The organism is Pseudomonas sp. RG1, from assembly GCF_025910115.1.
Taxonomy (GTDB): Bacteria; Pseudomonadota; Gammaproteobacteria; order Pseudomonadales; family Pseudomonadaceae; genus Aquipseudomonas; species Aquipseudomonas atacamensis.
In genome coordinates this window covers 1-57,671 of sequence record NZ_JAPCIK010000003.1, presented here as the reverse complement: position 1 = coordinate 57,671, position 57,671 = coordinate 1, and the positions used below count along the sequence as shown (strand labels likewise).

Genomic DNA, 57,671 nt, shown 5'->3' with positions numbered 1-57,671 from the left:
ACCGTCTCGTAAAGTGTCGGGCACGTACCGAGAGCCCATCCTTGGCATAGCTCGATCTGGCGATAAGCGGGTCGTACAGCCTGCCAATCTGACCAGAGGAATGCTTGAACACTCTCGAGACTCCATTGTTCAGATTCAGCACCACGCCATAGCTGTTGCCCAGGCACGACGAGTACGACCAGTAATCCCAGGTCGGCTGCAGGCCCTGTTCGCGCAACACGCGCCTGACCGGACCGCCGATGTCAGCACCCGCCGACAGCCAGTCGCCGCCCACCAGCGTAGCGCGAATGTTCTGCGGTGTTCCCCCCAGACGCTCCAGCACCTGCGTGACACTTCGCTCGATCAACGGGCGAATATTGTGATCAAAATGAATGACCGCCCCCACCCTTGTCGTCGGGTTATACAGCGAGGCGATGACGCAACTCTGCGCATTCAACGAAAACAGATAGTTATCTGGCGATCCGGGACGAAAATGCGCCACCACCGCTTCGCCCTGCAGCGCGCCGCGGTTCAGCACGGGCTTGACACCTCCAGGAAAAGCATCATTCAAATCGCTCACGCGCCCAAGGTTGCGCACGTTGCCACCCGTGAGCCCGACCCTGGCGTGTGTCCACTTGCCCCCCGGAGCAAGCCGAATCGGTTGCTGATAGATGGCGGTCGGGCGACGGGCATCGACCAGGCTCAGCCCACCAAAATGCGGATTTTCCCTGACCAGGAAATACTTGCCCTTGTTGCGAATGTAATAGGCCGGTTGCGGCTGCGCAGCGCTGGGCGGACTGCGCCATGTGCCGAAAAAGACGCCTTCTTCGGTCACCTTTTGCAAACGCTCGGGCGCCTTGCTGACGGCCTGCCTGGCATGGAAGCGTACTTCCCGGATCGCTGGCAGTGCTTCCCTGCGCAGCGGAGCCACGGCGTTCAGACGCTCTGACAATAACGAGACCGGCCGCATGGTGTGCTTCAGACTTCTGGCCGCACCGCCCAGGTACTTGATCGCACTGCCGGCGCCGACCATAGCGAACAACGCGCCCCACGACGCCTCCAGCCAGTGGCCGAGCGCGCCATCGACGTCACCCTCCAGATGCGCAGCGACCGCCTGACCGGCGCTGACGGCGATGAACACGACATCGAGCAGCAAGGCAAACGGAGGGAACACCATGCAAAACGGTGCAGCTGCAAACATCAGCCCCTTGACCACTTGGCGTTCGATAATTTGCGCGCGGCTGGTGGTGATGTCCTGCACATCCGTGACCGCGCGCTCGATGTACGCGTTGAACTCGCTGCGCGCGTCAATCAGGCGCTGCGCTTCGTACAGCGTATCGACGCGTTGTTTTTTTGCCGCAATCGCATACAGGGTGCGCGACACGATGCTGCGCGCGGCAACCGGCGTACGCGCCATCAAGTAGTCATGCAAAGCGCCGGCGATGTCGCCGAACAGTGACTGATACGCACGCACCACAATGCCGTCGGGCGCATCAGGCGTGTACAGCCACCAGGACGGCTCGGGATCGTACGAGGTCAGGACATAAACCCCGAGCACGACGTGATGGCGCACGGTGAACCTGAACACGCCGTCACTTTCAACCATGCTGGCGCCCGGAAAATGCGTATCCGGCGCTGGCACCTGGCTCAACAGAGAGACCTGACGGACCAACGCTGAATACACCGCGTCGCTCAATCGCGCCTGACTTCTGGCCACGCGTAAATCCCGGTCCATCTTTGACAGCAGCACGTTGCGGTAGGCAAAGCGACGCGGTTCGTAGGCAGCATCACGCGGGTCGAGATATTTGCCACGGATCTCGCTGGCATATTTTTCACCCAGCCACGCCCGGCGCAGATACAGCGCCAGATCGGCGCTGCGCACCTGGCTCAGATCCTGGCCGACCGACGATCGCACGCCTTTTTTCGGATGTTCGATGCCGGAGTTGTCATCGTAGCCATGAATGGCCAGGTCGAGCAGCGTGGCCACCTGCTGCTTCCTGCGGTCGGCGACGCCAGGGTTGTAATCGATCAACACGGTGGCCGGATCGACCGGTTCCAGCACGTTCTTGCTGCGCATATAGGGCGTGATCGCTGCGGCTACCGTGCGCCTGGCGAAATCGACAAACACCTCGAAACCGCCCAGCAGCTCGTTGAACACCTGCTGATGAACGATCAGTTCCTGATTGAGGCTGCTGATGCGCCGGCGAGCCTCGAGCCCGAGCGTCGTGTACCAGCGCAGCGAGTTGTCCTGCTCGACCCGCTGCAGGTTGTTTGCCAGGCCCATTTTTGCAGCGGCTTCGACGCATTCGGTGAACGGCAGGGGCGCTCGGCGAAGGTCACTCTGCATGCCCCAGAGAGCGGGGCTGGCCGCAGCGGCCAACAGATAATCCCGTGCAGGGTGATGTGCAGCCGGCGAAAGCTGCTGCAACAGATACTCGCGACCGGATTCGCTCTGCGTCCAGCTCCATACTTCGCCGGTCAACGCCGCGATCGAAGGCAACCGGACCCACTCCTGACCGTCCGGCTTGTTGGGCGCGTACAGCACAAGGTTATTCACCGTTTGCTCAGTCTCTGCCTGGTAGAACACCAGAAGATCGGCGCAATGCATGCCGTTGGGCAGTGTCAATGCGGCCACTTGCAACGGTTTCTTTGTGGTTTGCCCAGACCACATCTGCTCCAGACGCTCATGGTCGAAGTCCGACAGATGAGCTGCGCAGCGCGCGACGAATGCGCTCTGCCTGAGCCGTACGGCAAACCAGTCGACAAGGGCCTTTTGCACTTCCGTGCGCTGGTACTGCTCGGCGAGGGCTCGCAGGTAGTCCGCCGGATAATCCTGTTCCGCCAGCATCTCGGCAACGAATGTCGGCTTCAGTGACTGGTTGCGCAAGGGCGCAGGACTGCTGATCTCCAGGACCGCTGCGAAGTCCTGCCCGATCGGCCCGCATGCCAGCAGATCACTGAGGCTGCGATTGTGGGTCGGCTCACCGACTGCCGAGCGCCATCTGAGCATCACGTCGATCCGGTCCGGTTCAACCGTCATGTCGAGCTTGAGCTGAATGTATTCGATGGCCTGCTGGCGGGCAAAGTCGCGCAACGAGCCGTAGCCCAGCAGCAGGTCATCGAGTGCTGCCTGGGCCAGTGAGGTCTGCTCCTGATAGTCACGCAACAAGGCGCGATCCGGCTCCTTCAGCGCCTTCATCCATGACGGCAGTTGCGCGAAGGAATGCGCCTCGAGAATCTTTTTCTCTGCACCGGTTGCCAGGGCAGTCAATCGATACCGACGCGTGCCGCGGGCCTGAACCCGGTCGATTTTGCTGCGCAATTGATCCAGTGTCAGACCAGCCAGGTGGTCACGGCGCAACAGCAACTCGATGTCCTTGATATAGCGCCGCAGCTTGCGTTTGATCAGGCGATCGAACAACGTCTCGCGCCCTTTTGTCGCCCAATGTTCTCGCAGGTATTTCTTGTACTGGTCGAGGAAGTGCAACGAAACGCTATCCACCGTCCGGATCACATGCTCATGACGGCTGGACGGCAAACCGGGATCGGCGCCCCCAGGCCAGCGAAATGGAGCGTCCTGGAGCGCCAGGAACATGACTGGCCGGCCGTCGATAAGCTTTTGCAGAATGGCGTCAAGCAGGGCAACCACAAAGCCCGGGGCGAAATGACCGTCCGGGTAATGCCTGCGCAGTTCAGTCAATGCGAAATGCTCCAGCGCCTCGAGCAACGTCATCTGGCTGTTCAAGCGCTTGTCGATCATCACCTGCCAGCGCGTGATGCGCAGGAGGATTTCCTGCACCGACCCCGTAGACGCAGCGGCTATCGGTGGTTTTTCTTCTACAGTCCCTTGTTGATCCGCCATGTCGTCCAGCCTTTTGTTGCGTAGAGATGAGCGCTCACTCTATTTGCCGACAAAAGTGCTCAGGCCATACATATGTATATCGCGGCCGCGAATGTGTAACAGCCAAGCGGTGTGTCCACTTTGCCGGCGACCTGGCGTAAACTGCGCGCTTTTGCAGCTTCGGGCTGCCCCACAGATTTTCAAAGGTGCCCGCCATGCCTTGGCTGCAAGTCCGTCTCGCCATCACCCCGGAACAAGCCGAAACCTACGAGGACGCATTCCTCGAAGTCGGCGCCGTGTCGGTGACTTTCATGGACGCCGAAGACCAGCCGATCTTCGAACCGGAACTCAACACCACGCCGCTGTGGTCGCACACCCACTTGCTGGCGCTGTTCGAAGGCGGTACCGAACCGGAACCGGTGCTGGCCCATCTGGAATTGCTGACCGGCAGCCCGTTGCCCGAGCACCACAGCGAAGTCATCGAAGATCAGGACTGGGAACGCAGCTGGATGGACGGTTTCGAGCCGATGCGTTTCGGCCAGCGCCTGTGGATCGTGCCGAGCTGGCACGCCGCACCCGAGCCTGACGCGGTCAATCTGCTGCTGGACCCGGGCCTGGCGTTTGGCACCGGCACCCACCCGACCACCGCACTGTGCCTGGAATGGCTCGACGGCCAGGATCTGAAAGACTGCCACGTGCTCGACTTCGGCTGTGGCTCGGGGATTCTGGCGATTGCCGCCCTGCTGCTCGGCGCCAAGGAAGCTGTGGGCACCGACATCGACGTGCAGGCGCTGGAAGCCTCGCGCGACAACGCCGGGCGCAACAACATTGCCGATGAGCTGTTCCCGCTGTACCTGCCCGAGGATCTGCCGCCGGTTCCGGCCGACGTGCTGGTGGCCAATATTCTCGCCGGCCCGCTGGTGTCGCTGGCACCGCAGCTGTCCAGCCTGGTCAAGAGCGGTGGGCGCCTGGCGCTGTCGGGCATTCTCGCCGAGCAGGGCGAAGAAGTAGCGGCAGCTTATGCGCAGGACTTCGAGCTCGACCCGATCGCCAATCGCGACGGCTGGGTGCGCATCACCGGGCGTCGGCGCTAAAATGACCGCTTGCCTGAACCGGATCGCCGCATGACCGACAGTTTCGTCACCCAATGCCCGCATTGCCAGACCAGTTTCCGCGTCAACCATGCTCAGTTGAGCGTGGCGCGCGGCGTGGTTCGTTGCGGCTCCTGCCTGCAAGTGTTCAATGCCGCCAAGCAGCTGCTCGAGCAACATTCTGGCAAGGACACGGTGACGCCGCTCGCACCAGCGCTGCCTGAAACGCCCGCGCCTGTCAGCGATTCTGCGGTCGTCGAACAGATCCCCGCGCCGCGCGCCATCAGCCAGAAGCAATGGAGCGCGTCGGAACTGGATCTGGACAGCCTCGATCTGGACGAAGAACTCGCCCGTCTCGAACAGCGCGAAATCCAGCCGGCCGCCGAATTCGGCCGTACCCGCGAAGAATCCTTGAGCGCCCGGCGCGACAGCCCGGAACCGGACGAAGGCACATGGCCCGACAGCCTGTTCAGCGAGCCTGCCGATGAGCGCAGCGCAGCGCCGGATCTCGAGCCGGATATCGACGGCATCGAAACCCTCGAACCCGAGCGCACCGAACCCTCGTTATCACTGGAACCGGTGGATCTGGATGACGAGCCGCCGATCCCGCAACTGCGCCTGCACGATCCGATTGACCCGGCCGCCCGCCGCGAACGCTTCTCGGCCAGCGACGACAGCGATGACGACGATCTGCCATTGATCACTTCGCCGCGCAAAAAACGCGAACGGGCCGAGCCCGGCGTGCGCGCCGAGGTCCTGCAGGATCTGACCGACGACCCGCTGCAACTGGACTGGCAGCAACGCCGTTCGCCCTGGGGCCGGCGCCTGCTCTGGCTGGTGCTGGTGCTGCTGGCCGCCGCCGGCCTTGCCGCTCAGTACGTTGCCTATCACTTCGAGGAACTGGCGCGGCAGGATCAATACCGACCGTGGTTCCAGCAGATCTGCCCGCAGATTGGCTGCACCGTGCCGTCCAAGGTCGATATCGGCAAAATCAAGAGCAGCAACCTGGTGGTGCGCAGCCATCCCGAGTTCAGCGGGGCACTGGTGGTCGATGCGATCATTTACAACCGGGCGACGTTTTCCCAACCGTTCCCCTTGCTCGAACTGCGTTTTGCCGACCTCAACGGTCATCTGATCGCCAGTCGTCGCTTCAAACCCGGCGAGTACCTGAGCGGCGATCTCGAGGGCCTCGCGGAAATGCCGCCGCAGACGCCGATCCACATCGCCCTGGATATTCTCGATCCGGGGCCGAAAGCGGTGAATTACAGCCTGAACTTCCACTCACCGGAATGAACCGCTTCAGCGTTTCCCGATTGACGGCATTTTTCTGACTGATCGCAGCCGACCAAACCGTTGACGATAACAGAATAACTGTTCAGATTTTGTTCAATTCAGCCTTTAACCAGTCATCGAGAGCGGGTATCATGCCCACCCTTTTTCGAACTCTCATGATCCGGCCCCACTTCAGGGAAGTCCTATGTCGGCGGTACGCATCGGCCCATATACACTGCAGAACGGTTTGATTCTCGCCCCGATGGCGGGCGTCACCGACCAGCCCTTTCGTCAGCTGTGCAAGCGTCTGGGCGCAGGGCTTGTAGTCTCGGAAATGGTCACCAGCGACATGAGCCTGTGGAATACCCGCAAGTCACGCATGCGCATGATCCACGAAGGCGATCCCGAGCCGCGCTCGGTGCAGATCGCCGGTGGCGACGCGCAGATGCTGGCCGATGCGGCACGGGCCAACGTCGAGCTGGGCGCACAGATTATCGATATCAACATGGGTTGCCCGGCAAAGAAGGTCTGCAACAAGGCCGCCGGCTCCGCGTTGCTGAAAGACGAAGCACTGGTGACCGAGATCCTGCAGGCCGTAGTGGCCGCGGTTGATGTGCCGGTCACCCTGAAGATCCGCACCGGCTGGGATCGCGAAAACAAGAACGGTCTGAACGTGGCGAAGATCGCCGAACAGGCCGGGATCACAGCGCTGGCCGTACATGGCCGTACGCGCGCCGATCTGTACACAGGGGAAGCCGAGTACGACACGATTGCCGCGATCAAGCAGGCGGTGTCGATCCCGGTGTTTGCCAATGGCGATATCGATTCGCCGGAAAAGGCCCGATACGTGCTTGATGCGACCGGTGCCGATGGCCTGCTGATAGGCCGTGCCGCTCAAGGGCGGCCATGGATTTTTCGCGAGATCGATCACTTCCTGCGCACCGGCGAGAAATTGCCCGCGCCGGAACTGAGCGAAGTGGAACGCATCCTGCTGGAGCATCTGGCTGCCCTTCACGCCTTCTATGGCGACGTGATGGGCGTGCGCATTGCCCGCAAGCATGTGGGCTGGTATCTCGCAACCTTGCCGGGCGCCAGGGAGTTTCGCGCCCGTTTCAATCGTTTGGATGGTACGGAAACACAATGCGCCGACGTTCGGGAGTTCTTCGCCGAGCGTTACAAGAGCCTGACAGGGGACGAAGAAGGGGTGGCCGCATGACGATGATGACCGAGACTTTAGTGAGTGGAACAACACCCGTGAGCGACAACGTGAATTTGAAACAGCACCTCAACACGCCGAGCGAAGAAGGCCAGACCCTTCGCGGGAGTGTCGAGAAGGCGCTGCACAATTATTTCGCCCACCTTGAGGGCGCGTCCGTCACGGATGTGTACAACCTGGTGCTGTCCGAAGTCGAGGCGCCCCTGCTCGAAAGCGTGATGAACTACGTCAAGGGCAACCAGACCAAGGCCAGTGAGCTGCTGGGACTGAACCGCGGCACGCTGCGCAAGAAACTCAAGCAGTACGATCTGCTGTAAGCATTCAATCAAACCAGAAAGGCGCCCGCGTAAAAAACGGTCGCCTTTTTTGCTGACTTCCTTTGCTTTTGATGGAAATTGAGATGACCGACCAGACTACCCGCCTGCCGATCCGCCGCGCCTTGATCAGCGTTTCCGACAAGACCGGGATCCTCGAATTCGCCAAGGAGCTCGAAGCTCTGGGCGTCGAGATCCTCTCCACCGGCGGAACGTTCAAGCTGCTGCGTGACAACGGCGTTGCCGCAGTGGAAGTCGCGGATTACACCGGTTTCGCCGAGATGATGGACGGTCGGGTGAAAACCCTGCACCCGAAAATCCACGGCGGCATCCTCGGTCGTCGCGGTACTGACGATGCGATCATGAACGAGCACGGCATCAAGCCGATCGATCTGGTAGCGGTCAACCTGTACCCGTTCGAAGCGACCATCAACAAGCCAGGCTGCGACCTGCCGACCGCCATCGAGAACATCGACATCGGCGGGCCGACCATGGTCCGTTCCGCAGCGAAAAACCACAAAGACGTAGCCATCGTGGTAAATGCCAGCGATTACGCCAGCGTTCTGGAAAACCTCAAGGCCGGCGGCCTGACCTACGCTCAGCGTTTCGACCTGATGCTCAAGGCCTTCGAACACACCGCCGCCTACGACGGCATGATCGCCAACTACATGGGCACCGTGAACCAGGCCGCTGAAACCTTGAGCACTGAAGGTCGCAGCGAATTCCCGCGCACCTTCAACAGCCAGTTCATCAAGGCTCAGGAAATGCGCTACGGCGAGAACCCGCACCAGAGCGCGGCGTTCTACGTGGAAGCCAAGCCTGCCGAAGTCGGCATCGCCACCGCGACCCAGCTGCAAGGCAAGGAACTGTCGTACAACAACGTCGCCGACACCGACGCTGCGCTGGAATGCGTGAAGAGTTTCGTCAAGCCAGCCTGCGTGATCGTCAAGCACGCCAACCCGTGCGGCGTGGCGGTCAGCCCGGACGCTGAGGGCGGCATTCGTCAGGCTTACGAACTGGCCTACGCCACCGACACCGAGTCGGCGTTCGGCGGCATCATCGCCTTCAACCGTGAACTGGATGCCGAGACCGCCAAAGCGATCGTCGAGCGCCAGTTCGTTGAAGTGATCATCGCCCCATCGGTCAGCGAAGAAGCCCGCGCCATCGTTGCCGCGAAAGCCAACGTACGCCTGCTGGCCTGCGGCGAGTGGTCGGCTGACCGCGCCGCTGCCTGGGACTACAAACGCGTCAACGGTGGCCTGCTGGTGCAGAGCCGCGATATCGGCATGATCAGCGCCGATGACCTGAAAGTGGTGACCAAGCGCGCGCCGACCGAACAGGAAATCCACGACCTGATCTTCGCCTGGAAAGTCGCCAAGTACGTCAAATCCAACGCCATTGTCTACGCCAAGAATCGCCAGACCATCGGTGTCGGCGCCGGCCAGATGAGCCGCGTCAACTCGGCGCGTATCGCTGCGATCAAGGCTGAGCACGCCGGTTTGCAGGTGGCCGGTTCGGTCATGGCGTCCGACGCGTTTTTCCCGTTCCGCGACGGTCTGGACAATGCGGCCAAGGTCGGCATCACTGCGGTGATCCAGCCGGGCGGTTCGATGCGTGACAACGAGGTGATTGCTGCTGCTGATGAAGCTGGCATCGCAATGGTATTCACCGGCATGCGCCACTTCCGTCACTGATTATTTTGCTTGATCGTACCCACGCTCCGCGTGGGCACGCAGCCCGGGACGCTCCGCGTCCCTCGGACGCGGAGCGTCCGTAGAGGCATTCCCACGCGGAGCGTGGGAACGATCAGCCCCCACAGAATTAGCGTCATCCGAGGTTTTTGAAATGAATGTTTTGATCATTGGCAGCGGTGGCCGTGAACATGCTCTGGCCTGGAAAGTGGCTCAGGATCCGCGTGTGCAGAAGGTTTTCGTTGCACCGGGCAACGCTGGCACTGCCATTGAAGCCAAGTGCGAGAACGTCGCCATCGACGTGCTGGCGCTGGAGCAATTGGCTGACTTCGCCGAGAAAAACGTTTCCCTGACCATCGTCGGCCCGGAAGTGCCGCTGGTGGCTGGCGTGGTCGATCTGTTCCGCTCCCGTGGCCTGGACTGCTTCGGTCCGACCGCCGGTGCTGCGCAACTGGAAGGCTCGAAAGCCTTCACCAAGGATTTCCTCGCGCGCCACAAGATCCCGACCGCCGATTACCAGAACTTCACCGAGATCGAGCCAGCCCTAGCTTATCTGCGTGAGAAAGGCGCGCCGATCGTGATCAAGGCCGATGGCCTGGCTGCCGGCAAAGGCGTAATCGTCGCCATGACCCTGGCCGAAGCCGAAGACGCCGTGCGTGACATGCTCGCCGGCAACTCGTTTGGCGACGCCGGTTCGCGCGTGGTGATCGAAGAGTTCCTTGACGGCGAAGAAGCCTCGTTCATCGTCATGGTCGACGGCAAGAACGTGCTGCCGATGGCCACCAGCCAGGACCACAAACGCGTCGGCGACGGCGACAGCGGCCCGAACACCGGTGGCATGGGCGCCTACTCCCCTGCCCCGGTGGTCACCGCCGAGGTGCATCAGCGCGTGATGGACCAGGTGATCTGGCCGACCGTGCGCGGCATGGCCGACGAAGGCAACGTCTACACTGGTTTCCTCTATGCCGGTCTGATGATCGACAAGGCCGGTAACCCGAAAGTCATCGAGTTCAACTGCCGCTTCGGCGATCCGGAAACCCAACCGGTGATGCTGCGTCTGCAATCGAGCCTTGTGCTGCTGGTTGAAGCCGCATTGGCGCAAGCGCTGGACAAGATCGAAGCACAGTGGGATCCGCGTCCGAGCGTTGGCATCGTTCTGGCTGCTGGCGGCTACCCGGGCGACTACGCCAAAGGCGCAGCGATCAACGGTCTGGACGCGGCGGCAGGTCTGGAAGGCAAAGTCTTCCACGCCGGCACCGCACTGAAAGACGGTCAGGTCGTTACTGCCGGTGGTCGTGTACTGTGTGCCACTGCCATGGGCGCCACCGTCGGTGAAGCTCAGCAGCAGGCCTACAAACTTGCCGCTGCCATCGACTGGGAAGGCTGCTTCTACCGCAAGGACATCGGCTACCGCGCCATTGCCCGTGAACGCGGCGAAACCCAGGAGTAAGCGATCCATCAGGCCCGGCGCGGGATGCCATTCCTCGCCGGGCTGTTCGGTCGTCGCGCATCGTTATATTCTGGCATCAACCTACGAAGGGATTTCGCCGTGCGCTGGCTCAGGATTGCCATAAGCTTCACCGTCACGCTGATGACCTTGCTCTGCACGCTCCCGGCCCAGGCCGCGCAAGGCAGTGGCTGGTCGGTATTGCTTGACGATCAGGGCATCCTGCAACTGAGCGACATCCGCTCCGCTCGCTACACCAATCAATTCAGCCCCATCGAGCTTGACCGCCTGACCGCGGCCGAACCCGACGGCGCCCTGTGGCTGCGCTTCAAACTGGCGCCGGGCAAGCACGAACAAGTGCTGCGCATCTTTGCCCCCGACCTGTCCCAACTCAATCTCTACGTGCTCGACGGCGACCGGCTGATCGAGCAACGCAATACCGGCAACGAACGGCCCCAGGCCGAACATCCATTGCCGAGCAGCGATTTCATGCTGCCGCTGCCCCAGGCTGACAAGCCGCTGGACGTCTACGTACGCATGGTTTCCGGCCATCAGCTGCGCCCGCACATCACCCTGCAAGCGGCAATCGAAGGCGCCGCCGATCAGAAGCAGACGCTGATTTTCGGCCTGCTGTTCGGCTGCCTCGCCATGCTCCTGCTGCACAACCTGGTGCGCTACGCCTACTCGCGCTCGCGCAGCAGTCTGTGGCTGGCGATCTGTGAGGGCCTGCTGGGGCTGAGTCTGTTCCTGTTGCTCAACCTCGCCGGTCCGTGGCTGCCGAACTGGCAAGCCATTCAGACGCCGGGCGCTTATCTGGCATTGCTGCTGACGGCTCCAGCCGGGTTGATGTTCGCCCTGCGCTTCTTTGCGCCACTGGGCCAGCACGCGCTGAACAAACTGCTGTGGGGCGACATTCTGTTGATCGTCACGTGCAGCCTGTTGCTGCTGTTCGTCAACACCTTGCCGCTGAACATCATCACCTACGCACTGGTCGCACTGGCCGGCCTGAGCATGTTGCTGGTGGGCTTCTATCACTGGCAAAAAGGCTATCGCCCGGCGCGTCTGTTCGTCGCCGCCATGGTCGTGTTCAACATTGGCACCCTGGTTATCCTGCCGGCGCTGCTGGGGCTGACACTGGTTACGCCGCAAGGCCTGATCATGACGCTGATGGTGTTCATCTGCATCAGTGGCCTGCTGATGAGCATTGCCTTGGGCGAGCGACAGCGCAGCATCACCGAAAGCCGTTTCAGCATCAGCCGCGACCTCGCGGCAAGCAACGCCGAAATCAACGCCAAAGCCGAATTCCTCGCCAAGATCAGCCACGAAATCCGCACACCGATGAACGGTGTACTGGGCATGACCGAGCTGCTGCTGGGCACGCCGCTGTCGGTCAAGCAACGCGATTATGTGCAGACCATCCACAGCGCCGGCAACGAACTGCTGACGCTGATCAACGAGATCCTCGACATCTCCAAGCTCGAATCCGGGCAGATCGAACTCGATGACGTGCAGTTCGACCTCAACGCGCTGATCGACGATTGCCTGAGCATCTACCGGGCCAAGGCCGAGCAACAGAACGTCGAGCTGATCAGTTTCATCCAGCCGCAAGTGCCACGGGTGATCAGCGGCGATCCGACGCGCCTGCGCCAGACCTTGCTGAGCCTGCTGGAAAACGCCCTGAAGAAAACCGAAGAAGGCGAAGTGCTGATCGTCGTTGCACTGGACGAGCGCAGCAGCAAACCGCGCCTGCGCATTGCCGTGCAGGACAGCGGCGTGCCGATGGAGCCGGAAGAGCGCGAGGCGCTTCTGCACGCCGAATTGCACAGCAAGCACTTCCTCTCGGCCAATCGCCTCGGTGGCAATCTTGGCCTGGTGATTGCGCGCCAACTGATTCGTCTGATGCAAGGCGAGTTCGGCATCAAGAGCGGCGCCACCCAGGGCAGCACTTTGTGGCTGACCTTGCCACTGGACCCGGATCGCCTCGAACATCCGACCTCCGATCTGGACAGTCCGCTGCAAGGCGCACGGGTGCTGGTAGTCGACGATAACGACACCTGTCGCAAAGTGCTGGTACAGCAATGCAGCGCCTGGGGCCTGAATGTCAGCGCCGTGCCGTCGGGCAAGGAAGCGCTGGCGCTGCTGCGCACCAAGGCGCACCTGCGCGATTACTTCGACGTGGTTCTGCTCGACCAGAACATGCCCGGCATGACCGGCATGCAACTGGCCGCGAAGATCAAGGAAGACCCGAGCTTGAACCACGACATTCTGCTGATCATGCTCACCGGCATCAGCAACGCGCCGAGCAAGATCATTGCGCGCAATTCCGGGATCAAACGGATTCTGGCCAAACCGGTGGCCGGTTATACGCTCAAGACCACGCTGGCGGACGAACTCAATCAACGCAACAAGGGCCAGGTGGTGTTCCAGCCGCAGGTCGTTACGGCGGCCACAGCGGCCAAGGTGCCGAGCGACTTCCGCATCCTCGTCGCCGAAGACAACACCATTTCGACCAAAGTGATTCGCGGCATGCTCGGCAAGCTCAATCTGCAACCGGACACCGCGAGCAATGGCGAAGAAGCGCTGCAAGCGATGAAGGCCCAGCGTTACGACCTGGTGCTGATGGACTGCGAAATGCCGATCCTCGATGGTTTCTCCGCGACGCAGCAACTGCGCGCCTGGGAAGTCAGCAATCAGCGCATCCGCACACCGATCGTCGCCCTCACCGCGCACATTCTCGCCGAACATAAAGAACGCGCCCGCCAGGCCGGCATGGACGGGCACATGTCCAAACCGGTCGAGCTGTCGCAACTGCGTGAACTGATCGAGCATTGGGTCGCCGAACGCGATCAGCAGAACCGGGCCACGACCCAGCCGTCGTAAACCGACAGATTGTCCGGTGCCTGATAGACTCCCCCCGACTCCATCGCCAGTGAGCTTGCATCATGCTCCATGTGTTGTTCAGCGTTTATCTGAAGATGCTGGTGCTCTACAGCCCGTTCTTCGTGTTGTCCTGCTTTATCAGCCTGACCCGTGGCTATTCGCGCAAGGAACAGCGGCGTCTGGCGTGGAAGGTCGCCCTCGCCACACTGATTTCCAGTGTGCTGCTGTATTTGTTCGGGCGGGTGATTTTCGATGTCTTCGGCATCACCGTGGACGCCTTTCGCATCGGTGCCGGCAGCGTGTTGTTCATTTCCGCGCTGGGCATGGCTCAGGGCAAACCGGCGGTGCAGGCCGACAATGTGCAGCAGGACGTGACCATCGTGCCGCTGACCATTCCGCTGACGGTCGGCCCCGGCACGATCGGCGCCTTGCTGGTGATGGGCGTCAGCCAGCCGCACTGGGACGACAAGCTCACCGCAATCATGAGTATTGCGCTCGCCAGTTTCACTGTCGGTGTGGTGCTGTACCTGTCCAATCGCATCGAGCGGATTCTCGGCGATCAGGGCTTGCAGATTGTCAGCCGCTTGATGGGATTGTTCGTTTGCGCGCTGGCAGCGCAAATCATCTTTACCGGTGTGAAGGGTTATCTGGTGCCTTGAGCATTGTCGCAGTGCAACCGCCACAACAAACGCCGCGTACGGTCACCGTTCGCGGCGTTTTGTTGTGCATGGCGGCCTCAGCGCAGCGCTGCGATCACCGCTGTCAGGCTGACCGTTGCCTCGACACCGCGCGCAGTGGCGAAGGCTTGCAGCCCTTGAGCCAGCGTCAAGGTATGTGGCCGCCCGGCGATGGGCAGCATCAGTAGCAGTGGGCGTTGTCCGTCGAAATTACGCACGATCAGACTGTGTCCGGAGTCCGGATCGGTCAGCACCACATCGTCATCGACCCGTGACATCCACCAATGCCCGCACTCGTCCAGATCCAGATCCAGCAGGCAAGGTTCTGCCGTTTCAGCATCTGTAGCCTGTCGTCCATCGACCACGATGCAGTCCAGGCGCTGGAAGGACGCTTGCGACAGCCGATAACCCGAGGTCTGCGAACCGTAAGCCAGCAGCAGCCTGGCGACGCCTTCGGGCAGCAATGGCTCGATCTCTGTCATGTCATCACCCACCTCGAGCGCCAGGACTTCGGCGTCGCGCTGGGCATAACTGCCGGGCAGCCAGACGCCGTCGTTCGGGCCGGCGCTGAAAATCAACTGGTCGACCGGGTCGAACAGCATCGGCTGCTTCGACCCGCGCGTACCGAGAAATGCCGACCACTGCCCGTCGCTGCGCCCGGCCAGATCGAACAGCCGGTCAAGTTGCGGCAGGTAATACAGGTAGCGTCCGGTTGCACTTGCCACTTGTATGACAGACGCGTGGGCATGTCCGTGCAACAACGCTCGCAGGCGCGCACGTAACTGTTCATCACTCTGACCCGGCACATGAGACCAGCGATTTTCCACGCCAACGATCATTGCCGGCTGGTTATCCAGCAATTGCAGATGCACCCCGTCGAGGGTCTGCGCGACCAGCCCTTCACCCTGGCGTCGCACCTCAGCAAAAGTCCATGACGTCCAGACCTTTTCAGGCCTGCCGAGCGCCTCCGATTTCAGCAAGCGATGGTCCTCGGCAAACACTCCCCGCAGTGCTTCGATCGCCATCAGCGGCTGGCGATAAAGTTGTCCGGTGCTGATTTCAAGCAACCAGACCGCGCTGTTATCCGGGGTCAGACCGAGCAGCGCCAGCTCCTTGCCCTGACCGATATCGGCCACAGCGATTCTGCCATCGACACACCATGCCGCAAGGAACGCCTGACCTGCCATATCACGTAAACCGAAGATCGGCAACGGCAGCAACGGCGCTTTCGTGGCCAGCGCGGGCAATGCGCTCAACCCATCGGGATGTCGCTGCAGCCAACGCGGCCCGACACCGGCGAACCGCAGGATCGACGGCTTATCGGCCTGATCGAGCCACGCCTCATCGCTTCTGTGGGCAAGGGAAGGTACCCCGTACTGAAACACAATCGCGTCGTCGATCGCTGCCGCTGCCGGCACGTCGACGATATCGATTTCGAACAGTCGGCCGTCGTCCTTGGTGGCGATGAAACGCTGATTGGTCTGAGTGACCTCCACCACATCGTGTTCGATCACCACATTCTGCCAATGACCGGCACGGGGTTCGATGCCGCGGCTGATCGTCCGCTCCTGCGGGCTATAGAACAGCACCGCGTTGTTTTCCGCGCTGGACGGCACCAGCATCAACAAGTCCTCGGGCCAGGACCGGTCCTGCCCGGCCTGAATGCACTTGCCCGTCGCCTTGTTCAGCCAGGCCCGGTCGCGCCGACGCAACCCGGCATAGCCTTCCACGACAATGAACGGAGCATAAGACCAGCCGCTGCTGCTGGCGGCCGTATCTGGCGATTCGCGCCTGAACGGGGCATCGATTTGTCGAAGCGCTTCGCGCGGTTCGAACCGATAATCCTCTGCCGCAAAAGTGATCTTGCAAGCCGTCAGCTCCACCTTCTGAGCGGTAATCCGATACTCGATGGTGGTAGTGCCATGCAACGCTTCTGCCGTCAGCCTCTGCGCAATCCGCAGCGCACCATCGGCTTGTTGTTGGCAGCCAATGATCGTCGATCCCATACGCGGATTTTTCAGACGGTAGCGATGCTGGACGGTGCCGGTCAGCACATCGACCCGCCACAGCGATGGATGATCGGGATGATAAAACCACGCATGGCCCGCGCTGACGCCTGCCAGAACCACGCCCTCGTTGACCTCCTGCGGCAGGTTACGTGCGAACAGCACCCGATCCCGCGCGGTGTCGTAATAGCCGGTGGTCACCACTGGCTGGCCTGGCGAATTGAACGGCACTCTGAAGTTACGTAACGGCAAATACGCTGCGGTCAGTTGCCCGCTGGTGACCTGAGCGCGCAGATAGCGCAGAACCGGCGCCGGGATGCCGCTGGCTGTCATGTCGGCGCTGCGCAGCTGATCCGCAGCTTCGTTTTCGTAGTCGAGAACAACACCGATCAGATGCAGGCTGAGGCCTGTCCAGTCGATCCGGAACAGCCCCTCGGCGAGCTCGATGACACCGTCGAAACGATTCAACACCACGCCATCGACCAGCATGTCAGGTGCGCTGTCGATGCTGTCCCGTGGCTCTTCCCGAAAGCTGACCTGTTCCACCCGGGCCCAGGACGCTTGCACCGTCCATGTCACCCGTTCCCAGCCCTGCGCTTGTTCGAAATTCACCGCCAGCAGGCCTGGCACCAATCGAATCCGGTATTGCCCCTGCGGTGCGGTGATCCGGTAGGCAATCTTCTCGCGCCACTCTGGTGGCAGGTCCGGAACCACCAGTTGGCTGACCTCAGCGCTCAACTGCACCTTGATCGTCGTGACCATGAAGACCGGATGCAGCTTGTAGAGTATGTGCGGCGCAAACGGCGTACTGAACAGGTAGAACACCCGGTTACCGAGCGCGTCATATTCCAGCTGATGTGCCAGACGGTCATGCAACCGCGGATAGCGGGTCGTGGAAAAAGGCACGGCCCCGGCGCTGCCGAGCTGATATTCGTAGCCGTAGTAACAGACGGGTGAACAGGGCAGCACCAGCGTCTCGGGCAAGGTCCCCCAGACGCTGCCGACAGCAGGCCGTTGAAAGGCTCTGGGGATGTTGATCGCGGCATGTCGCCTGGCTGGATCATCGTCGTACTGCGGCAGCTCCAGCGCACTGCCTTTCCAGGGGTAAAACTTCTGCCCCTCGAACGCCACCCTTCTGCTGTGCAGATCCACCTCGGTGATCACGGCCAGCGCGGGGAACTGCAAGACCGCACCAGCGCGTTCGTAAGATTGCTGATAAGCGTCGTGAATCTGCGAGAGGTGCTCGCCAATGGCCGCAGCCTTGTCCATGATCTGCCCGAGATTGCTGGCAATGGCGGTCACCCCGATACCCACGCCCAGTAGCGGCACAGCCAGCGCTGCGGCGAACGCGCCCACCGTTCCGCCCGCTGCCAGGGCGACAAGATCCAGACCCAGCGCCGCCGTGTTGAACGCCAGGGACGTGGAGAACCGCGCTCGCTGCTCATGATTCTCTGCCTGCGTCAGGTTGTAGATGTCGAAGCCGATATTGGCCACGGAAAATGCCACACCAACGCCCGTCGTGGCCTGTCCTGCCAGGCGTGCGGCGAATGAGCCCTGCTGCAACGCCCGCTCGGCCGCTGCTACCTGACGCACCAGTTGGACGATCTGCACAGCATCGCTGGCGACACCAAAGCCCAGCTGTGCATAACTGACGTACACCTGGATCTGCAGAGCAACGGTCAACGCCGGCACGGTATCGCCAGCGCGGTAATCGCGCTGGCGCATTTCACTGATCAGCGTCTGGATCGCAAAGGCAAAACTCAGCCGGCTCCCACCGTCGTGGTCAGCCGTCTGCCCGGGCCTGGCCGCACCGCCCTGCACGAGTCGTTCGACGTATTGCCTGATTTTCTGAAAGCGCGAATCGCGGGTGATCACCGTCAGGGGGTTTTGCGCATTGCGCGGATCGATCAGGGTAATGCTGTGGCCGCCGTCGGCTTTGTTGCCGAGGGTATCGAACAACGGCACGTAATCACGCGCCACCTTGTGCTCAAGGCGCAAGCGCTCGGTCGCCTGCTCGAACTCGCTGGCCCAGTAGCGTGCATCCAGTTGCGCGAGACTGGCGCCCAGTCGAGCGTTTTCGCCCAGAGATCGGGTGCGGGCCAACGCTTGCTTGTGCCAGATCGACGCTCCCTGCGGATCGGCCAGTGCAACGTTGTGCAGAAAACTGACTACGCGCAGATCCGATGACAGCCTGCGTTCGGCGATCGTCGAGGTGTCCAGTTCGATCACGTTGAATGGCGCATTGGCCGCATCGCCCAGACCATAAAGCTTCGCCAGCGCGTTATCGTCTGCGCTCAGATAATGCTCTACGCCACGCTGCAACTGCGCACCATCGGCAAACCCATAGAGAGCAAAGTTGGGGTCGTAGAAGCGATAGGCCGCGTGCTCACCGGTTCGCACTTTGGCCAGCAGCAGGGCGTGGTCGCCGGTGTCGAGCAGCAGCACCGCAGGTGCCGCAGTGGCGTCCAGCGCGGCGATGATGCTGTCCATGCGCTGCACGCCGCGAGCGCTGCCGACCTCGCCGGTGGGCAAGGCGCGCAGTTCGTCCAGCGCACTGCGCAACGCCCGCGAGCCAAGTTCGTCGGGACTCGCGCTGGCGCTGGCGACATGCCCGACCAACGCCCGCTCCGCCGGCTCGCCAGCTGCAACGGCGGCGCCCATCAGCAGCACCAGCGGATAACAGCGACGCCCCGGGTCGCCTGCGTTGTGCTGCAACAGATCCTGCGGCAACTGCTTGACCGACACCGCGCCAGCCTTGAAAAAGACGTCACGCACCTGGCCGCTGCGCTGCAAGATCTGCGTGCGAAACTCCTGCCGGGCGCTGCCCTTGATCTGGCCGATACGCTCGCCCCACTGGCGCAGCGTCAGCGGCTCGGACATGGCTTGCACCTTGAGTTCGCGGGTCGTCGATGTGGCCGTCGGCAGGTCGCGTTCCAGCCCGTTCTCGAACGCCGCCGAGCGGCGCTGGCGCACGGCTTTTTCAATCGCATCGTAGCGCGCGAAAGTGCCGTCGCGGTCGGTGGCGATGGCCAGGTCGCGCACCTGTTGCCAGGTATCGGCGAACCCGCCATCGTCCACGCTCGTCGCGCCGAAAATGCCGCCGAGCACGACTCGCATCGACGGGCTCAGTTGCTCCAGCGGCAGCGTTCCGTGGGCGATGCGGCTGAACAGTTCGTTGAGATGGCTGATGGAATCCGCACCACGGGAAGTCGGCACAGCGACAGGTCCTTGCGCCAGCACCTGTTGGCGGGTGTCGAAGTCAATCACCACGGCTTGATCGAAGGTAACCTCCCCGCTCAGCTTGTCTCGCATCGCTCGAATGAACGGCTCGCCGAGATCATCCATCAAACGTTGCAGCACCGCGGTCAACAGCACCGGTTTGCCTTCGACAACGGGCCAGCCGCGCTCAAAGGTCAGGCTTCGATCACTGAGCAGGTCGGACAAGCGTCCGGCATAACGGGATTTGAGCTTGCCCTCGGCCCACCGGGCGTGTTCCATCTCCAGCCAGTCTTTTTCCGTGCCCCTGACGATCCAGCCGGAAATGGTTTCCTCTTCGGTATTGACGTTATAGCCCTCGCGCAAACGCTGTTGCGCCAACACCTGACGAGTGAAAAACGGATCGCAATTGGCTTCGATGTATTCATGTAATCCGGCGAGGGCCGCGCCCGGGCCGGTGAGCGTTACCGTCCCCCCCGCGTCATTACGAATGCCGTCCTGGTAATAGGTGACAACCGCTTTGAGCAATTGGTAGGCATAAGCTTCATTCCAGTTGGTGAAGTTCGACCTGACCAACATCTCTTCAATGACTGCCGCAGCGACCGTGGTCAGGGTTTCACTGTCGGCCCACCCGGATCCCGAGTTGGCCATGCGTCTTTCAACTTCAGTAAGCACGTCGTAATTAAGCCGAATCACTTGCATGATCGACATCGTCATGCCGCTGCCCGGCTGGGCGATGAAATGTGCATTCATTTCTTCGTCGATTTGCAGCCCCATGCGAAAGCCGTTCTCGCCGGCCTCCACGGTTTGTGGCGGCACGAACAGTTCAAGCACGTCGGGTTTGCTGCGAGCAAAATCCTCGAGAAGTTGTTTATGTTGTTGTGGAAGACTGTCGGTTCTGTCGGGGTAATGCTGTGGATCGCGTCCAGGCATCAACTGCGGGTTATTGTTCAATAGAAGTTGCAGAACACCGATTTTCTGCGTCTGGCTGTAATCGCTGATATCGACACCGCCCAACTTGTCGAGCAGTGGCGGCAGATAATCCATGTCGGTATAACGCCCGCCTTCACGAAGTTCCGCCTGCAAGCGCACTACATCGCTCGCCGCAGCGAAATTGCCACGCATCGACACTTCGCGACGGTAGACGTCCGCCAGCAAGTCATCGGCAAAGGCGTGAGATACATCGCGTAATTGCAGATCCGCGCCAACCATCGCCAGATGGCTGTCCAGGCAGCGCTGACGAAAAGCCTGCAGCGTCGCGCGGTCCTTGCCATAAGCACGCACCATCAGATCGATGCGCGCTTGATCGGCTCGCCCCTTCCACTTCGGCTGGCTGAGGTAGTCGAACATCTGCTGTTTCAACACCCGTGCGCGGTCTTCAATCATCGTCGCCAGTTGCCCGGCATGCTTGAGTGCAGCGCCACCGGACGCCATCGCATCAGCCCTGGCACTGTCGAGAATGACCCGGTTCATCTCGAAAGCCAGCAACGCATCGCTGTCGTACCAAAGGTTGAAGCGGTAACCCTCCGCCGCCATCACCCGGCGCCAGATATTCATGTAATCGCGCTGATTGACCCCGACTTCGCTGCCGCCAACCCAAACGAAATGGATAACCTTCGGAACCGGCCCGGTCAGCCCCGACAACATTTCCACGGTCGTCGAAAGCCGTGACAGATAATGTTGCAGCCCGCGCGCAATGTCATCGACAGCCACCGGGACAGGGGTCTTCTTGCGTTTGAGCAGCGCTGCAAGTTGCTCTTGAAACAGGCTCGCCAGGGTCAACAACGACACCGGATCGGTCGTTTGACTGGCTTGCTGGTAACAGTCGTTCAGCGCTTGGTACTGCGCCGAGGCAGAGAACTCCCGTAACGCCCTGGAGATCACCGAATACTCTTGCGCAGATACGAACGCTCGCCCGAACGAATAATCGTTTTTCAAAGCCATTACACACTCCTTGTTTATTAAATGGCTCATTGACCGCGCACACTTTCGCGCCGCTGCAGAGCGGTAGATTGATTTGAACGACACTCGACTAGTGCTGTGAACACAGCACCCTAGTGGGCGAATACGCGCCACACAAACAACAAGGAATACAAAGCTTGTCACCGGCAATATCTGATAACACCGGAGCACTACGCTGTAACGGCAGCGAAATAATTAGCGGACCGGCGCGACCGTCGGGCATAAAAAATGGCCCTGCCCTGTGGGACATGGCCATTGTTTATTGCTGGTGGAAAACAATTGAAACTTCAATCGGACTTACAACCGCTCAAACTTTCCCGTCGCTGAGAATTGCATGAGCGGAGGGTTTTTCAGGACAGCGGTTTTTCACCATACCAACGCGGCGTGTACACCCATTCACCGCCCCCGGCACGGGCGAAGGTGCAGGTGGTCGAAGAGCCGATCAACACCATGGTGCGCATGTCCACCTGTTCCGGTGTCAATGCGCCCAGGGTCGTGGTGCGCAGCGTCTGCCCCGGCCGGCCGATGTCCCGACCGAGCACCACCGGTGTTTCAGGCAAGCGGTGCTGCGCAACAATCTCCAGCGCCCGGCCCAACTGCCACGGGCGCGCCCGGGAAATCGGGTTGTAGAACGCCAGGGCCAGATCCGCTTCGGCGGCCAGATCCAGACGTTTCTCGATGATCGACCACGGCTTGAGGTTGTCCGACAGCGACATCACACAGAAGTCGTGGCCCAGCGGCGCACCGGCCTGAGCCGCAGTGGCCAGCGAGGCGGAAACGCCCGGGAGGATTTCCAGATCAACGCTGTGCCAGGCCGGATCGTTAGATTCGTGCAGGGCTTCGAGCACCGCAGCGGCCATGGCGAACACGCCCGGGTCGCCCGAGGAAACCACGATCACCGAGCGGCCTTCGGCGGCGAGCCTGAAGGCATGGCGGGCACGCTGCATTTCTTCGCGATTGTCGGTGCAGTGCTGCACCTGATCATCGCGGAACGGGCCGGCCATCCGTACGTAGGTTTCGTAACCCAGCACATCGGTGGCGCGGGCCAGTTCGGCTTTCACCGCTGGCACCATCAGTTCGGCGGCGCCGGGGCCAAGGCCAATGACCGCGAGGCGACCACGCGGGCGGCCGATCTGCGCGACGTCCAGCGGTTGCTCGGCAATCGCGATCGCCAGATGTTCTGCGCTGATCACCTTCGCCGCAGGCACTGCAACCCGGGCCAACGTCTGAAGATCGTTTTGCGCCGCGACGAAGCGCAGCGGCACGCCCAACTCGAGCGCAGCTTCGCGCAAAGTCGATGCGGCCATTTCAGCGTCTGCTGCCACCAGACACGCCAGTGCCGGCACGGCGACGCTGGCCTGTTGCAACGCAGTGCGAATGGCGTTCGGCAGATCCGCCACCTCAGCGCTCACTGCCACCGCCACACTGCGCGGGTAGATCAGCAATTCATCGGCGCTGGCCACCCGCTGCGCACTGCTCACATGAATCGACCGCTGCGCCTGCGGATCCTGCGGCAACTGCGCCTGATCCAGCCATGGCGCCGCGCCTTCGATGCGCACGCTGTGCCCGGCGAGCAGGTCGGAAACGAAGCGTTTGCCCGACTCCAGATCCGCCAGTGCATAGCCGCTCGGCGGATTGAGCAGGCAGGTGCCAAAGCGCAATTCGCCGCTGGTGGTGATCGCCGGCGCCACTTGCAACGCCGCCGCGATCTCCCGGGCCATGACATTGACCCCACCGAGTCCACCCAGCAACGGCACCACCGCGCTGCCGTCTTCGGCCACCGCCAGCACAGCGGGTTCGGCGCCTTTCTCCAGCAACAGCGGCGCCAGTGTGCGAATGACAATGCCGGCCGCGCAAAGGGCAATGATCGGCGTGTCCTGTTGATACAACGCGCGCAGGGTCGCGCCGAATTCCTCATAGCGGCTGTCGGCGCCTTCAACCCGTCCGGCAAGGCCATGGACTTTCGCCGCCGGATAGACCTGCTGAATGCGCCGCGCCGTGGCGAGGCTGCCCTGGCCGAGAATGACGATGGCGGGAGTCGCTTGGCTCATCAACCTTGCCACCGTTCGCCCGGGACGATGATCAGCGAGAAGTACGGCGAGGACATCGGCTCGACCTGATCCATCGGTACGATCTTCTGGTTGGCCATGGTCGCGCGCTCGACATACAACGCACGCTCTGCCAGGCCGAGTTCTTCCAGCACCTGACGCACCTTGGGAAAGTTGCGCCCCAGTTTCATGATCACCGCCGCATCGGCATCGGCCAGACGCCGCTTCAGCTCCTCGTGGGGCAGCACGCCGGAAAGCACCGACAGGCTCTGATTGCGATACACCAGCGGCGCGCCGAGCACCGAAGCGCCGCCGAGCATCGAGCACACGCCGGGCACGACTTCGGCCTCATAACGGCTGGCGAGGCGGTCGTGCAGGTACATGTAGGAGCCATAGAAAAACGGATCGCCTTCGCAAATCACCGCCACATCGCGGCCGGCATCCAGGTGTCCGGCGACCGCCACAGCGGCTTCGTCGTAGAAATCGCTGATGACCTGCTCATACGACAGCGGCGCCGGCAACGCCTCGGTGGTCACCGGATAGACCAGCGGCAGCAGATTCTGCGCCTCGACCAGATGCGCCTCGATGATGCCGAACGCATTGCCCTTCTTGCCCTTGGCCACGAAATACGCGACCACCGGCGATTCGCGCAGCAGGCGCAAGGCTTTGACGGTGATCAGTTCCGGATCACCGGGGCCGACACCGAGGCCGATCAGACGTCCTTTGGCCTGCATCATTCGATCTCCGTGGCGAGGGCATTGACGGCGGCGGCGGCCATGGCACTGCCGCCCAGCCGGCCTTGCATGATCACGAACGGCACGCCGCGACTGTCGGCGGCCAGCGCCGCTTTCGATTCGGCAGCACCGACGAAGCCGACCGGGAAGCCAAGGATCAGTGCCGGTTTTGGCGCGCCGGCGTCGAGCATTTCCAACAAGTAGAACAGCGCGGTCGGTGCGTTGCCGATCACCACCACACTGCCTTCAAGGTGCGGGCGCCACAGTTCCAGCGCGGCGGCCGAGCGGGTGTTGCCCAGCTCACGGGCAAGCTCAGGCACGCTGTCGTCGCGCAAAGTGCAGATCACTTGGTTATTGGCCGGCAGACGCGCGCGGGTCACGCCTTCGGAGACCATCCGCGCGTCGCAGAGAATCGGCGCACCGGCCGCCAGAGCATCGCGCCCGGCCTTGCCCGCGCCCTCGGAGAATTGCAGACCGTCGACGGCCTCGACCATGCCGCAGGCGTGGATCACCCGCACCGCCAGTTTCTCCAGATCGGCGGGAATGCGCGCCAGATTGGCCTCGCGGCGAATGATCGCGAAGGAGTTGCGATAGATCTCCTGACCGTCGCGGATGTAATCAAGCATCAAGGGGGCTCCGGGAGCGGGCGTCGAGCAGGGTCGCGGCCGCTTCAATAGTAAGATTGCAGGCGTGCAGCGTGCCGAATCCGGGCTGCGCTGCATCGCGAAAATAGAGGTCGTAATGACCGGGGGCGACGGCCAGCAGCGTGGCTGACGCGCAATGGGCGGCGGCGCAGGAGCGCGAGCAACCCGACAGGTGCACGCCGAGCCCTGCGGGCAGCAGAGGTGCCAGTTGCCGGGCATCCTGTTTGGTGTCGGCAAGGCCTTTGCCGCAGCCATCGGCGCCGGTGCAGGCGATCAGGCGAGCCAGTGGTTCGGCCTCGGTCGTCAACAGACCCAACGCCCGCAACTGCTCAAGCACGTTGTCGGTATCCGTGGCTTTCACGTTCGGCAGCAGCAGGCTCTGCCACGGCGTGAAGCGCAGACTGCCATCGCCAGACTGTCGGGCCAGTTGCGCCGCGCCACGCAGCATCGCCGGATCGAGACGGCCCAGTGGCGGCACCGCGACGACGTAGCAGCGGCCTTGCGTGTTCTGCTGATGAGCGCCGATGTGCAGCGCGTCTGCCGACGCCGGGCGCTGCCAATTGCTGATTGCCTTGAGCGATACGCGCTCGCGCAACGATTTCAGAAACGCGAGCCTGGGCAACTCATCGAGCAGATGGCGCATCCGTGTTTGCTCTGGCCGGGCCAGGTCGAGGAACAGTTCCAGCGCGGCGACCACCAGCGCGTGAGCGTTGTCCTGAGTCACAGCGCCAAGAGGGCGATCGGTCGGGCAACCGGCCAGACCGAATGCCCAGAGGACTTCGCCGTCACGCTCGAATGCCGACAGCCACAGATCGTGCGGATGTTCGAGCATCGCCAGCGCTTCGCCGCCATCGAGCTGCACGGCGAACTTGGCGCTCAACTCATGGAAGGGCGGATGGCTTTGCAAGGTGTCGAGGATTTGCCCTGCGAGCGAGCGCGTGTCGATCAGCATCTGCCGATCGATGCCGGCGGCCGGGCTGAGCATCAGATTGCGCACATCGTCGCCGGCAGCGTTCTTTGGCCCGAGGCCAGCGGCCAGCAAGCGCTCGATCAGCGCCGCCGATTGCGCACCGATGCCGCGAATCTGCAGGTTGCCGCGATTGGTCGCTTCGATCGCACCGCTCGAAAACGCTTCGGCGGCAGCGGCCACCGCATCGGCCTGATCCGCGCTGATCGAACCGCCATCAAGCTTGATCCGGCAGATACCGCCGTCCAGTGCCTGGACGATACGCAGCAACCCCGGGCAGGCCGAGGGGCGTAAGGCGGTGGACATCGGGCGTTCGTTCAAGGGGCTGACCGGTTGTGTGGCAGAAGCGCTTCGCGGGCGAAGGCGCAGTATTATGCCTGCTTTGCCCACCGGTATGAAAAGTCTGCCCTCTGTCTCGACCGGTGGGGCAGGCAGGCTTCAGTTGTTGCCTCTGCCGCGCTCTCAGGTCAGGGCGATAATCTGCTTTTCGCGCCGCTCACCCAATAACGCAATAATCCTGGCTCTCGAGAAACAGTAATCATCGGCATCTATAAGAGCCTTGTAGCAATCAACAGCAAGGTTGCCCACTATCTGCTCAGCATTGAAGCGTCGCTCAAGCACATTGCCCGGAACAGGCTCTTTGACGGCAAACGAAATGACGACCATCGTAATCGTCGATTCCGCAGATACGCTGCCAAGCATGAAGCGAATCGACTTGTCCTCTTGCAGAATATTTCGCTGAAGCAACTCAAGGGCCGCACCGTTGCTCTCCAGTTGCGAGGTCAGATTGGCAATTACCTGTTGGTTCAAAACTGCCGGCGACCATCCTTGCAAGAGTTCTTGAGTCAACTCCAGCAAAGTAAAAGTATCGGGCGTTGTGACAGGCGCGCTGATAACCGGATCGTCGAAAAACAAAGCACCGGTGACTTTCAAAGCCGTTTTATTGGCGTCATTCCATGCATCGCATTCAACAGCATCGGGAACTTTATGCGAGGCGACCGTTTGTGAATAAAGCAGCGCATCGAGACTATCGTCAATGTCAGATGCCGACAGCTCTTTATTTACCAGCACTAATGCCCCTGCGCATACGAAAACCTTCGAAATCGCGAACATTTGCATCTCCCACAAAAAAACCAGAGGCTTGCGCCTCTGGCATTAATCACTTTCAGACCGATTGGCCAAATTCGTAGCTGAGCGCTTTCTCACGTTGCTCAGTCAGAGCCTTGACAATCAATGGTTCTACCATTGTATAGTCTTCCTCATCCATATACATCGTGGCGCCGGCGTTATAAATCTCCACAGCAGATGTTGCCCATTCTACAAACAGTACTTTGGTAGGTTGAGCCGAAGCCAGATATTGCACAGCAGCGATTGCCAGGGTGATACCACCCTCATCATCCTGCGAAGCCGCACTCATGCAAAAGTTGCCACCTTCGGCTTTCTTCGAGTTGTTCTCGAACAGCGTCAGGGCCTGTGGTTCATTTTTCAGTGCATCCATGGTCGCATCTGCCACAGAGGACAATACTTTAAGGGCTGCCTGGCCCTGCCCTACCGCAGCACCAACAGCGGTATGCAGAACAGACAGGACAACATTGTCCATGGTCAGCTTTTGCGAAGTAGCGGTATATCGATTATAAGGCTGGCTGAAAGCAAACCAGCCAGCCAGTTTCATCAATCGCATAAACTCGTTATAGCGCTGTTCTTTCTGGTTGGACGCCGGATATTTGAGCAAGGCAACCAGATCGGCATACATGTAGGTGTTTTTAACGATTCGTTTGCTGCGCTTGGACATGCTTGCATCAAAGCCTGCAATACCCGAGCCCATGATTGCAGCATTCAGTTCATCTTTATCAATCGGCAAGCTACTGCCAACACTTCCCGAACGAGAACGCAGCACTGGCTGCGCAGCGATAAAGTCATTGGTTTGTGCAATCAAACTAAACCGCTCAACAGCGGACATTACATCTTTATTCAGCTCAGTCATAAATGGATTCCTTTCATGGTTAAAACACCGACTTGGTGTGGAGAACAAACTAGCCACAGCACCGGAGTTAATCAAATCGAAAATCCATGCATTTAATTTCAGACCGTCATACAAACCATCAAACAAAGCTGTACAACTAACATCAAGCGCCCCGAGCCAACTCAATTTCACGCGTGCGCATATCAAGCACTGCAGCAGCCAACTGAAGCCGATTTTCATTTATCGCGGCAGACCTGATCAAAAAGCGCCTGGAGCGGATATCAAGCTCCGAACCCGTATGCTGAATAGTCCAGAACAAATAGGTAGAGGGCCACTTCGCGTCAAGCAAGCGAACATTACTGATGACAATTTCCAATTCCCTATTGAAATTGTACTGAGCAGGGGAAAAACGAAAATCGCTCCATTCCCGAGCGCCACCTCTAAATACATCTATTGCATCTGAATGTGTCTCAAGCATATGGAACGCTTCCTTCATTAGCCCGACTTTCTCCCGACTTAGTTGTTGCGACAAGGATCGCGCCCAGACGTCCAGCGCATTGCCGGTAAAGTTCTTGTCAACATGGATTACCGGAGCCTGCTCCAGGCTCCAGCCGACAGACCAAAGCACCCCAGAATAATATTCGAACCAAGCAGCTGGCTCACTGTTTCTGTTATGACGCAAATCGGCTCTGTATTCTGCCCAGCGCATACTGTCTTTGACGAATCGTTTGTCTTCCGGCGTCAACCCGGAAAAGAAGGACAACAGATTATTACCCATCACCGTCGCACTGCCTTGGTTGGGCAGTGCCGAGATACTGTTCAAAACATCGCTCATTTCAATTATCCATTCGATTATTCAACTTACTAAAAAAGTACCTTCCAGATATTCACAAGTACTTTCAGCGGAACGCCGATTCAATACTTGCGAAGAACTCGAAAAACCACAAAAAACAATGTAAACATTCAATGTCGGCGTTCCTGAAAAAAGGACAGCAGCCAGTTATCGATTGTCGCGTTATCATGTCGCCCGCTTCGCTGGACGCAGGATCTGGAGTATGAAATGGGCGATTGGCTGACCGTTGTGGGTATTGGTGAAGACGGCTTCAAGGGCCTGGGCAAGAATGCCCGGCGTGCTCTGATGGGCGCTTCGCGGATCGTCGGCGGCCAGCGTCAGCTGGATCTGCTGCCGCCGTGCATCGGCGGCGAGCGGCAATTGTGGCCGAGTCCGTTTTCCCTCGCGCCGGTGCTCGAGTCGCGTGGCGAGCCGGTCTGCGTGCTGGCCAGCGGTGATCCGATGTTCTACGGCGTCGGTGCCAGTCTGGCGCGGCAGGTGCCGAGCAACGAGATGTCGATCATTCCCGCGCCTTCGTCCTGCGCATTGGCGGCGGCGCGCCTGGGCTGGCCGTTGCAGGAGGTGACGGTTGTGTCGCTGGTGGCGCGTCCGCTGGCGGCGCTCAATGCGCATCTGTTCAGCGGCGTGCGTCTGTTGTTGCTGAGCAATGACGGCAGCAGCCCGGCCGCCGTTGCGCAATTGCTGTGCGAACGTGGTTTCGGCCCAAGTCACATGACAGTTCTGGAGCATCTGGGCGGTGACGCCGAGCGGCGTATCGACCGCCGCGCCAGTGAATGGGACGACCTGGCGGTCGCCGACCTCAATGTCGTCGCTGTCGAGTGCCTGGCCGACTCCGGTGTTGCCGGCCTGTCGCGCCTCGCCGGTTTGCCCGATTCGGCGTTCCGTCACGATGGCCAGTTGACCAAGCGCGACGTGCGCGCCATCACCCTCGCCCGCCTGGCGCCGAAACCCGGCGAACTGCTCTGGGATGTCGGCGCCGGCAGCGGCTCGATCGGCATCGAGTGGATGCGTGCGCACCCGAGCTGTCGTGCCATGGCGGTCGAGGCCGACGAGGGCCGTCAGCAATTGATCGAACACAACCGCGATGCGCTGGGCGTACCCGGCCTGCAACTGATTCGTGGCAAGGCGCCGCAAGCACTGGATAACCTCGAACGGCCGGACGCTGTTTTTATCGGCGGCGGCGTCACCCGTGAGGGTGTATTCGAAATCTGCTGGGACCGGCTCAAGCCCGGCGGCCGTCTGGTGGCGAACGCCGTGACCCTGCAAAGCGAAGTCACCCTGATGCATTGGCGCGAACAATACGGCGGTGAGCTGACGCGCATCCATGTCGCCCAGGCGCAGCCGCTCGGCGAGTTCGACACCTGGCGTCAGGCATTGCCGATCACCCTGCTGGAACTGGTCAAACCCCTCGATGCGTGACGAAACCGCCGAACAACCCGCGCCCCTGCGCAGCGGTCTCACCACCGGCAGCTGCGCCACCGCCACCAGCCTCGCCGCTGCGCGCCTGTTGCTCACCGGCATCGCTGCCGACGCGGTGCACATCACTTTGCCCAAGGGCAAACAGGTGCAGATGCGCCTGGAGTTCTGCCGACTGAGCGAAGACGGCGCCGAAGCCGGTACGATCAAGGATGCCGGCGATGACCCTGATGTCACCCACGGCGCCCTGCTTTACTCACAGGTGCGCCTGTCAGCCGAACCGGGAATTCGCTTCAACGCCGGTGTCGGCGTCGGCACGGTGACCCGACCAGGTCTGGTATTGGCCGTCGGCGAGCCGGCGATCAATCCGGTGCCACGCAAAATGATCAGCGATCATCTGACCTTGCTCGCCGCCGAAACCGGCTACGGCGGCGGCTTCGAAGTCACGGTCAATGTCGAGGGCGGCGCAGAACTGGCGCTGAAAACCATGAATCCACGGCTGGGCATTCTTGGCGGCCTGTCGATTCTCGGCACCAGCGGCATCGTCCGACCGTTTTCCTGCGCCGCTTACATCGCCTCGATCCATCAGGGCATCGACGTGGCGAAAACCAACGGCTATCTGCACATCGCTGCGTGCACCGGCAACGCCAGCGAAGACACCATGCGCCGGGTCTATGACCTGCCGGAAATCGCCCTGATCGAGATGGGTGATTTCGTCGGTGCGGTGCTCAAGCATCTGCGCAAAGTACCTGTGGATAAACTCAGCCTGTGCGGCGGCTTCGGCAAGATCAGCAAACTCGCCGCCGGGCATATGGATCTGCATTCGCGGCATTCGAGCATCGATTTGCCGCAGCTGGCCGAATGGGCGGCGGCGATTGGCGCGGACCCGGCGTTGCAGCAAGGCATTCGCGAAGCCAATACCAGCCAACAAGCCTTGGCCATGGCCAGCACGGCGGGCATTGCTTTGGGGGATGAGGTTTGTCGCCATGCGCTGAATTTCGCTCGCAGCGTAGTGCCGGCGCAGGTCCAGGTCGAGGTGTTTGCCATTGATCGTCAGGGCGGGATTGTCGGCCACGCCGGGGGTTTTGCATGAAACGGATCCTGCTGCTCGGCGGTGTGACTGAAGCGCTGGCGATTGCCCGCACGCTCGGCCCACAACATATCTACAGCCTCGCCGGCGTTGGCCGGGTGCCGAGCGATTTGCGCTGCCAGGTTCGGGTCGGCGGCTATGGCGGCGCGGAGGGTCTGGCGCAGTTCATCGCCGATGAAGGTGTCGATCTGCTGCTCGACGCCACGCACCCGTACGCCGCACAAATCAGCGCCAACGCCGCCCGCGCGGCACAGCTTGCCGGCATTCCCTGCTGGGCCTTGCGCCGCCCCGCCTGGCAGCCGCAAGCAGGCGATGACTGGCGCGAGGTCAGTGACTGGGCCGAACTGATCACAGCGCTGCAACCGTTCCACCGCCCGCTGTTCACCCTCGGCCGTGAACCGCTGCAACACCTCGACGAAATCCCCGCCCACCAGTTCTGGACCCTGCGCGCCCTCGACATCTATCCCGGCAACCCACGCTGCGAAGTGATCGGCGCCCGTGGGCCGTTTCTGCTGGAAGACGAGCGAGCGCTGTTCGAGCGCAGGCAGATCGATGTGCTGATCAGCAAGAACAGCGGCAGCAGCGCGACTGAGCCGAAGCTGGAGGTGGCGCGTAAGCGGGGAGTGCCGGTGCTGGTGTTGAAGCGCCCGGGGTTGCCGGGGGTTGATCGGGAGTTTGGATCAGTCGCTGAAGTCCTCGCTGCCCTTTCCCACTGAATCGGCACGGCCCTTTGTGGGAGCGAGCCTGCTCGCGAAGACGTTCGGGACTACCTGAAACCCCCCAGCGGATCTGGGCCAATACATCAAGGGCTGTGAACTGGAAGACTCGGGAGATGGGCAACTTAACCGAGCAGCAGGTCGAGACGTTATGCAGACCATACGAGCACGAATAGAGACCGATGCGGATTTCGCCCAGGCATTGCGAGTCGAAGCCGCTACACTCATTCACGGCGGCGAAATCGAAACGGGGCGCAGACTGTTACAACTTTTGCAGCAAGCACTGCGACACCAAACCGCACGACGCTTTTTTACTTATCGGCCCTGATCAGGCTAAATGGGCCGCGCCTGATCGCCCACCCAACGGACCTGTCCCATGAACCGACGCCGGTTAGCATTTGCCTGGATCGCCTGCCTTGCAGTGCTGTTCAACATGCTCGCCATGCCGCTGAGCGGGGCGATGGCGCAGGCGGCCAGTTCATCGGGCGAACAGATACTCTGGAGCAGTTTCTGCACCGGCAGCGGCATGAAGATGGTGGCGATCGACATCGGTGCCACGGATCAGAAGGCCCCGCAGAACGACAGCCATTCGAACATGCAGCACTGCTGGTGTTGCTCAGGTGGGGCGCCATTGCTCGCGCTGCCGGGGCATTCGCCGCAGCTGTATTTCGCGCAATTTGAAAGCAACCGCAGCGTTGCGCCCGCCTCCCTGCAAGCCCCGACGCCGCGCCAGCAATGGCCGAGTCTCAATCCCCGTGCTTCCCCTCTGGTCTGATTTGTTCGCGCCATAATTCCGCGTTTCAAATCGTTCTGGAGAACTGCCATGTTGAAGAAACTCTTCGTCCTCGCTGCGCTGTTGTTGCCGGCGTGCTTCGCCCATGCCCATGAATACAAGGCGGGTGCGCTGGAAATCGCCCATCCGTGGTCGCAGGAACTGCCGCCGAATGCGCCGACCGTCGCCGCCTACTTCATCATTCACAACACCGGCAAAAGCGCCGATCGCCTGCTCAGCGTCAACTCGCCCATCGCTGCACAAGCGCAGTTGCACGAGCACGTGATGCAGGGCGATCTGATGAAGATGCAGCAAGTGCCAAGCGTGGAAATCCCCGCCGGCGGCACCGTGACCTTCGCGCCGATGGCTTACCACGTGATGCTGCTCAACCCGAGCGATCGCAGCCTGCTCAGCGACGGCAAGCGTTTCCCGATGACCCTGCATTTCGAAAAGGCCGGTGACGTCAGCGTTGAAGTCGCCGTGCAGAAGAACGCGCCGGAATCCGCTCAGGGCCACGTCCATGCTCAGTAACCGACCCGGCTGACTTCGCCCATGCGTCCGTTGCGCGCCAGGCCCGTCCCGCATCACCGTCAGACTCAAGCGCTGACGCGTGGCAGCTGGATCGCCCTGTTCGCCATGCTGATGATTTTCATCGGTCCACTGATTTCTCAGTCGATGCCGATGGATCAGCACGCCTCGACGTCGATGCCAATGAGCATGGACATGTCGATGGACATGCCCGGCATGGATCACAGCGGCCATGCAGCCCAGCCTGCGGCCGAGCATTGCCCGCCGCAATCTTCGCATCACGTGCTGTGGGAAAAATGCGGCTATTGCAGCTTGCTGTTCAATTGCCCGGCGCTCACCGGCGGCGGCGATTTCGTCGCTTTCAACATCCCGCCCCCCAACACCTTCACCCCACCCTCCCCGCGTCTGGGCCATGCCCGCCAACCCTTCTTCCCCGGCGCCCGCACCCGCGCCCCGCCCATCGCCACGTAAACACGCATCTCTGATTGCACACGGTTGAGAAGACAGCTCCAGGCTGCCGGCCGTGGTGTTTACGACTGTTCGATGGAAATTGTCATGTCCAGGTTTACTGCTGTCCCCTGCGCGGAATCTGCCCGCGCGCACTTTGCCCTGAATGAATCGCGGATTCGTTGCAGGCACGCGATTGCCGTCCTTTGCGGCGTACTGCTGACACCGCTGGCGCTGGCTGATGATCACACCGGCCACGAAAGTGAACTGAGTCCGACGGTGATCACTGCCATCGCCCCGAGCTCACCACTGACGATCGTCACCAACCCCAAGGATCCGCGCCAACCGGTGCCGGCCAGTGACGGCGGCGATTACCTGAAGACCATTCCCGGCTTCGCTCTGGTGCGCAATGGCGGCACCAACGGCGATCCAGTGCTGCGCGGCATGTTCGGTTCGCGCCTGAATATCCTCACCAACGGCAGCATGATGCTCGGCGCTTGCCCTGGCCGGATGGACGCGCCGACCTCGTACATCTCGCCGGAAACCTACGACAAGCTCACGGTGATCAAAGGCCCGCAGACGGTCCTGTGGGGGCCGGGCGCATCGGCCGGTACGGTGCTGTTCGACCGTGAGCCGGAGAACTTCGGCGAACTCGGCACTCGCGTCAACGCCAGCATCCTGGCCGGCTCGCATGGGCGTTTCGACAAGGTTGTCGACGCGGCTGCCGGCGGTCCGTTGGGCTACGTGCGAGTCATCGGCAACACCGCGCATTCCGACGATTACCGCGATGGCAACAACGACATCGTCGCCTCGCGTTACGACAAGTGGAACGGCGATGTCGCACTAGGCTGGACGCCGGATGCCGACACCTTGATCGAACTCACCGCCGGCAAGGGCGACGGCGAGGCGCGGTATGCCGGGCGCGGCATGGACGGTTCGCAATTCCTGCGCGAAAGCCTCGGCCTGCGTTTCGAGAAATCCAACATCAGCGAGGTGCTGGAAAAACTCGAGGCGCAGGTCTACTACAACTACGCCGACCATGTGATGGATAACTACACCCTGCGCACCCCGTCCGGCACCGGGATGATGGCAGGGCCCATGGCGTCCAACGTCGACCGACGCACCCTCGGCGCGCGGCTCAAGGCAACCTGGCGCTGGGCTGATGTTCAGCTGATCACCGGCCTCGACGCACAGACCAACGAGCACCGCCAGCGCAGCTCAATGGGCATCGATACCTACAAGGACCTGCCGTACAGCAAGGACGCCGATTTCCATAACTACGGCGTGTTCAGCGAAATGACCTGGTACGCCGCCGAGCGTGATCGCTTGATCACTGGCGCCCGTGTCGACCGTGCTTCGGCGAAGGATTACCGGCAGACCACCGGCTCGGGGATGATGTCCCGCCCCAACCCGACCGCCGACGACACCCGCGCCGACACCCTGCCCAGCGGCTTCATCCGTTACGAGCATGATTTCGTCGACAGCCCGACCACGCTCTATGCAGGCCTCGGCCACGCGCAACGCTTCCCGGATTACTGGGAGTTGTTTTCGCCCAAGTCCGGCCCGGCAGGATCGGTCAATGCGTTCGACTCGATCAAACCGGAAAAGACCACGCAGTTCGACTTTGGCGTGAACTACAGGAGCGCCGACCTCGAAGCCTGGGCCTCGGGTTACATCGGTGTGGTACGCGATTACATCCTGTTCGACTACACGCCGGGAATGATGGGCATGAGCACCTCGCGCGCCGAGAACATCGACGCGCGGATTATGGGTGGCGAACTGGGAGCTGCCTACAACCTCACCGACAACTGGAAAGCCGATGCGACCCTGGCCTATGCCTGGGGCAAGAACAGCAGCGACGGTTCGGCATTACCGCAGATGCCGCCGCTGGATGCGCGCTTCGGCCTGACCTACAGCGAGGCCAAGTGGAGCGCCGGCGCACTCTGGCGAGTGGTCGCCGCGCAGCACCGCATCGACGCGAACAAGGGCAACGTGGTCGGCAAGGATTACGCCCAGAGCTCGGGCTTCGGCGTGTTCTCGCTCAACGGCGCGTACCGCATCAACCAGCACTGGAAGGTCAGCAGCGGCGTCGACAACCTGTTCGGCAAAGCCTTCGCCGAGCACCTGAACCTGGCTGGCAACGCCGGGTTCGGTTACCCGGCCAATGACCCACAGGCAATTAATGAACCGGGGCGCACGCTCTGGACCAAAGTGGATATGAGTTTCTGACACCAACACCTACCCATGTGGGAGCGAGCCTGCTCGCGAAGACGACGCCACGGTCGGCATTGATATCGACTGAACAACCGCTTCGCGAGCAGGCTCGCTCCCACTGGTAACAGACAACGAAAAGAACCAAGCCAAGCGGAGCACACGTGATGCAAAAGCCTCAACCCAATTTCTACTACCTGGCCTGGCGCTGGCATTTCTATGCCGGGCTGTTCGTCGCGCCGTTCATGGTGATGCTGGCCCTGACCGGGATCATTTATCTGTTCAAACCGCAGCTCGATTCGCTGATGTACAGCAGCCTGCTCGACGTACCGGTCGGGCACCACACGGTGCCGGCCGATGACTTGCTGCAACGGGTGAAAGCTGCCTATCCGCAAGGCCAAGTCACTCAGTACCTGCCGCCGGTGAATGCCGAACGCAGCGCGCAATTCGTGGTGAAAAATGCAGGTCACGAACTCAACGTGTTCGTCGATCCGTACCACGGTGACATCCTCGGCGAGCAGGATGCCAAGCAGAATCTGCAAGCCATCGCCCGTGCGATCCACGGCGAATTGATGATCGGCACGGTCGGCGATCGGCTGATCGAAATGGCCGCTGGCTGGGGCGTGGTGCTGGTGGTCTCGGGGCTGTTCCTGTGGTGGCCGCGTGGTCAGGCGGCGGGCATTCTATGGCCGCGTTTGAACAGCCGCGGTCGAGTGTTGTGGCGCGATCTGCATGCGGTCACCGGGTTCTGGGGCGCGACATTGCTGCTGGTGATGTTGCTCAGCGGCATGACCTGGACCGGTTTCTGGGGCAAGCAATACGCGCAGGTGTGGAACGTGTTTCCAGCCGCCATGTGGGACAACGTGCCGACCTCCGACATCGAGGCACGCAGCCTCAACAGCGCGACCCGCCAGACCGTGCCATGGGCCATGGAGAACACACCGATGCCGATGTCCGGCGACCACGCCGAACACATGAATCACGGCAATGCCCATGCCGGTCCCGCAGCACCCGAAGTCAGCCTGCAGGATGTGCAGCACATCGCCAGTGAGCGCAAGGTCGAGCCCGGCTACAGCATCACCCTGCCGACCACCGCCACCGGCGTGTTCACCATTGCCGTATTCGCCGATGACCCGCGCAACGACGCCACCCTGCATATCGATCAGTACACCGGCAAGGTTCTCGCCGATGTGCGTTTCGAGCACTACGGCACCGTTGCTCGCGCTACCGAAATCGGCGTGATGCTGCACGAAGGCAAGATGTTCGGCACCTTCAACCAGATCGTCGTGCTGCTGATCTGCCTGATGATTCTGCTCAGCGCCGTCAGCGGCGTGGTGATCTGGTGGAAGCGTCGGCCTGAAGGTAAGTTCGGTGTGCCGCCGCTGCGCCATGACCTGCCGACATGGAAAACCGGCGTGGCGATCATGCTGGTGCTGGCGGTGGTGTTTCCGTTGGTGGGGGCTTCGCTGCTGTTCGTGTGGTTGCTTGACCGGTTCGTCTTGCCACGAGTCGCCCGGCGCACCGTCGATCTACCGCGCTGACAGTGTGGCGCGGGCTCAGTGGCCCGCGCTCGACTCGCCATTCGAATTACAACTCATCTCTGATTCGCACGGCACCTTCGGCCGCCGGCTGTTGCCGACGGGTTCGCCAACCACTGCCCAGGTGCCCGGTATGGCGCCAATACGCACCTGCCACCAACACCTGAAATTCGCCCAATTGCAGGAGTCGGGAGACAAATTGCCCAGGCGTGAGGCGGCTAACCCATCGCCCGTTTTCATAAACGACCGAACGGGTCAGCAGCAGATCCCGTTCGGCGTCTGAGTACACTGGCGTGTATTTGAGCAACTCATGGCCGGGCGTGGAGTAGTAATACCCACGAATATCGAAACCTTGGTTTTTCAACTCGTGGGTGTGTGCATACACCAGCGCGGGTTCGGCGAAATTACTGCGGATCTGTTCGTTGTCAGCGACCAGCAAGGTATTGCCCGACAGGCTGAATTGATGACTGGCCACGACGGCATAACCGTCAGGGAAGCGCGGTGCCGGTCGGCGCCAGTCGGTCGCAGGGTCCTCGGCAGTACGGAAAAGACGCAGACGAAGATTTTCCTCGTTGGCGAACCACGCAACAGGCTCCAGCGGGACAAAGCGCTGGCCGGAGTCTTCCCCGAGAACCGCGCCCTCATAGCCGGTCCGAGCGAGTATTTCATTGTCGGTCCGTTGCTGGGCATAGCGGGCAGCATCGTCGGGATGCTGGAAGATCGGTCCCAGCGCCGGAACCGGATGATTTTGCCAGTGGCGCTCACGAGATATCTCGGCCAGACCCGGTTGCCAGCCCTCCTCGACCCGACCACGGCGAGACCAGCAGGCGCTGGTTTCAATGACATGCAGGTCACCGGCTCGCGCCATTCGATTTACGTATTCGACAAGGCTGAAAGTGCCCTTGCTGTTGTTGCGTTCATCAATCGCCGCCTGCTCCATTGACACAAAAGCGTTGGGGCGCAATTCCACTTGCCCGAACCGGTCGAAGAATGTGCCGGGCTCGAACGCGTGCAGTTGCAGCCTCAGCAGCGCTCCGTCGGCGCAGGAGAAGTAGATCGGCTTGTAACCCTGTGGCGTACTGGCCCGTCGACACGCCTGCTGGACTTCGCTGGGCATGGTCAGCACGTGCCGGATATCCGTGGATCGTGCGCCAAGCGGCGGCAGGACGGCGCGCAGATAAATCGAATCCAGCAGAAAGCCTGATGGCAGTCGCCCGTGCTCGAAAATCCGGTCCAGCGCCAGCGCCGACCGTTGTGCAGTCAGCGGCAGACTGGCAAGAAACACACCGCCGGCCGAGCGCAGGATGACACCGAAAGTCTGCATATCGCGGCTCACCGCCAGCTCATGGACATATCGAGCGGCCGCATCTGCCTGAAGAAATAACGGGCTGCACACCGCCGCAGTAGCGGCTTTGCTGTAATCCGTCACGATCTGCAGATCGGCGGAGAACGGCACCCAGCGCGATACTTGCCGGGGCAGGCCCCACAGGTCACTGCCGGTGACGACCTGCAAATAACCTGTTCTGGCGAGCGAGTCGATCCAGTCGATCGGTTTCAATTCACCGCTGTAAAGGCGCTGCTTGATGGTCTCGCCATCCAATGATGCGGGCAGGCTATTGCTTGCCGTCAGGGCAATCGACAGATCGGCGCGCAGACGCTCCCACAACCCAGGCTGATAGCGAATCGTCGCACCGTCCGGCGCAAACAGGTATTCATCCCAGACCACAGGCTTGCGCGTGAATGCCGAGTACAAGGTATCGACCGACAGCATGTTCAAGTAGATCTGTTTGTCGATGGCCGAAAACGCTACCGACAGCTCCCTCGGGACTCTGGAGCGGTAACGCGCAACGATCCGGCAATTTTCTGGAAACAGTCCGGCAGCGCGAGTCTCGTCGGCGATGATCTCGCTACTGTCGAAATTTTCGCGTGTCACTTCAATCGGCGAGGTAGAGACGTAGAGGCCGTCGGAGCGTTTCAGAATGACACCGCCATAGAGCTTGTCGGTGCTCTGCGGCAACAGCGATCGGGCATGCACCGCCGCATCGTCGGCACTGTGAAAAACCGGCCCCAGGGCGCGTCGCTGCAGATTTGCGTAAGGCTGCCAGGTTTTCTTGACCAAACCCGGCCGGTCCCAGCACAGACTCGTACGCAGCACGTCAAGTTGACCACTGTCGACCACGGTGTGCACGAAGTCGGATGGCAACAGCCTTTGCGCAGCGAGATCGTCCTTGAGCGTTTGCAGCGTCGTCTGCGAGCTGTCGTCGTAGAACAACTTGCTGGAGCTGTTGAACACATACCTGAGCAGAGCACCATCACCAGTGGCGATATACAAAGTTCTGTGGCGGCCAGTGGCGACGACCGGGCGCCGCTCGGAGAGATACATGGCAACGGTCAGCGTCTCTGGCGTGACGAAGTAATGCGCGAGCCAGTCCTGGGGATGGCGCAAGGTTTCCCCGATTCGCTGGTGCATGTAATACACGGCATGCAGGTCGAAGCCATCCGGGTACTGATACCAGGGAGCCGTCCTGCTGGAACTGAACACCGACTCCTGACGAAACAGATTGGTGCCGCTATCGCTGACGGGTATCAGCTCGCTGGCGATGTATTCCTCCCGCCCCACGTGCTTGAGAATGAAGCCGAACCAGGTTTTCTTCTCGTCGTGCAAATGCACGTCAGTACTGGATTGACTCAGTGCTGCATCGTCCGCCGAGGAAAACACCGCACCAAAGAAAATCCTCGCAGGACGCTTCCACGGCATTGTTGTAGCGCCAGGCGCAGGCACTTGCGTTGGCGGATATGGCTGCAAAGAAAGATCTGGCAATGACGGTTTCGGTAACGTCGGCAGCGGCGGCTCAGACTCGCCTGGTTCAGCCACTGACGCTACTGGCAGGCTCCAGTCAGCGCCGATTTGCCCGCGATAGCCCCACAGTGCGTGATCGATCAGGTTGAACAAGACGCCGGCCTGCGCCTGTTCACGCACAAAGGCTTGTGGCCGTTCAGTGCCGTTGCGCAGCGCACTGGCTAGCTCGCCCGGGTGCTTGCCAGTGCCGAGGCGTCTGGCCAGCTCCCTGGCGACGATGGTGGTGTAGGGCTGGAACCTGATCAGGCTGTCACCGGCACCAGAGCAATACAGAGCGATCCCGTCGACCAGGGTCTGCCGCAGCTCGTCAACGTTGAGCATCTGCACGTCCAGCAGAGCCTCGGCACGGGTCCAGCGCAGATACCGGATATGCACCGGGTCAAGTTGCGAAAGCGCAACGTGAGCGACATAACGCGCATGCATGGTGTGGTCGTCTGGAAACACCGGCCGACCGTGATTGTCCAGAGGATAAAGCCGCCCCTGGCTGAGCGTCTCGATATCCCCGGGCAAGGGTTCGGTCACCACGAAACGCTTGTCGCTACGCTGAAAAACATACCCCGCGTGCTGCTGATCACGGCGAATGCCCACGAGCTCATGGGCATGGCGAACCGCATCATCGGCCGCCAGAAAAGCCCGGCTCAATCGCGGCCAGGGGAAATTGGCGAAGGGCTGCCATTGCAGACCCACCGGCCCCAGATGCGCCCACAACGCACTGCCGCGCACGACCTCCAGGGTCCCGGCCAGTACCAGCATCGAAACAAATGCGCGGGTATCCAGTGTGCCGGCCAACAGCCTTGCCTGCACACCATTGTCACTGACCGTGCCGTCCGACTGCGTAACGCTCAGTGCCGCTTCGATCGAATCGCCGCTGAAGCGGTACTTCAACATCGCATGATCCTGCGCCCGCATGTACAGCGACAACGCACGCCCCGCTTGCGCCAGATGTTGGCTGCGGGCATTCGCTTCGATAGCCCAGGCGATCTCCCGGGGCGTGAAGAGGTTCTCGTAGAGCCACGGCTGGCCAGGTGGAAACTGTGCAGGGTCGGGTCGCGAGGCGAAGTAAAAGCCCTCCAGCAAATACCCCTTGGGCAGCTGCAATTGCCCTTGGGCATCAACCGGAAATATTCGCTCAGGATCCCAAGCGGCGAGCCCGGCCGGCCGCGCATGGGTGGCGACATACTCCTCGCCAGTCAACTTCTTCAACAGCAGACCCGCTGCGTGCGCGCCTCTGGATTTCAACGCGGCCAGCACGGCGCGTTCGGCATTGACGCAGACACGGGTCATCAGCGGCAGTTCGGTGACCACACCCTTTGAAAACGACGCGCCGGCCTTCCAGTCCGCAGGTACGCGCCCCACCGAGTAGCCCCAGTCGGCATTCGAAACAGTGACTTTGAGTTCACCCACGGTCGCCAGTTTGTTGATCACCGCCATCACGTCATAGGCCCCCGCCGGATGGCCCGACGGCCCGCCGGACTGTTGCCAGAGAAAGTAGTCGCGCTCCTCGGGCGAGCCGCTCGAGACGTATTTGAGCAAGCTGCCATCCGGGCCTGAAAGGTAAGCGCTGCGGAAAAAATCCCGCGCCGACACATCGCCAATGAAATCGCCGCCTGAATAGAAACTCATGAACAGCCGGAGCAGCGTTTCATCCTGACGCCGATTGCCATTGCGGAACTCGGCATGGATCGGCGGATGGCTGTGAACGCTGGCGACGCACCGGTAGCCCAGCGGATGAAGCATGCCGCCAAGGACATCGGTCTGCACAATTGTGCCGAAGTCAAAACCCGTGGCTTGCCCGGCGATGGGTGAAGTGGCGAGCAATTTCCCGTCCGGACGCAGCAGGATCACGCTGCCGTACTCTTTGTCCGGGTTCAGTGGAATCCGCGTGTGCACCCAATAGGCGGCGTCCTCTTCAGTCAGAAATGCCGGGCTCAGTGGCGGCAGCTTGAACGTTGCTGAAGAACTTGCGGAACGACCGGATCGGCCTGAGACATGACTCATAAAAACCTGCGCTGAGAATCGGGATGAGCGCGTGAGTGTGGGCCGTCGGTTTTCACCTGCTGTGGTACATGTTTATCGTTTCTGTATCCGCATCTGCGCGACAGTTCGCGCCCCAATCTGGCGCAACTCGACGCACCACCGCCCGACTACCGTCCCCTCCTGGTGCACGCCCTCAGCGCGCAAGCGCTCTGGCACGACATTTTCTTGCCTGAACGCGACCGGGCACAGCCTTTGCAAAACACACCTTCAGTCGTCCGCATCTGCCAACCAGAAAAAATCGAATGTTCATGGAGATCGCACAATGAAGCGTCGCAGTTTGATCAAGGCTTTCACACTCACGGCATCCATTGCCGCGATGGGCATGACCTGGACTGTCCAGGCCGCCGAGACCATCAAGGTCGGGATTCTGCATTCGTTGTCCGGGACCATGGCGATCTCCGAAACGTCGCTCAAGGACATGGCGCTGATGACCATCGACGAGATCAACGCCAAGGGCGGCGTGAACGGCAAGATGCTCGAGCCGGTGGTGGTCGATCCCGCTTCCAACTGGCCGTTGTTCGCCGAAAAGGGCCGACAGCTGCTGACCCAGGACAAGGTCGCGGTGGTGTTCGGCTGCTGGACCTCGGTATCGCGTAAATCGGTATTGCCGGTGTTCGAAGAGCTCAATGGCCTGCTGTTCTACCCGGTGCAATACGAAGGCGAAGAGATGTCGCCGAACGTCTTCTACACCGGCGCCGCGCCGAACCAGCAAGCGATCCCCGCCGTTGAATACCTGATGAGCGAAGAAGGCGGCAGCGCCAAGCGCTACTTCCTGCTCGGCACCGACTACGTCTACCCGCGCACCACCAACAAGATCCTGCGCGCGTTCCTGCACTCCAAAGGCGTGGCCGACAAGGACATCGAAGAGGTCTACACGCCGTTCGGTCACAGCGATTACCAGACCATCGTTGCCAACATCAAAAAATTCTCCGCCGGTGGCAAGACTGCCGTCATTTCCACCGTCAACGGCGACTCCAACGTGCCGTTCTACAAAGAGCTGGCCAACCAGGGCCTGAAGGCTACCGATGTACCGGTGGTGGCGTTCTCGGTCGGTGAAGAAGAACTGCGCGGCATCGACACCAAACCGCTGGTGGGCAACCTCGCGGCGTGGAACTACTTCGAGTCGGTGGAGAATCCTGCGAACAAGAAATTCGTCGCGGACTGGAAAGCCTACGCGAAGAAACACAATCTGCCGGGCGCCGATAAAGCCGTGACCAACGACCCGATGGAAGCCACCTACGTCGGCATCCACATGTGGGCGCAGGCGGTCGAGAAAGCCAAATCCACTGACGTCGACAAAGTGCGCGAAGCACTGGCCGGGCAGACCTTTGCTGCGCCGTCCGGTTACACGTTGACCATGGACAAGACCAATCACCACCTGCACAAGCCCGTGATGATCGGCGAAATCCAGAGCGACGGTCAGTTCAACGTCGTGTGGCAGACCGAAGGCCCGATCCGCGCGCAACCATGGAGCCCGTACATTCAGGGCAACGACAAGAAGCCGGATTATGCGGTGAAGAGCAACTGAGGCGAATTCAGTTTTTGAGGCGAGCATGAGACTTCCCCCTCACCCCAGCCCTCTCCCTCAGGGAGAGGGGGAAAGGGAGCCGATCTTCATGCTCTTCAAACCCTGAGTTCGACTCAAGTTCGCAAGTCGCAGCACATCGTCCAGACACCTCGGTCAGTCCCCTCTCCCTCCGGGAGAGGGTTAGGGTGAGGGGGCGGTTGAACAGGACACCACTAATGCCCACTGCCATACACCGCGTACTTCTCGCCATCGCACTGTTGCTGCCACTCCTGGCCCACGCTGGCGATGCCGGAGACTTCGTCGCGGCCAATCCGATGCAACAGGCCAAACTGCTGGAAGCCTGGGCCGCGCAGCCCGATCCGGCCCGTATCGAATTGCTCAACGCCCTGCAGCAAGGCGAGCTGACGATCGACGGCCAAGCGAAAACCCTGCGCCTGAACAATCGCCTGCGGGGTCTGATCGACACCGCGATGGCCAGCCATCAATTGCTCGCCGCTGACAGCAAGATCCGTCTGGGCGCCGCGCAGCAATTGCAGAAAAGCGCGAAACCCGCGCAGCTGAAATTTCTCGACCGGCAGCTCGCCGGGGAAAAAGACCCAAGCGTCCACGCGGCCCTGAGCCTGGCGCTGGCCAATCTGCAACTGGTCGACAGCGACCCGGCGGTGCGCCTTGCAGCGGTGCGGTTGCTCGGTGAAACCGGCGACCCGCTGGCACGCACGCGCCTTGAAGGTCTGCTCGAACCGGGCGTGGAAAGCGATGCCGGCGTGCGCACCGCCGCTGAAACCAGCCTCGCTCAGGTCAAGCGCAAATTGCTGATCGGCGAAGTGCTCGGCCAGGCCTTCAGCGGCATGTCGCTGGGCTCGATTCTGCTGCTCGCCGCCCTCGGTCTGGCGATCACCTTCGGCCTGCTCGGGGTGATCAACATGGCTCACGGCGAGATGCTCATGCTCGGCGCCTACTCGACCTATGTCGTGCAGTTGATGTTCCAGCGTTACGCGCCGCAGGCCATCGAGTTCTATCCGCTGATCGCGCTGCCGGTGGCGTTTTTCGTCACCGCCGCCATTGGCATGGCGCTGGAGCGCACGGTCATCCGCCACCTTTACGGTCGACCACTGGAAACCCTGCTCGCGACCTGGGGCATCAGCCTGATGCTGATCCAGCTTGTGCGTTTGTTGTTCGGTGCGCAGAACGTTGAAGTGGCCAACCCGGCGTGGCTGTCCGGCGGCATCCAAGTACTGCCCAATCTGGTGCTGCCGTACAACCGCATCGTCATCATCGCTTTCGCATTGTTCGTGGTGGTGCTGACCTGGCTGCTGCTGAACAAGACCCGCCTCGGCCTCAACGTGCGCGCCGTCACCCAGAACCGCAACATGGCCGCCTGCTGCGGCGTGCCGACCGGGCGCGTGGACATGCTCGCCTTCGGCCTCGGCTCGGGCATCGCCGGATTGGGCGGCGTGGCGCTGAGCCAGATCGGCAACGTCGGTCCCGACCTTGGCCAGAGCTACATCATCGACTCGTTCCTGGTGGTGGTGCTCGGCGGCGTCGGCCAACTGGCCGGCAGCGTGCTCGCCGCATTTGGCCTGGGCATCGCCAACAAGATTCTCGAACCGCAGATCGGTGCGGTGCTCGGCAAGATCCTGATCCTCGCGCTGATCATTCTGTTCATTCAGAAACGTCCGCAAGGCCTCTTCGCACTGAAAGGACGGGTGATCGACTGATGAACCAGCCTCTGTTAGTCACGGCCACACAAAAGGCCGGGCCAAAAGTCACGCTCGCGGTCGGCGGGGTGATTCTCGCGCTGCTGATCGTTCTGCCGTTGCTGTCACTGCTCGCGCCAGACAATGCCCTGCACGTCTCGGCCTACACGCTGACCCTGGTCGGCAAAATCCTCTGCTACGCCATCGTCGCCCTGGCGCTGGATCTGGTCTGGGGCTATGCCGGCCTGCTGTCGCTGGGCCACGGCCTGTTCTTCGCCCTCGGCGGGTACGCGATGGGCATGTACCTGATGCGGCAGGCGGCCGGCGATGGCTTGCCAGCGTTCATGACTTTCCTGTCGTGGAGCGAATTGCCGTGGTACTGGACCGGCACCAGCAGCTTTATCTGGGCCATGTGTCTGGTGGTGCTGGCGCCGGGTCTGCTGGCGCTGGTGTTCGGCTTTTTCGCCTTCCGTTCGCGGATCAAGGGCGTGTATTTCTCGATCATGACCCAGGCCCTGACCTTCGCCGGCATGCTCCTGTTTTTCCGCAACGAGACCGGTTTCGGTGGCAACAACGGCTTCACCAATTTCCGCACGATCCTCGGCTTCGGCATTACCGAACCGGGCACCCGCGCGGTGCTGTTTCTGGCCACGGTGTTGCTGCTGGTGGCGAGCCTGTTCATCGGCTGGCGCCTGGCGCAAAGCAAGTTCGGTCGGGTGCTGACGGCGTTGCGTGATGCGGAAAACCGTTTGATGTTCTGCGGTTATGATCCGCGCGGTTTCAAGCTGTTCGTCTGGGTGCTGAGTGCGGTGCTGTGCGGTCTCGCCGGAGCGCTTTATGTCCCGCAAGTCGGCATCATCAACCCCAGCGAAATGTCGCCGACCAATTCGATCGAAGCGGCGGTGTGGGTCGCCCTTGGCGGGCGCGGCACGCTGATCGGGCCGCTGCTCGGCGCCGGCGTGGTCAACGGCATGAAGAGCTGGTTCACCGTGGCCTTCCCGGAATACTGGCTGTTCTTCCTCGGCGCGCTGTTCATCGTCGTGACGTTGTACCTGCCCAAGGGCGTGATCGGTCTGCTGAAGAAACGAGGTGAACAATGAGAGTCACAGCGAGTGCTGAATTCATGCTGGAGCCGGCGTTTTTCCCCGTGGAACCGAACAAGGACGAAGGCACCAGCCGCGACTCGATCGGCCTCGGCCAGCGCGTCGGCCCCGGCCTCGATACGCGCCACGGCACCATCCTGACCCTGGAAGACATCAGCGTCAGCTTCGACGGCTTCCGTGCGCTGAACAATCTCAACCTGTACATCGGCGTCGGCGAACTGCGCTGCATCATCGGCCCCAACGGCGCGGGCAAGACCACGCTGATGGACGTGATCACCGGCAAGACCCGGCCCAGCCACGGCAAGGCCTGGTTCGGTGAAACCCTCGACCTGACGCAGATGAGCGAAGTGCAGATTGCCCAGTCCGGCATCGGCCGCAAATTCCAGAAACCGACGGTATTCGAAGCCCTGAGCGTGTTTGAAAACCTGGAGCTGGCGCAGAAGACCGACAAGTCGGTGTGGGCCAGTTTGCGTGCGCGCTTGAGTGGCGAGCAGAAGGATCGCATCAGCGAAGTGCTCGAGACGATTCGCCTGACCACTTCGGTCAATCGCCAGGCCGGCCTACTGTCCCACGGCCAGAAGCAGTTTCTCGAGATCGGCATGTTGCTGATGCAGGACCCACAACTGCTCCTGCTCGACGAACCGGTGGCGGGCATGACCGACGCCGAAACCGAGTTCACCGCCGAGCTGTTCAAATCGCTGGCCGGCAAGCATTCACTGATGGTGGTCGAGCACGACATGGGCTTTGTCGGCTCGATTGCCGACCACGTCACGGTGCTGCATCAGGGCAGCGTGCTGGCCGAGGGCTCGCTGGAACAGGTGCAGGAAAACGAGCGGGTGATCGAGGTCTACCTCGGCCGCTGAAGACCTAGATCGTTCCCACGCTCTGCGTGGGAATGCCGCCATGGACGCTCTGCGTCCGCCGTTATGTGACGCGGAGCGTCACGGGATGCGTTCCCACGCAGAGCGTGGGAACGATCACCGGGGGAGAATTTGGACATGCTGCAAGTCGACAAGCTGCATCAGTACTACGGCGGTAGCCACATCCTGCGCGGCCTGAGCTTTGACGTGAAAGTCGGCGAAGTCACCTGCCTGCTCGGCCGTAACGGCGTGGGCAAGACCACCCTGCTCAAATGCCTGATGGGCCTGCTGCCGGCCAAGGAAGGTGCGGTGAACTGGGAAGGCAAACCGATCACCACGTTCAAACCGCATCAGCGTGTGCATGCCGGTATCGCCTACGTGCCGCAGGGCCGTGAGATCTTCGGGCGCCTGACGGTAGAAGAAAATCTGCTGATGGGCCTGTCGCGGTTTCCAGGCTCAGAAGCCAAAGAAGTTCCAGGTTTCATCTACGAACTGTTCCCGGTGCTGCTACAAATGAAGCAGCGCCGTGGCGGTGATCTGTCCGGTGGTCAGCAACAGCAACTGGCGATCGGCCGCGCATTGGCCAGCCGCCCGCGCCTGCTGATTCTTGATGAGCCGACCGAAGGCATTCAACCGTCGGTGATCAAGGAAATCGGCGCGGTGATCAAGCAGCTCGCGGCGCGCGGTGACATGGCGATTCTGCTGGTCGAGCAGTTCTACGATTTCGCCGCCGAACTGGCCGATCAATACCTGGTGATGTCGCGGGGCGAGATCGTCCAGCAGGGTCGCGGTGAAAATATGGAGGCCGAAGGTGTACGCGGGCTGGTCACGATCTAACGCGCCGGTCTAATCTGTAGCTTCCTAACGATAATCACAAAACCATGAATTCGATTGTTGCACCTGCCCTGTTTACCCCGAGCTGGCATGCCGAGCTGGAACTGGCTTACGCGCGCTTCGGCGATTGCACGCGCCCGGTCATGCGTCGTCACCTCGGCCCGCTGCGGGTGCAAAAGCATCTGTACGCCGAAGGCCCCGAGGTCTGCCAGCACATCATCGTCCACCCACCGGGCGGCATTGCCGGTGGTGATCGGCTCGATATCAGCGCGCGCGTCGAACACAACGCCTGGGCGCAAATCACCAGCCCCGGCGCCGCCAAGTGGTATCGCGCCGGTGGACCGGCGTATCAGCAGCTCGACTTGCAAGTCGCCGCCGGCGCTACGCTTGAATGGCTGCCGCAGGAAACCATCGTCTACAGCGCCGCGCAGGCCGAGTTGGCCACAACGATCGAGCTTGAAGGCGATGCGCGGCTGTTCTACTGGGACGTGGTGGCGCTCGGTCGTCCGGCCAGCGGCGAGCGTTTTGACCTCGGGCATTTTCAGGCGCACCTGGATATCCGCCGCGATGGTCAGTTGCTCTGGCACGAACGGCAGCGCATTGTCGGTGCGGACGGTTTACTCGACTCGCCGATCGGCCTGGATGGCAATCCGGTGTTCGCAACGATGCTGGTGACCGGTGAGATTGAGGCCGAGTTGCTGGAGCGCTGCCGCTCGCTGGGGCATGAGGTACGCGGGGATTTGACCCAACTGCCGGGGTTGCTGGTGGCGCGGTGTCTGGCCAGTGAGGCGTTGCTCGCTCGCGCCTGGCTGATTGATTTATGGCGACTGCTAAGGCCTGTGCTGCTGGGCCGCGAAGCTATCGCGCCAAGAATATGGAGCACCTGAAACCCCGACCCTCACCCCCCGCCCTCTCCCGGAGGGAGAGGGAGCCTGACCGAATCGTCTGAAATGAATTTATCTGCCTGAACGAATATTGCTGACTGAATTGGCCATTGAAAACAACCAAGATCAGTCCCCTCTCCCTCGGGAGAGGGCTAGGGTGAGGGGCTGCTCCAACTGGCACCCCACACTTCTCGAGAGCCACCCGAATCTGCCCTGATGGAACCCGAACCATGGACCTGACCCCACGCGAAAAAGACAAGCTGCTGATCTTCACCGCCGGCCTCGTCGCCGAGCGGCGGCTGGCCCGTGGCGTGAAACTCAACTACCCGGAAGCCATGGCCTACATCTCCGCCGCGCTGCTCGAAGGCGCCCGCGACGGCCAGACCGTGGCCGAGCTGATGCATTACGGCACCACCCTGCTCAGCCGCGAACAAGTGATGGAAGGCATCCCGGAAATGATCCCGGAGATCCAGGTCGAGGCGACGTTCCCCGACGGCACCAAACTGGTCACCGTTCACCAGCCGATCGTCTGAGGCCGCGCCATGACTTACAGCATTCGCGATGCGAGCCGGGCCGACCTGCCGGCGATCCGCGACATCTACAACGACGCCGTGCTCAACACCACGGCGATCTGGAACGAACAAGCGGTCGACCTCGGCAATCGCCAGGCATGGTTCGACGCGCGTCAGTTGCAGGCGTATCCGATTCTGGTGATCGTCGACCATGAAAACGCAGTGCTGGGTTACGCCTCGTTCGGCGACTGGCGGCCGTTCGACGGTTTCCGCCACACCGTCGAGCACTCGGTGTACGTGCGCAGCGATCAACGCGGCAACGGCCTCGGCCCACAACTGATGACCGCGCTGATCGAACGCGCCCGCACTTGCGGCAAACACGTCATGGTCGCCGCTATCGAAAGCGGCAACGCTGCCTCGATCCGCCTGCACGAGCGTGCCGGTTTCAGCATCACCGGGCAGATGCCGCAAGTGGGCACCAAGTTCGGCCGCTGGCTCGATCTGACCTTCATGCAGTTGACCCTCAATCCCGGCGCACAGCCGCCGGGTGCCCACAAGGAGTGATGTCGATGAACGCCGCCCAGTTGCGCCGCGTCAACGCTGAGAGCTTTGCCCACTATCGCCAGGGCCTGATCGATCTGCTGCTCGACGCCGTCGGTTACGGCGCCAGCGTCGGCTTCATGGCCGACCTCGATGCCGCGCAGGCGCGCGCGTATTTCGATGAGGTGCAGGACAACATCAACAAGGGCAGCACGCTGCTCTGGGTGGTGGTGAAGGACGAGCAGGTGCTGGCCAGCGTGCAACTGGGCCTGTGCCAGAAGGCCAATGGTCTGAACCGCGCCGAAGTGCAGAAACTGCTGGTGCGCGAACACGCGCGCCGGCGCGGTCTCGGTCAGCAACTGATGCAGGCGCTGGAACTCGAAGCGCCCAAGCACAAGCGCGGCATGCTCTATCTCGACACCGAGGCCGGCTCGCCGGCAGAAGATTTCTACAAGGCGCTGGGCTACGTGCGCGCCGGCGAAATTCCCGATTACGCCTGCGATCCCAACGGCACCTATCGCCCCACCGCCCTCTATTACAAAGTCCTGCAAGGAGCCCAGCGATGATTCCTGGCCAATATCAGATTCAGCCCGGCGACATCGAACTCAACGTCGGCCGCCGCACCGTGAGCCTGAAAGTCGCCAACAGCGGCGACCGGCCGATTCAGGTCGGCTCGCATTTCCACTTTTTTGAAACCAACGACGCGCTGACCTTCGATCGCGCCGCCAGTCGCGGCATGCGCCTGAATATTCCGGCGGGCACGGCGGTGCGCTTCGAGCCGGGGCAAAGCCGTGAAGTCGAGCTGGTCGATTACGCCGGGCATCGCCGGGTGTTCGGCTTTGCCGGCCGCATCATGGGTGATCTCTAAACAACACGGTGCCCGCTCTGGCCCCTTCGCGAGCAGGCTCGCTCCCACATGAGAACGCGATCAAATGTGGGAGCGAGCCTGCTCGCGAAAGCGAGTAATGCGAGCGATTTCAGACCCAATTGAATCTCAAGGCATGCCCATGAAAATCTCCAGACAAGCCTACGCCGACATGTTCGGCCCCACCGTCGGCGACAAGGTGCGCCTGGCCGATACCGAGCTGTGGATCGAAGTCGAAAAGGACTTCACCACCTACGGCGAGGAAGTGAAGTTCGGTGGCGGCAAAGTCATCCGCGACGGCCAGGGCCAGAGTCAGTTGCTCGCCGCCGAAGTGGTCGACACGCTGATCACCAACGCGCTGATCATCGACCACTGGGGCATCGTCAAGGCCGACGTCGGCCTCAAGGACGGGCGCATCGCCGCGATCGGCAAGGCCGGCAACCCTGACGTGCAGCCCAACGTGACCATCGCCATCGGCGCCGGCACCGAAGTGATTGCCGGCGAAGGCATGATCCTCACCGCTGGCGGCATCGACACGCATATCCACTTCATCTGCCCGCAGCAGATCGAAGAAGCGTTGATGAGCGGCGTCACCACCATGATCGGCGGCGGCACCGGTCCCGCTACCGGCACCAACGCCACCACCTGCACCTCCGGCCCGTGGCATCTGGCGCGCATGCTCCAGGCCGCCGATGCCTTCCCGATGAACATCGGCCTCACCGGCAAAGGCAACGCCAGCCTGCCGGAGCCGTTGATCGAACAGGTCAAGGCCGGCGCCATCGGCCTCAAGCTGCACGAAGACTGGGGCACCACCCCGGCGAGCATCGACAACTGCCTCAACGTCGCCGACCAGTACGACGTGCAGGTAGCGATCCACACCGACACCCTCAACGAATCCGGCTTCGTCGAAACCACCCTCGGCGCATTCAAGGGCCGCACCATCCACACCTATCACACCGAAGGTGCCGGTGGCGGCCACGCGCCGGACATCATCAAGGCCTGCGGTTTCCCCAACGTGCTGCCGAGTTCGACCAACCCGACCCGGCCGTTCACCCGCAACACCATCGACGAACACCTCGACATGCTCATGGTCTGCCACCACCTCGACCCGAGCATCGCCGAAGACGTCGCCTTCGCCGAAAGCCGTATCCGCCGCGAAACCATTGCCGCTGAAGACATCCTCCACGACCTCGGCGCGTTCTCGATGATCAGCTCCGACAGTCAGGCCATGGGCCGCGTCGGTGAAGTCATCACGCGCACCTGGCAGACCGCCGACAAGATGAAAAAACAGCGCGGCCCACTGCCCCAGGACGGTGAGGGCAACGACAACTTCCGCGCCAAGCGTTACATCGCCAAGTACACGATCAACCCGGCGATTACCCACGGCATCAGCCATGAAGTCGGCTCGATCGAAGTCGGCAAGTGGGCCGATCTGGTGCTGTGGCGCCCGGCGTTCTTTGGTGTGAAGCCGACGCTGATTCTCAAGGGTGGCGCGATTGCCGCGAGCCTGATGGGCGATGCCAACGCCTCGATTCCAACACCGCAACCGGTGCATTACCGCCCGATGTTCGCCAGCTACGGTGGCTCGCTGCACGCCACCAGCCTGACCTTTATCAGCCAGGCGGCGCAGGAGGCCGGGTTGCCGGAGGCTCTGGGGCTGAAGAAGCAGATCGCTGTGGTGAAGGGCTGCCGCGACGTGCAGAAAACCGACCTGATCCACAATGACTATCTGCCGAACATCGATGTCGATCCGCAGACCTATCAGGTCAAGGCTGACGGTGTGTTGCTGTGGTGCGAACCGGCGGAAACGCTGCCGATGGCGCAGCGCTATTTTCTCTTTTGATCAGGGGGCGCGCTGAATACGGACTCGCTGGTTCGTATTCAGCAGCTATCGCTCAGGCGATCACGGAAACAACTTCGCGATGTCCGCGTCGCTGTAGTTGTAATTGATGCGTAACTCGGTTCCTGCCGGAATATCTTCGGTAGCGAAGATGGCGTTGAGAATGAAGTCGCGGGTGACCAGTTCCTTGCCTATCAACTGTTGCGCTTCAACATCGAATGGCACGAATTCGACGTTATAACCATCCGTGGCCTGGCGAACCGGTTTGCCCGTTGCGTTGTACCAGAAATGCGTATTGATCCTGGAGATGATCGTGTCACCGACCATCGCCAACTGGACGGGGATCAGATATCCAGGTCCTGGCTGGTAACGCACGCCGACCTTCATGGTGTATGACTGCTGGGGGAGCGGCACAAGACGTCCTGGCATGATGGCGCCAGCATAGACGCCGACCACCTCGCCTCGGCTGATGCGCCGGTTGGCAACCACCATGGACTGGCCGACCAGGGCCCGCTCACCGGGCGCACGCATGTCGGCCTCGGTGAACAGTCGCCATTGCAGCTTTTCTTCATACAGCCGCGCGACATGCTCGTAGGCGCCAAACTTGATGTACGGTTTGATCTGCTCGGAGGTGTATCGGCCGCCGTCTTCGAAACGCACGAGGGTCTGGAGCTTCTTTATGCGGATAGGCGTGCCGGCGATGTCCCGGAATGGATATTTGCCGTTATTGGCTCGGTCGTAGACCCCAGGCCGATTGCTGAGAAACGAAAAGCGCGTTTCGCTGCGCATTGCACTCAACTCGTCAGCAGTGAAAGGTTTGACGGGCATCGACTCGGACGCCAGATAGAAATGTTCATCTGCCGCATCGACATCGTCGGGCAGCTCTTCAAGGGCTGACTCATAGTCTTCATCACTCTGCCGCGCCGCCCTGCGGCTTTTACCCGGTACAACGGCGGCGTCCGGCGATGCGCTGAAATCCTCCAGCGAGTACCAGTGCTTGTTCAACGGATCGTAGGCAAGCACTGGACCGGAAGGCTGCAGCTCGCTGGACAACCGGGCCCGATGCAGACCGGTCTCGGCATCGACGCCGATCAGCACCGTACCACCGCCCTGCAAGTCCGCGTATTGGCGCCCCTTGAATAGGCGAAACCCATCAACGTCCGCTTGCGGTAGAGGGGCTGTCGAGGCAATCAGGTAACGCTCCAGCGCGGAGGCTACGACCGTTGGGACGGAACCCGAGGTAGACGGCGTCGGATGGATTTGCACGCTGTGCGGCATGGCTGCAATTTCCATTTGCTGCGTGCTACTGCCGGGTTCGCTGGTATCGGGCGGGGTCTTGCGAATGAACGGACCGGGGGTCAGGTGCGGCGACTCGATACCGTGCGTGGCGGAATCCCGGGATGTGCGTCCAGGGGTGGTGATATCGACTGCGCCCGGCTTGGGCGGCTTGGGTCTGACTGGCATTGACAGGCTTCCTTGCAAAGATTGCGCAGCGCTGGCCGGCCTGGCTGGCGCTACGACCGTCGGCATCCATTGCCAACATGTGCCCGGAAAACTATCAGACCATCCAGCCGGTTCATACCGGGTGAAACACTCGCAAACACTAACCCGGCACAAGCGGGCCGACTCGCGATGAGCCCGAAACAGACCTCATCGCCTCAAACAACTTATTCGACCACCAGCCGCCCCAACCGCTGACGCAACATGCGGTTCTCGGCGCGCAACTGCTTCACCTCATCCAGCAGATCCAGCGCCAGCGCGACGCCTTCCCACTCCAGTTCCAGATCACGGCGCAGCTTCGCCGCGCGCTTGGCCAAGGCCAATTCGTAGTCGGTGAAACGCCATTCCCGGGGCTGCGCGCCCTGAGGTTCGAGGATGCCGTGTTCGACGATTTCGATCACGTAGACGTCCGACAAATCGGCCGCCTCACAGAATTCTGCCAGGTCCAGTTGAACGATCAGGGGGCTGCTCATGATGGGCTACTCCGTCGTCGGGTTCAGAAGTTCTCTCGCGGATTGAAGGCGGCTTTCTTCGCCAGTTCCTGCCACAGCGCCTTGACCTCCTCGTCGGAGGCTTTCGGCATCACGGCCTTGAGCTGCACGAACAGATAACCGCGTTCGCCGGCCTTGTTCAGCAGGCCGTGGCCCTTGGCGCGCATGCGCTGGCCGTTCTGGCTGCCGGCCGGCACCTTGAGGTTGATCTTGCCGGTCAGGGTCGGCACGGCCACTTCAGTGCCCAATGCCAACTCCCATGGAGCCAAGGGCAAGGTGATGATCAGGTTTTCGCCTTCGACATCGAATTTCGGGTGCGGCGCAAACCGGATAGTCAGGTACAGATCGCCATTCGCCCCGCCACCGATGCCCGGTGCGCCCTGGCCCTTCAGGCGAATCCGCTCGCCGTCGGTAACGCCGGCCGGAATCTTCACGTTCAGGCTCTTGCTGGTGTTGCTGACATGCTGGCCGTGCGCGTTGTATTGCGGCACCTGAAAAGTGACTTTCTTCGATTCGTTCGACAGGGTTTCTTCGAGGAAGACCGGCAGTTCCATTTCCACGTCTTGCCCTCGGCGTCCGCGTGATTGGCGGCTCTCGGCGCCACCGAAACCGGGGCCGCGATTGCCGAAGATCGAACTGAAGAAGTCCGAGAAGTCGCCCGTGTCGCCACCGCCACCGCCGAAGCCGCCACGGCTCTGCCAGCCCGGCGGGCCCTGGAACGGCTGACCGTGCTGGCCATAACGGCGCAGTTCGTCGTATTCGGCGCGTTTGTCGGCACTTTTCAGCGCTTCATAGGCTTCCGAGGCGTCCTTGAACTTGGCCTCGGCGTCTTTTTCCTTGCTGACATCGGGGTGGTATTTGCGCGCCAGCTTGCGATAGGCCGCCTTGATGGCCTTGTCGTCAGCTGTCGGCTCCACGCCGAGTATCTTGTAATAGTCTTTGAAGTCCATGGAAGGATCACCATCCGTTATCGATTTCGCGCCGAGACCAGCATGCGCCGATTGGCACATGCCGGGTTGACCGATCTCAAGTTTGTGACCGGGTGGCGCCGCAGAAGTTTATCGGCAGTGGACGACGGTTCTTGCGACCGCCGGTGTGTCTGCCGGCCCATGCCAGCAAGTTTGGGGCGAAGCGGCGCTTTTCAACTGGGTTGGCGCGAAATAGCGGATGACCGGCCTTCGAATCTGCCGCGCACTGGCATACACTGCGCGGCCGTTTTTTTGACCGGAATCCGAAAGACATGAAAGACGCCTCTCCAGCCCGTGCCTGCGGCATCGACTTCGGCACGTCCAACTCCACCGTCGGCTGGCTGCGCCCCGGCATGGACACCATGATCGCGCTGGAAGACGACAAGATCACCCTGCCGTCGGTGGTCTTCTTCAACATCGAGGAACGTCGCCCGGTCTACGGTCGCCTGGCCCTGCACGAGTATCTGGAAGGCTACGAAGGTCGGCTGATGCGCTCGTTGAAAAGCCTGCTCGGCTCCAAGCTGATCAAGCACGACACCAGCGTCCTCGGCACGGCGATGCCGTTCAAGGACCTGCTCGGGCTGTTCATCGGCCAGCTCAAGAGCCGCGCCGAAACCGCCGCCGGTCGGGAATTCGAGCAAGTGGTGCTGGGTCGTCCGGTGTTCTTCGTCGATGACGATCCGCTGGCTGACCAGGAAGCCGAAGACACCCTGGTCGAAGTGGCGCGCAAAATCGGTTTCAAAGATGTGTCGTTCCAGTACGAGCCGATCGCGGCAGCGTTCGACTACGAGTCGACCATCGAGAAAGAAGAGCTGGTACTGATCGTCGACATCGGCGGTGGTACCTCTGACTTCTCGCTGGTGCGCCTGTCGCCCGAGCGTCGTGGTCTCGACAACCGTCACGATGACATCCTCGCCACCGGCGGCGTGCACATCGGCGGGACCGACTTCGACAAACAGCTGAGCCTGCAAGGCCTGATGCCGCTGTTCGGCTACGGCAGCCGCATGAAGAGCGGCGCCTACATGCCGACCAGCCACCACATGAACCTGGCGACCTGGCACACGATCAACTCGGTGTACTCGCAGAAATCCACGCTGGCGCTGGGCAGCATGCGTTACGACATCGAAGACACCGGCGGCATCGATCGCCTGTTCAAGCTGATCGAACAGCGCGCCGGGCACTGGCTGGCGATGGAAGTGGAAGAAACCAAGATCCAGCTGACCCACGCCGACAGCCGCCACGTGCCGCTGGACCGCATCGAAGCCGGGCTGAGCGTCGAGCTGAGCCGCGCGTTGTTCGAATCGGCGATCGAGGCCTTGCTGGAGCGTGTGCGTGGCAGCGTTACGCAGTTGTTGAATGACGCTGGCGTGGCGGTCGATCAGGTCGACACGGTGTTCTTCACTGGTGGTTCGAGCGGCATCCCGGCCCTGCGCAACAGCGTCTCGGCAATGCTGCCGAACGCCCGGCATGTCGAAGGCAACATCTTCGGCAGCATTGGTAGCGGTTTGGCGATTGAAGCGATGAAGCGTTACGGTTCGATGGCCTGATCACAATCTCTGTGGCGAAGAGCCTTTGTGGAGAGGGGATTTATCCTGTGGCGAGGGGATTTATCCCCGTTGGGGCGCGGACGGGG

41 protein-coding genes (1 of these 41 running past the window's edge) are annotated in these 57,671 nt (G+C 61.4%); 28 read left to right on the top strand and 13 right to left on the bottom strand.

What is annotated here, in order from left to right; genetic code table 11:
• Positions 1-3,841, bottom strand: the 5' portion of a protein-coding gene (locus tag OK411_RS04170; protein ID WP_264364468.1) for a type III effector 1. Its footprint begins 113 nt before the window's first position; 3,841 of the gene's 3,954 nt are visible here — the first part of the coding sequence; it begins with the start codon at positions 3,839-3,841; the stop codon falls past the left edge of the window.
• A 194-nt stretch (positions 3,842-4,035) separates the two neighbouring features.
• Here OK411_RS04170 and prmA point away from each other — a divergent pair, with 194 nt between their 5' ends.
• The 8 genes from prmA to OK411_RS04130 all read left to right on the top strand — a co-directional run bounded on the left by prmA (position 4,036) and on the right by OK411_RS04130 (position 14,390).
• Positions 4,036-4,914 carry a 50S ribosomal protein L11 methyltransferase gene (gene prmA, locus OK411_RS04165; RefSeq protein WP_122751734.1) on the top strand — a complete coding sequence of 293 codons (879 nt, stop codon included), beginning with the start codon at positions 4,036-4,038 and terminating at the stop codon, positions 4,912-4,914.
• 30 nt (positions 4,915-4,944) lie between these two features.
• Entirely contained in the window at positions 4,945-6,204 is a 1,260-nt protein-coding gene (locus tag OK411_RS04160) for a DUF3426 domain-containing protein (protein WP_264364467.1), read from the top strand.
• Positions 6,205-6,388: 184 nt separating this feature from the next.
• Entirely contained in the window at positions 6,389-7,399 is a 1,011-nt protein-coding gene (gene dusB / locus OK411_RS04155) for a tRNA dihydrouridine synthase DusB (protein ID WP_016771866.1), read from the top strand.
• The gene (gene fis, locus OK411_RS04150) at positions 7,396-7,716 is read left to right on the top strand and encodes a DNA-binding transcriptional regulator Fis (protein WP_002555375.1); all 321 of its coding nucleotides are present in this window, start codon (positions 7,396-7,398) and stop codon (positions 7,714-7,716) included. The genes dusB and fis overlap by 4 nt, the downstream gene beginning before the upstream one ends.
• Before the next feature lie 83 nt (positions 7,717-7,799).
• Positions 7,800-9,407 (top strand): bifunctional phosphoribosylaminoimidazolecarboxamide formyltransferase/IMP cyclohydrolase, encoded by a 1,608-nt coding sequence (purH, locus tag OK411_RS04145; RefSeq protein WP_016771867.1) that lies wholly within the window; start codon positions 7,800-7,802, stop codon positions 9,405-9,407.
• 151 nt (positions 9,408-9,558) lie between these two features.
• Positions 9,559-10,854 (top strand): phosphoribosylamine--glycine ligase, encoded by a 1,296-nt coding sequence (purD, locus tag OK411_RS04140; RefSeq protein ID WP_071174280.1) that lies wholly within the window; start codon positions 9,559-9,561, stop codon positions 10,852-10,854.
• A 99-nt stretch (positions 10,855-10,953) separates the two neighbouring features.
• Positions 10,954-13,731 (top strand): hybrid sensor histidine kinase/response regulator, encoded by a 2,778-nt coding sequence (locus OK411_RS04135; RefSeq protein ID WP_122610421.1) that lies wholly within the window; start codon positions 10,954-10,956, stop codon positions 13,729-13,731.
• 62 nt (positions 13,732-13,793) lie between these two features.
• Positions 13,794-14,390: a MarC family protein gene (locus OK411_RS04130; RefSeq protein WP_016771870.1), complete on the top strand. Its 597-nt coding sequence runs from the start codon at positions 13,794-13,796 to the stop codon at positions 14,388-14,390.
• 77 nt (positions 14,391-14,467) lie between these two features.
• Here OK411_RS04130 and OK411_RS04125 read toward each other — a convergent pair whose 3' ends face one another.
• The 8 genes from OK411_RS04125 to OK411_RS04090 form a co-directional block, all read right to left on the bottom strand.
• Positions 14,468-21,574 (bottom strand): TcdA/TcdB pore-forming domain-containing protein, encoded by a 7,107-nt coding sequence (locus OK411_RS04125; RefSeq protein WP_264364466.1) that lies wholly within the window; start codon positions 21,572-21,574, stop codon positions 14,468-14,470.
• Between the two features lie 368 nt (positions 21,575-21,942).
• A complete protein-coding gene (cobJ, locus tag OK411_RS04120; RefSeq protein ID WP_264364465.1) occupies positions 21,943-23,643 on the bottom strand; it encodes a precorrin-3B C(17)-methyltransferase in 1,701 nt (566 codons plus the stop codon).
• Positions 23,643-24,377: a precorrin-2 C(20)-methyltransferase gene (locus OK411_RS04115; RefSeq protein ID WP_413694500.1), complete on the bottom strand. Its 735-nt coding sequence runs from the start codon at positions 24,375-24,377 to the stop codon at positions 23,643-23,645. Before OK411_RS04115 ends, cobJ begins: the two co-directional genes overlap by 1 nt.
• Positions 24,374-25,000, bottom strand: coding sequence for a precorrin-8X methylmutase (locus tag OK411_RS04110; protein ID WP_024011415.1), 627 nt, complete (start codon positions 24,998-25,000; stop codon positions 24,374-24,376). Before OK411_RS04110 ends, OK411_RS04115 begins: the two co-directional genes overlap by 4 nt.
• Entirely contained in the window at positions 24,993-26,291 is a 1,299-nt protein-coding gene (cobG, locus tag OK411_RS04105) for a precorrin-3B synthase (protein ID WP_319636902.1), read from the bottom strand. Before cobG ends, OK411_RS04110 begins: the two co-directional genes overlap by 8 nt.
• Before the next feature lie 156 nt (positions 26,292-26,447).
• Positions 26,448-27,098 (bottom strand): hypothetical protein, encoded by a 651-nt coding sequence (locus OK411_RS04100; protein WP_264364464.1) that lies wholly within the window; start codon positions 27,096-27,098, stop codon positions 26,448-26,450.
• A 52-nt stretch (positions 27,099-27,150) separates the two neighbouring features.
• Positions 27,151-27,969 (bottom strand): hypothetical protein, encoded by an 819-nt coding sequence (locus OK411_RS04095; protein ID WP_264364463.1) that lies wholly within the window; start codon positions 27,967-27,969, stop codon positions 27,151-27,153.
• A 142-nt stretch (positions 27,970-28,111) separates the two neighbouring features.
• A complete protein-coding gene (locus OK411_RS04090; protein WP_130926974.1) occupies positions 28,112-28,783 on the bottom strand; it encodes a hypothetical protein in 672 nt (223 codons plus the stop codon).
• 225 nt (positions 28,784-29,008) lie between these two features.
• Here OK411_RS04090 and cbiE point away from each other — a divergent pair, with 225 nt between their 5' ends.
• The 8 genes from cbiE to OK411_RS04050 all read left to right on the top strand — a co-directional run bounded on the left by cbiE (position 29,009) and on the right by OK411_RS04050 (position 37,522).
• Positions 29,009-30,220: a precorrin-6y C5,15-methyltransferase (decarboxylating) subunit CbiE gene (gene cbiE / locus OK411_RS04085; protein WP_264364462.1), complete on the top strand. Its 1,212-nt coding sequence runs from the start codon at positions 29,009-29,011 to the stop codon at positions 30,218-30,220.
• Entirely contained in the window at positions 30,213-31,310 is a 1,098-nt protein-coding gene (locus OK411_RS04080) for a cobalt-precorrin-5B (C(1))-methyltransferase (RefSeq protein WP_122881161.1), read from the top strand. The genes cbiE and OK411_RS04080 overlap by 8 nt, the downstream gene beginning before the upstream one ends.
• Positions 31,307-32,023, top strand: coding sequence for a cobalt-precorrin-6A reductase (locus tag OK411_RS04075; RefSeq protein WP_264364461.1), 717 nt, complete (start codon positions 31,307-31,309; stop codon positions 32,021-32,023). Before OK411_RS04080 ends, OK411_RS04075 begins: the two co-directional genes overlap by 4 nt.
• Positions 32,024-32,399: 376 nt before the next feature.
• On the top strand, positions 32,400-32,798 hold the full coding sequence (locus tag OK411_RS04070) for a DUF2946 domain-containing protein (RefSeq protein WP_264364460.1): 399 nt from the start codon (positions 32,400-32,402) through the stop codon (positions 32,796-32,798).
• Between the two features lie 48 nt (positions 32,799-32,846).
• Positions 32,847-33,326: a copper chaperone PCu(A)C gene (locus OK411_RS04065; protein ID WP_136492310.1), complete on the top strand. Its 480-nt coding sequence runs from the start codon at positions 32,847-32,849 to the stop codon at positions 33,324-33,326.
• 21 nt (positions 33,327-33,347) lie between these two features.
• Complete coding sequence (locus tag OK411_RS04060; RefSeq protein WP_071174270.1) at positions 33,348-33,794, top strand: DUF2946 domain-containing protein; 447 nt, start codon at positions 33,348-33,350, stop codon at positions 33,792-33,794.
• A gap of 84 nt (positions 33,795-33,878) precedes the next feature.
• Complete coding sequence (locus tag OK411_RS04055) at positions 33,879-35,999, top strand: TonB-dependent copper receptor (protein WP_264364459.1); 2,121 nt, start codon at positions 33,879-33,881, stop codon at positions 35,997-35,999.
• Positions 36,000-36,148: 149 nt separating this feature from the next.
• Positions 36,149-37,522 carry a PepSY-associated TM helix domain-containing protein gene (locus OK411_RS04050; RefSeq protein ID WP_264364458.1) on the top strand — a complete coding sequence of 458 codons (1,374 nt, stop codon included), beginning with the start codon at positions 36,149-36,151 and terminating at the stop codon, positions 37,520-37,522.
• 46 nt (positions 37,523-37,568) lie between these two features.
• Here the strand turns inward: OK411_RS04050 and OK411_RS04045 are convergent, their stop codons facing one another.
• Entirely contained in the window at positions 37,569-42,377 is a 4,809-nt protein-coding gene (locus OK411_RS04045) for a DUF4329 domain-containing protein (RefSeq protein WP_264364457.1), read from the bottom strand.
• A gap of 301 nt (positions 42,378-42,678) precedes the next feature.
• Between OK411_RS04045 and urtA the strand changes: the two genes are divergently transcribed.
• The 11 genes from urtA (at position 42,679) to ureC (ending at position 53,082) form a co-directional block, all read left to right on the top strand.
• Complete coding sequence (gene urtA / locus OK411_RS04040) at positions 42,679-43,944, top strand: urea ABC transporter substrate-binding protein (RefSeq protein ID WP_016771886.1); 1,266 nt, start codon at positions 42,679-42,681, stop codon at positions 43,942-43,944.
• A 215-nt stretch (positions 43,945-44,159) separates the two neighbouring features.
• The gene (urtB, locus tag OK411_RS04035; protein ID WP_264364456.1) at positions 44,160-45,662 is read left to right on the top strand and encodes an urea ABC transporter permease subunit UrtB; all 1,503 of its coding nucleotides are present in this window, start codon (positions 44,160-44,162) and stop codon (positions 45,660-45,662) included.
• Positions 45,662-46,741 (top strand): urea ABC transporter permease subunit UrtC, encoded by a 1,080-nt coding sequence (gene urtC / locus OK411_RS04030; RefSeq protein ID WP_110644924.1) that lies wholly within the window; start codon positions 45,662-45,664, stop codon positions 46,739-46,741. Before urtB ends, urtC begins: the two co-directional genes overlap by 1 nt.
• Positions 46,738-47,607 (top strand): urea ABC transporter ATP-binding protein UrtD, encoded by an 870-nt coding sequence (urtD, locus tag OK411_RS04025; protein ID WP_016771888.1) that lies wholly within the window; start codon positions 46,738-46,740, stop codon positions 47,605-47,607. The genes urtC and urtD overlap by 4 nt, the downstream gene beginning before the upstream one ends.
• 135 nt (positions 47,608-47,742) lie before the next feature.
• The gene (urtE, locus tag OK411_RS04020) at positions 47,743-48,441 is read left to right on the top strand and encodes an urea ABC transporter ATP-binding subunit UrtE (RefSeq protein WP_016771889.1); all 699 of its coding nucleotides are present in this window, start codon (positions 47,743-47,745) and stop codon (positions 48,439-48,441) included.
• Between the two features lie 44 nt (positions 48,442-48,485).
• The gene (locus tag OK411_RS04015) at positions 48,486-49,325 is read left to right on the top strand and encodes an urease accessory protein UreD (RefSeq protein ID WP_217879234.1); all 840 of its coding nucleotides are present in this window, start codon (positions 48,486-48,488) and stop codon (positions 49,323-49,325) included.
• Positions 49,326-49,552: 227 nt separating this feature from the next.
• Positions 49,553-49,855, top strand: a complete 303-nt coding sequence (gene ureA / locus OK411_RS04010; RefSeq protein WP_003221215.1) for an urease subunit gamma — start codon at positions 49,553-49,555, stop codon at positions 49,853-49,855.
• Positions 49,856-49,864: 9 nt separating this feature from the next.
• On the top strand, positions 49,865-50,398 hold the full coding sequence (locus OK411_RS04005) for a GNAT family N-acetyltransferase (RefSeq protein ID WP_122707774.1): 534 nt from the start codon (positions 49,865-49,867) through the stop codon (positions 50,396-50,398).
• A gap of 5 nt (positions 50,399-50,403) precedes the next feature.
• On the top strand, positions 50,404-50,940 hold the full coding sequence (locus OK411_RS04000; RefSeq protein WP_073471741.1) for a GNAT family N-acetyltransferase: 537 nt from the start codon (positions 50,404-50,406) through the stop codon (positions 50,938-50,940).
• The gene (locus tag OK411_RS03995; RefSeq protein ID WP_024011400.1) at positions 50,937-51,242 is read left to right on the top strand and encodes an urease subunit beta; all 306 of its coding nucleotides are present in this window, start codon (positions 50,937-50,939) and stop codon (positions 51,240-51,242) included. Before OK411_RS04000 ends, OK411_RS03995 begins: the two co-directional genes overlap by 4 nt.
• 139 nt (positions 51,243-51,381) lie before the next feature.
• Complete coding sequence (gene ureC, locus OK411_RS03990; protein ID WP_024011399.1) at positions 51,382-53,082, top strand: urease subunit alpha; 1,701 nt, start codon at positions 51,382-51,384, stop codon at positions 53,080-53,082.
• A gap of 60 nt (positions 53,083-53,142) precedes the next feature.
• On the opposite strand, the gene OK411_RS03985 is transcribed toward ureC, so the two are convergent.
• The 3 genes from OK411_RS03985 to OK411_RS03975 form a co-directional block, all read right to left on the bottom strand.
• Positions 53,143-54,543 (bottom strand): hypothetical protein, encoded by a 1,401-nt coding sequence (locus tag OK411_RS03985; protein WP_225914415.1) that lies wholly within the window; start codon positions 54,541-54,543, stop codon positions 53,143-53,145.
• A 203-nt stretch (positions 54,544-54,746) separates the two neighbouring features.
• Positions 54,747-55,052, bottom strand: coding sequence for a chaperone modulator CbpM (locus OK411_RS03980; protein ID WP_016771896.1), 306 nt, complete (start codon positions 55,050-55,052; stop codon positions 54,747-54,749).
• Positions 55,053-55,075: 23 nt separating this feature from the next.
• A complete protein-coding gene (locus OK411_RS03975; protein WP_110603615.1) occupies positions 55,076-56,020 on the bottom strand; it encodes a DnaJ C-terminal domain-containing protein in 945 nt (314 codons plus the stop codon).
• A gap of 290 nt (positions 56,021-56,310) precedes the next feature.
• Here OK411_RS03975 and OK411_RS03970 point away from each other — a divergent pair, with 290 nt between their 5' ends.
• Entirely contained in the window at positions 56,311-57,585 is a 1,275-nt protein-coding gene (locus tag OK411_RS03970) for an Hsp70 family protein (protein ID WP_016771898.1), read from the top strand.
• Positions 57,586-57,671 lie beyond the last annotated feature (86 nt).

Bases quoted from the DNA above. Each gene is read 5' to 3' on its own strand.
- OK411_RS03995 (WP_024011400.1), top strand. From the start codon at position 50,937: ATGATTCCTGGCCAATATCAGATTCAGCCCGGCGACATCGAACTCAAC.
- OK411_RS03975 (WP_110603615.1), bottom strand. From the start codon at position 56,020: ATGGACTTCAAAGACTATTACAAGATACTCGGCGTGGAGCCGACAGCT.
- OK411_RS04115 (WP_413694500.1), bottom strand. From the start codon at position 24,377: ATGATGCAGGCCAAAGGACGTCTGATCGGCCTCGGTGTCGGCCCCGGT.
- OK411_RS04130 (WP_016771870.1), top strand. From the start codon at position 13,794: ATGCTCCATGTGTTGTTCAGCGTTTATCTGAAGATGCTGGTGCTCTAC.
- purD (WP_071174280.1), top strand. From the start codon at position 9,559: ATGAATGTTTTGATCATTGGCAGCGGTGGCCGTGAACATGCTCTGGCC.
- purH (WP_016771867.1), top strand. From the start codon at position 7,800: ATGACCGACCAGACTACCCGCCTGCCGATCCGCCGCGCCTTGATCAGC.
- urtC (WP_110644924.1), top strand. From the start codon at position 45,662: ATGAACCAGCCTCTGTTAGTCACGGCCACACAAAAGGCCGGGCCAAAA.
- urtA (WP_016771886.1), top strand. From the start codon at position 42,679: ATGAAGCGTCGCAGTTTGATCAAGGCTTTCACACTCACGGCATCCATT.
- OK411_RS04005 (WP_122707774.1), top strand. From the start codon at position 49,865: ATGACTTACAGCATTCGCGATGCGAGCCGGGCCGACCTGCCGGCGATC.
- fis (WP_002555375.1), top strand. From the start codon at position 7,396: ATGACGATGATGACCGAGACTTTAGTGAGTGGAACAACACCCGTGAGC.
- OK411_RS04045 (WP_264364457.1), bottom strand. From the start codon at position 42,377: ATGAGTCATGTCTCAGGCCGATCCGGTCGTTCCGCAAGTTCTTCAGCA.
- OK411_RS04080 (WP_122881161.1), top strand. From the start codon at position 30,213: ATGCGTGACGAAACCGCCGAACAACCCGCGCCCCTGCGCAGCGGTCTC.
- OK411_RS04070 (WP_264364460.1), top strand. From the start codon at position 32,400: ATGAACCGACGCCGGTTAGCATTTGCCTGGATCGCCTGCCTTGCAGTG.
- OK411_RS04050 (WP_264364458.1), top strand. From the start codon at position 36,149: ATGCAAAAGCCTCAACCCAATTTCTACTACCTGGCCTGGCGCTGGCAT.
- urtD (WP_016771888.1), top strand. From the start codon at position 46,738: ATGAGAGTCACAGCGAGTGCTGAATTCATGCTGGAGCCGGCGTTTTTC.
- cbiE (WP_264364462.1), top strand. From the start codon at position 29,009: ATGGGCGATTGGCTGACCGTTGTGGGTATTGGTGAAGACGGCTTCAAG.
- OK411_RS04095 (WP_264364463.1), bottom strand. From the start codon at position 27,969: ATGACTGAGCTGAATAAAGATGTAATGTCCGCTGTTGAGCGGTTTAGT.
- urtB (WP_264364456.1), top strand. From the start codon at position 44,160: ATGCCCACTGCCATACACCGCGTACTTCTCGCCATCGCACTGTTGCTG.
- dusB (WP_016771866.1), top strand. From the start codon at position 6,389: ATGTCGGCGGTACGCATCGGCCCATATACACTGCAGAACGGTTTGATT.
- prmA (WP_122751734.1), top strand. From the start codon at position 4,036: ATGCCTTGGCTGCAAGTCCGTCTCGCCATCACCCCGGAACAAGCCGAA.
- OK411_RS04055 (WP_264364459.1), top strand. From the start codon at position 33,879: ATGTCCAGGTTTACTGCTGTCCCCTGCGCGGAATCTGCCCGCGCGCAC.
- ureA (WP_003221215.1), top strand. From the start codon at position 49,553: ATGGACCTGACCCCACGCGAAAAAGACAAGCTGCTGATCTTCACCGCC.
- OK411_RS04000 (WP_073471741.1), top strand. From the start codon at position 50,404: ATGAACGCCGCCCAGTTGCGCCGCGTCAACGCTGAGAGCTTTGCCCAC.
- OK411_RS03985 (WP_225914415.1), bottom strand. From the start codon at position 54,543: ATGCCAGTCAGACCCAAGCCGCCCAAGCCGGGCGCAGTCGATATCACC.
- cobG (WP_319636902.1), bottom strand. From the start codon at position 26,291: ATGTCCACCGCCTTACGCCCCTCGGCCTGCCCGGGGTTGCTGCGTATC.
- OK411_RS04060 (WP_071174270.1), top strand. From the start codon at position 33,348: ATGCGTCCGTTGCGCGCCAGGCCCGTCCCGCATCACCGTCAGACTCAA.
- OK411_RS03980 (WP_016771896.1), bottom strand. From the start codon at position 55,052: ATGAGCAGCCCCCTGATCGTTCAACTGGACCTGGCAGAATTCTGTGAG.
- ureC (WP_024011399.1), top strand. From the start codon at position 51,382: ATGAAAATCTCCAGACAAGCCTACGCCGACATGTTCGGCCCCACCGTC.
- OK411_RS04110 (WP_024011415.1), bottom strand. From the start codon at position 25,000: ATGCTTGATTACATCCGCGACGGTCAGGAGATCTATCGCAACTCCTTC.
- OK411_RS04090 (WP_130926974.1), bottom strand. From the start codon at position 28,783: ATGAGCGATGTTTTGAACAGTATCTCGGCACTGCCCAACCAAGGCAGT.
- urtE (WP_016771889.1), top strand. From the start codon at position 47,743: ATGCTGCAAGTCGACAAGCTGCATCAGTACTACGGCGGTAGCCACATC.
- OK411_RS03970 (WP_016771898.1), top strand. From the start codon at position 56,311: ATGAAAGACGCCTCTCCAGCCCGTGCCTGCGGCATCGACTTCGGCACG.
- OK411_RS04160 (WP_264364467.1), top strand. From the start codon at position 4,945: ATGACCGACAGTTTCGTCACCCAATGCCCGCATTGCCAGACCAGTTTC.
- OK411_RS04100 (WP_264364464.1), bottom strand. From the start codon at position 27,098: ATGTTCGCGATTTCGAAGGTTTTCGTATGCGCAGGGGCATTAGTGCTG.
- OK411_RS04075 (WP_264364461.1), top strand. From the start codon at position 31,307: ATGAAACGGATCCTGCTGCTCGGCGGTGTGACTGAAGCGCTGGCGATT.
- OK411_RS04125 (WP_264364466.1), bottom strand. From the start codon at position 21,574: ATGGCTTTGAAAAACGATTATTCGTTCGGGCGAGCGTTCGTATCTGCG.
- OK411_RS04015 (WP_217879234.1), top strand. From the start codon at position 48,486: ATGAATTCGATTGTTGCACCTGCCCTGTTTACCCCGAGCTGGCATGCC.
- OK411_RS04065 (WP_136492310.1), top strand. From the start codon at position 32,847: ATGTTGAAGAAACTCTTCGTCCTCGCTGCGCTGTTGTTGCCGGCGTGC.
- cobJ (WP_264364465.1), bottom strand. From the start codon at position 23,643: ATGAGCCAAGCGACTCCCGCCATCGTCATTCTCGGCCAGGGCAGCCTC.